This window comes from Arthrobacter sp. P1_A5, assembly GCF_056406825.1.
This window is the reverse complement of the sequence record NZ_JBFTZL010000042.1, coordinates 1-47,151: the sequence shown is the minus strand read 5'-3', so window position 1 is coordinate 47,151 and position 47,151 is coordinate 1. Positions and strand designations below refer to the sequence as shown.

Below are 47,151 nucleotides of genomic sequence, written 5' to 3'. Positions count from 1 at the left end.
GCCTGGCCAGCAGCGGCTGCAGGTCGGCGGAGTCAACTCCCGGCACGGCGCCGGCAGCGGCAGCGGCGCCGGCGGCCTGCGGGCCGGGGGAGGGGCCCGAACCGCGGGCGCGCACCCGCCCGTCGGCGCCGACCAGCACGGCCCAAACCGGGACGCGCTGGACCAGGGCCGCGAGGAGTTCGTGCTCGGGGCGCGCGGACAAGACCGCGCGCATGAGCTGCCGGCTGGTGTCGGCCAGCTGGCGGAAGGTCTTGGCGTTGTCCGACTCGAGGAGCCGGGAGAATTCCAGTCCCAGCGCGGCGAACGGGAGGCTCTCCGGGATGGCGACCAGGGTCAGGTTGTGCTGCCGGCAGGCCCGCACCACGGCATCGGGCACGGCGTCGAAATACGGCTCCAGGCCAAAGCCCAGGGCGCCCACGCGGGCCTGGACCAGGCGCCGCACATAAGCGTCCACCGCCTCCTCGCTGCCGCCCCCGCCCACGAACGGCAGGCCGGCCGTGAGCAGGAACTCGCCGTCGAGCAGGTAGGGGGTGGGATCTTCCAGTTCGCTGGGCTCCACCCAGCGCAGGCGCTCCTGGCCGTTGCCGCCGTCGTGCACGACGGCCAGTGCCGGCAACTGGCCCAGGAACTGCGCCAGCGTGACGAAGCCGAGCCGCTCCGGGTCCTCAGCAGCCACGGCCGCGGCCCCCGTGCCGGCCGCCCGGCCGGCGGAGTCCAAGTGCATTAAGTCTCATGGGGGAAGACTACAGGTCATTTTGCACAACCTTGAGAGGTGGCTCACACGCCTAGGGTTGGTTCGGGAAACCGACCACTACTGAAGATAAGGACGTCAACGATGACTGTGCCAACTCTGATCGGCGAACGCCCGCCGGCGGAAGCCGGCCGTCCCGGGCTCACCGCCCAGCTCCTGCGCCGCAAGCCGATCGGCCAACTGGTCCGCGAGGCCGAGACCGGACACGGCGGCACGCGGCTGGTCCGCAGCTTCGGTGTCCTGCAGCTGACCATGATCAGCGTCGGGGCCACCCTGGGCACCGGCATCCTGGTCATCCTGGGCCAGTCGGTGCCGCTCGCCGGCCCGGCCATCTGGATCTCCTTCGCCATCGCCGGCTTCGCCGCCCTGCTCTCCGCCGTCTCTTACGCGGAGATGGCCGGCCTGGTCCCTGCCGCCGGTTCGAGCTACTCCTACACCTATGCCACCATGGGCGAGGGCATGGCCTGGATCTGCGGCTGGTGCCTGGTGCTCGAATACGCCGTCTCCGTGGCCGCCGTCGCGGTCGGTGCGGGCCAGTATGTCAACGAGGCCCTGGCGGTCTTCGGCCTGGAACTCCCGGACGCCATCTCGCAACCGCCGGGAGCCGGCGGCGTGCTGAACGTGCCCGCAATCGTGATTGTCGCCCTGGCCACCGTGCTGTTGGTCCGCGGCGCCAAGGAGAGCGCCTGGATCAACACGGCGATCGTCCTGGTCAAAGTCGGCATCCTGCTGTTCTTCTGCGCCGTGGCCTTCACCGCTTTCAACGGCGGACACTTCGAACCCCTCATGCCGATGGGCGCCGCCGGCGTCTCGGCCGCAGCCTCCCGGGTCTTCTTCTCCTACATCGGCTTCGATGCAGCCTCCACGGCCGGCGAGGAGGCCCGGAATCCCAAGCGCGACCTCCCGCGGGCCATCCTGCTCTCCATGCTGATCGTCACCAGCATCTATGTGCTTGTGGCCGTCGCCGCCATCGGCGCGCGCCCCTGGGGCTGGTTCGACGGTACCGAGGCGGCCCTCGTGAAGATCCTTGAGGAAATCACCGGCCAGCCCTGGGTTGGCGTGGTGTTCGCCGTCGGCGCCGTGCTCGCCATCGCCAGCATCGTGCTGACCGTGCTGTACGGGCAGACCCGGATCCTGCTTTCGATGTCGCGCGACGGCCTGGTGCCCAAGGTCTTCGGCCGGATCTCGGCCCGGACCGGCACGCCGGCTGCCGGAACCCTGATCGTGGGCACCGCCGTCGCACTGACCGCCGGCCTGGTGCCGCTCGGTGCCCTCGCGGACGCGACCAGCATCGGTACCCTGTTCGCCTTCGCCTTGGTCAACGTGGCAGTCATTTACCTGCGGCGGACCCGGCCCGAACTCACGCGCAGCTTCCGCGTCCCGCTCTTTCCGCTGACACCGGTTCTCGGCGCCCTCATGTGCGTTTACCTCATGGCCAACCTCGGCGCCGAGACCTGGGCGGTGTTCGGTGCCTGGATGCTTGTTGGCTGTGCCGCCTACTTCGGCTACGGCCGGAAGAACTCCAGGGTGGCTGCGCTGAGCCACGAGGACTACCTTGACCTATCAAGCCGCCACCCTGACAACACCACCACACACGAGGAACTGAAGGCAGAGATCTCATGACCATCGCCACCGAACTTCCGGCTCCCGAACCCGCTGCTGAAGCGGGCGCGGCGCCCGTCACCATGCTGAATCCGGACTTCCCGTTCAGCTACGACCACTACCTCGCCCACCCGGAGGGCCTGGGATCGGTGCCGCCCGAGCTTTACGGGACCGAAGTCGCCGTCGTTGGTGCCGGACTGTCCGGACTGGTGACCGCGTATGAGCTCATGAAGCTGGGCCTGCGGCCGGTGGTCTACGAGGCCGACAGGATCGGGGGCCGGCTGCGGACCGCCAGTTTCCCGTCCGCGCCGGGCATCGTGGCGGACCTCGGCGGAATGCGTTTCCCGGAATCCGGCAAGGCCTTCTACCACTATGTGGACCTGCTCGGGCTGCAGACCAGGGCCTTCCCCAATCCGCTGGCGCCGGCGACCTCCAGCACGGTGATCGAGCTCGCGGGCCAGAAATACTATGCCGAGACCGCGGCAGACCTGCCGCCGTTCTTCCGTGAGGTGGCGGACGCGTGGAAGGCCGCCGTGAACGACGGCGCCGGGTTCGCCGAGATGCAGGACGCCATCCGCGCCCGGGACACAGCCCGGATCAAGGACCTCTGGAACGCGCTGCTCCCCCAGCTGGACGAGCAGACGTTCTATGGCTTCATCGCCGGCAGCGACTCCTTCAAGGAAGCCGGATTCGCCCACCGCGAGGCCTTCGGGCAGGTGGGATTCGGCACCGGCGGCTGGGACACCGACTTCCCCAACTCGATCCTCGAAATCCTTCGGGTGGTCTACACCGACGCCGATGACCGGCACCGGCTCATCGACGGCGGCGCGCAGCGGCTCCCCGAGGCACTGTGGGAGCACGCGCCGTCGGGCATGGCCCACTGGCCGGACGGCACCTCGCTGGCCTCGCTGCACGCAGGCGCGCCGCGCGGCGCCGTGGACCGCATCGCCCGCGACGGCGGCGGCGACTTCCGGATCCGGGAACGCTGGGGACGCGAATCCGCCTACCCGGCGGTGGTGACAACCTGCCAGTCATGGCTGCTCTCGACCCGGATCCACACGGACGAGGCCCTGTTCCCTGCCGAACTGTGGACGGCGATCGAACGCTCCCACTACATGCAGTCCTCCAAGACCTTCGTCATGGTGGACCGGCCGTTCTGGAAGGACATCGACCCGGCCACGGGCCGCGAGGTCCTGTCCATGACGCTGACCGACCGGCTGAACCGTGCCACCTACCTGCTGGACAACGGTCCGGACCAGCCGGCCGTGATCCTGCTGTCCTACACCTGGAACGACGACGCGCTGAAGTGGCTCTCGCTCACCGCGGAGGAACGGGCGGAGCTCATGTTGCACTCGCTGGAGCAGATCYACCCCGGGGTGGACATCGCCAGCCACATCGTGGGCCAGCCGATCACCGTCTCGTGGGAGGCCGACCCCAACTTCATGGGCGCCTTCAAGGCCAACCTGCCGGGACACTACCGCTACCAGCAGCGGCTCTTCACGCACTTCAAGCAGGACGGGCTGCCGGCCGAACAGCGCGGGATCTTCCTCGCCGGCGACGACGTCTCCTTTACCGCCGGCTGGGCCGAGGGAGCCGTCACCACCGGGCTCAACGCAGTCTGGGGCGTCGTCAACCACCTCGGTGGCTCCACCCCCGCCGGGAATCCCGGACCGGGCGAGCTGCTCTCCGAGCTCGGGCCGATCGCCCTGGACTGAGCGGCGCCGGCCCCGGCGCTGTGCTCCTCAGGCGTTGTGTAGTTGGCGGTGCGCGCGTGCCAGTTCCTGGTAGTGGGCGGCGTTGTGCTGGACGCCGGCGAACTCCTCGTCGCTGAGCTCGCGCCGGACCTTGGCCGGAACGCCGGCCACCAGCGAGCGGGGCGGGATGACGGTGCCCTCCAGCACCACGGCGCCGGCGGCGATGAGGGACCCGGCGCCGATCACGGCCCCGTTGAGGATGGTGGCGCTCATGCCGATCAGGCAGTCGTCCTCAACGGTGCAGCCGTGGACCACGGCGCTGTGGCCGACGCTGACCCGCGCCCCGACGGTGCAGGGGAAGCCGGGGTCGGCGTGCAGCACCACGTTGTCCTGCAGGTTGCTGCCGGCGCCGACGGTGATGGCGGCGGTATCGGCGCGGACACTGACACCGTAGAAGGCGCTCGAGTTCTCGGCCAGGGTGGCGTTGCCGATCACGGACGCCGTGGGCGCGACGAAGGCGGAGTCATGGACGGCCGGAGTGGTACCGGCGAATGCGTAGAGGGGAGCCATGCCTCCAGCCTAGGACACACCGCCGCCCCCGTCAGGCGGGGGAGCGGAGCACTGTGAAGCCCTCGCCGCCCCAGCCCGAGGTGCGCGGGTCGCCGGCGCCGCGTGGGTCGGGTGCGGGGAGTATGACGGCGATCGGCGCGCCCGGTTCGGCCACCCGCCCGAGTTCGCGGACGACGTCGTCCCACTGTTCCGGGGGCAGGCCCGCAAGGGCATCCACCGCCCACACCGAGTCAAACGCGGCATCGGCGAACGGCAGGGAAACCGGTCCCGCCACGGAGGCTTCCAGCCCGTGGGATCGGGCGATGTGGATGTTCTCCTCGGACTGGTCGACACCGGTGAAATGGATGCCGGACTGCACAAAGTGCAGCCCGTCGGCGCCCGGGCCGCAATCCAGGCCCAGCACGCCGTGCCGGCCCTCGTTCTTCAACAGCGCCACAAACGATTCGAGCCGGTCCCTGCGGGAGGATTCCATAGCTCCAGTTAATGACCGCTTCTAGTTAAAGACAACCGTCCGGTTGCCGTCGAGCAGGACGCGGTGCTCGGCATGCCACTGCACGGCCTGGGCGAGGGTCCGGCCCTCCACGTCGCGGCCCATCTGGACGAACTGCTCCGCGGTGCGCCGGTGGTCCACCCGGATGACTTCCTGCTCGATGATGGGCCCCTCATCCAGGGCCGCCGTGACGTAGTGCGCCGTGGCGCCGATGAGCTTCACGCCGCGGGCATGCGCCTGGTGGTAGGGCTTGGCACCCTTGAAGGASGGCAGGAACGAGTGGTGGATGTTGATGGCCTTGCCCGTCAGTTCGGTGCAGAGCTCGTCGGAGATGATCTGCATGTACCGSGCCAGGACTGTGAGCTCGATGTCGTGTTCCTTCATCAGGACCCGGAGGGCGTCCTCCGCCTGGATCTTGGTGTCCGGGGTGACCGGGATGTGGTGGAACGGGATGCCGTAGAACTCCGCCAAACTCTCGAGGTCGCGGTGGTTGGACACGATGGCCGGAATGTCGATCGGCAGGGTTCCGGAGCGCTGCAGGAACAGCAGGTCGTTCAGGCAGTGGGCGGACGTGCTGGCCATCAGCAGGGTGCGGACCTTCCGGCCGGCCGGGTTGAGGCTCCACTGCATCCCGAAGGCCTGCGCCACGGGTTCCAGCGCCGCCTGCAGCTCCGCCTGGGCCGCCGCCGTCGTCGCCTCCACCCGCATGAAGAAGGTGCCCGTTCCCTGGCTGCCGTACTGCTGGGAATCTGTAATATTGCAGCCCGCCACCAGGAGGGCCCCGGCGACGGCGTGCACGATGCCAGGCCGGTCAGGGCAGGAAAGAGTCAGGATGTAGGAGGCAGTCAGGTTCTCATCAGTCACGAGGAACAGCCTACCTGCGCTTCAAGGGCAGTTTTGAAAGGGTTTTGGTAGTGTTAACCCGTCGCAACTGGCGTTGGATGGCTAACCATCAGGGAGCGGCACTCACGAAGACCACGGATCGTACGCCTGGGCCGAGGGTCATGTCTTACCGGTCGGCAGCATCACCGCTGCCGCACCGTTGCTGGTGCCCGCACGGGGTGCCGGCCGCCGCTGTCGCGGCCCCCTGTTAAGGGGCCCGTAATCAAGGGGCGGCGCAACGGGCCAGCCGGTAGCCTGACCAATAGCCGTACCCGTTGCCAACCAGGAGTTCCTCGTGACTACTACCACCGCCACCTCAGCCGCCGTGAGCAACCAGCCGCTGGCCGAACTCGACCCTGAAATCGCCGCCGTCCTGGCCCAGGAACTTGGCCGCCAGCGCGGCACCCTGGAAATGATCGCTTCCGAGAACTTCGCCCCGCGCGCCGTGATGGAAGCCCAGGGCTCCGTCCTGACCAACAAGTACGCCGAGGGCTACCCGGGACGCCGCTACTACGGCGGGTGTGAATACGTCGACGTCGCCGAGCAGCTCGCGATCGACCGCGTCAAGGACCTGTTCGGCGCCGAATACGCCAACGTGCAGCCGCACTCCGGTGCGCAGGCCAACGCCGCCGCGCTCGCCGCCATGATCACCCCGGGCGATAAGATCCTGGGCCTGTCCCTGGCCCACGGCGGGCACCTCACCCACGGCATGAAGCTGAACTTCTCCGGGAAGCTCTACAACGTCGCCGCCTACCAGGTCGAGGAAGATGACTTCCGGATCGACATGGACAAGCTGCGCGAGCAGGCCATCGCCGAAAAGCCCCAGGTGATCATCGCCGGCTGGTCCGCTTACCCGCGGCACCTCGATTTCGCGGCCTTCCGTTCGATCGCCGACGAGGTCGGCGCCCTGCTCTGGACCGACATGGCGCACTTCGCCGGCCTCGTCGCCGCTGGGCTGCACCCGAGCCCGGTCCCGTACTCCGACGTCGTGACCTCCACCGTGCACAAGACGCTGTCCGGTCCGCGCTCCGGCGTGATCCTGGCCAAGCAGGAGTGGGCCAAGAAGCTTAACTCCGCCGTGTTCCCCGGCCAGCAGGGTGGCCCGCTCATGCACGTGATCGCGGCGAAGGCCGTGGCCTTCAAGATCGCCGGCACCGAGGAATTCAAGGAGCGCCAGGAACGTGTGCTCGAAGGCGCCAAGATCATCGCCGAGCGCCTCGGCCAGGCCGACGTCGCCGGTGCGGGCGTCTCGGTCCTGACCGGGGGCACCGACGTGCACCTGGTCCTGGTGGACCTGCGCAACTCCCAGCTGGACGGCCAGCAGGCCGAGGACCTCCTGCACTCGRTCGGCATCACCGTCAACCGCAACGCSGTGCCGTTCGACCCCCGCCCGCCGATGGTCACCTCCGGCCTGCGCATCGGCACACCGGCCCTGGCCACCCGCGGCTTCGGCGCCGAGGAATTCACCGAGGTGGCGGACATCATCGCCACGGCGCTGAAGTCCGGAGCTGCCACGGAGATCGAACCCCTGCAGGCCCGCGTGGACAAGCTCGCCGCCGATTTCCCGCTGTACCCGCAGCACGAGCAGTGGTAGGCCATGACTTCTTCGCACACCGCAAAAACGGCTGAAACTGCACGGATCCTTGACGGCAAGGCCACCGCCGCCGCCATCAAGGCCGAGCTGACCGAGCGCGTGGCCGTGCTCAAGGCCCAGGGCATCACGCCCGGGCTGGGCACCATCCTGGTGGGCTCCGATCCCGGCAGCACCTGGTACGTCGGCGGCAAACACAAGGACTGCKCCGAGGTGGGCATTACCTCCATCCGCCGCGACCTGCCGGAAGAGACCAGCCAGGATGAACTCCTGGCCGTGGTCCGCGAGCTCAACGAGAACCCGGAATGCACCGGCTACATCGTGCAGCTGCCCCTGCCCAAACACATCGACCAGGACGTCATCCTGGAGGCCATGGATCCCGAGAAGGACGCCGACGGCCTGCACCCGATGAACCTGGGCCGGCTCGTGGCCAACGTCAGCGGACCCATGAAATCCCCGCTGCCGTGCACGCCCAAGGGCTGCGTGGAGCTGCTGACCCGGCATGGGATCGACCTGAACGGCAAGCGCGTCCTCGTGGTGGGCCGCGGCGTCACCATCGGCCGTCCCGTGGGTCTGCTGCTGACCCGGAAGGACGTCAATGCCACAGTCATCCTGGCGCACACCGGAACGGTGGACCTGCCGGCAGAACTGCGGCAGGCCGACGTCGTAATTGCCGCCGCCGGGCAGCCGCACATGATCAAGGCCGCGGACCTCAAGCCCGGGGCGATCGTGCTCGACGTCGGTGTCAGCCGGGTCGACGACGGCAGCGGCAAGGCAGTGGTCACCGGCGACGTGGACCCCGCTGCGGCGGACGTCGCCGCCTGGCTCTCGCCGAACCCCGGGGGAGTGGGGCCCATGACCCGCGCCATGCTGCTCGCCAACGTGGTGGAAACCGCGGAACGCCAATGGGCAGAGGAACGCCGCCCGGGGCCCGCCTAAGGCTCCCGCGGTGGTTGGGCCGGCTTTCGGTGGGCCCAACCACCGCAGGATTCCGCACGTTCTACCGCCGGCCGGCATAACGGAACGGATACGTCAGGAGTTTTTACGAAAAGACTCTTTCATAGTTTGCGGGGATCCACTACCGTAGTGCGGGTGTCCGAACTTGCCTCTAAAGAATCACGCGCGAGCAGCCCCTCCGACGCCGCTCTCCCATACGTCATCACCGCCGAGAACCTGACCAAACGTTACGGCGACGTCACCGCCGTCGACGGCATCTCCTTCCGCGTTCCCGCCGGGGAAGCGTTCGGCCTGCTGGGCCCCAACGGCGCCGGCAAGTCCACCACGATGAAGATGATCGGCGGGGTCTCGCAGCGCACCTCCGGCAGCCTGAACATCATGGGCCTGGACCCCGAACAGCACGGGCCGGAGGTCCGCGCCCACCTCGGCGTCGTGCCGCAGCAGGACAACCTGGACGAGGAACTGAAAGTCCGGGACAACCTGCTGGTCTACGGCCGCTATTTCGGCCTGCCCATGAGCTACCTCAAGCCCAAGGCCGACGAGCTGCTGGAATTCGCCCAGCTCACCGACAAGGCCAACTCCAAGGTCGATGCCCTCTCCGGCGGCATGAAGCGGCGCCTGACAATCGCCCGTTCGCTCATCAACGAGCCCCGGATCCTGCTGCTGGACGAGCCGACGACCGGCCTTGACCCGCAGGCCCGGCACATCCTTTGGGACCGGCTGTTCAGGCTCAAGGAACAGGGCGTCACCCTGATCCTCACCACGCACTACATGGACGAGGCCGAGCAGCTGTGCGACCGGCTGATTGTGGTGGACAAGGGCAGGATCATGGCCGAGGGATCGCCGGCCAGCCTGATCCGCGAATACTCCACCCGGGAGGTCCTGGAGCTGCGCTTCGGCTCGGAGCGCAACGCGAGCGTCGGCGCGGAGCTCGGCGGCATCGGCGAACGGGTGGAAACCCTGCCGGACCGGGTGCTTATCTACGCCCACGACGGCGAGGCCGCCCTGGAGCAGGTCACCGCCCGCGGCCTGCGTCCGGTCACCTCACTGGTCCGCCGCTCCTCACTCGAAGACGTCTTCCTGCGCCTGACCGGCAGGAGCCTCGTTGACTAAGAAAGAGCAGCTGGCTAAGCCAATTCAGGCAGCGGGCACGACGGCGGGCGCCGCGGCGGCGGGGACGGCCCTGCGCGCGCACTCGCCGGAAGTATCGGCCGCCCGTGCCCGCCGCTGGGGCGCGTTCTACTACGCCGAACAGGTCCTGCGGGTCATGAAGGGCTACGGCTGGACCATCGTGATGTACGGCGTGGGACAGCCGGTGGCCTACCTGTTCGCGATGGGCGTTGGCCTGGCCACCCTGGTCGAGTCCAACGGCGCCGGCGTCTTCGGCGGGGTCAGCTACCTGACGTTCATCGCGCCCGCCCTGCTGATCTCGGCCGCCGTCATGACGGCCGCCAACGAGTTCACCTTTCCCGTGATGGACGGCTTCAAGTGGCGGCGCGTCTACTACGGCCCGCACGCCTCACCGCTGACTCCCGAGCAGATCGCCGGCGGCCAGATCATCGCCGTGACGGTGCGCTTCCTGCTGCAGTCGGCCATCTACTTCGCCGTCGTCGCGCTCTTCGGCGCCTCGCCCGGCGCCTGGGGCTGGGTGTCGATCCTCATCGCCACCCTCGCCGGCCTGTCCTTCGGCCTGCCGCTCATGGCCTACGCGGCCACCATCCAGCACGACAAGGGCCAGTTCGCCATGGTCATGCGGTTCATCGTCATGCCGTTGTTCCTGTTCTCCGGCACGTTCTTCCCGCTGGACACGCTCCCGCTCGCAGTCCGCTGGATCGGCTGGATCTCACCGATCTGGCACGGAACCGAGCTTGGCCGCGTGGTCAGCTACGGGTACGAGGAAGAGCCGTGGCTCACCGTCGTCCATGTCCTCTTCCTGCTGGGCCTGGCGGCTGCCGGCTGGATCCTGACCAAACGCCAGTTCGCTAAAAGGATGGCCTCATGAGCGTCCTGACGGGAAGTTTCAACACAGGGGACCACAGCGTCACCGAAGCCGCGCGCCGCCGCCGCTTCGGGGCCATCTACTCCCGCAACGTCCGCGCCGTCGTCGCCCGCGGGCTCATGGCCACCAAGAGCAGCAACTGGATGGTCATGGTCTCCGGGTTCTTCGAACCCGTGCTGTACCTGATCTCCATGGGCGTGGGCCTGGGCGCCATTGTCGGGTCGGTCCAGGGCCCGGGCGGGCAGGAAATCAGCTACGCCGCGTACATCGCGCCGGCACTGCTGGCCGTGTCCGCCATGAACGGCGCCGTCTACGACTCCACGTGGAACGTCTTCTTCAAGATGAACTTCGCCAAGCTGTACCAGGGCATGCTCTACACCTCGCTGGGGCCGCTGGATGTCGCCATGGGCGAAATCTTCCTCGCCCTGCTGCGCGGGGCCATGTACGCGACCGGCTTCACGGCCGTCATGGGCCTGATGGGCCTCATCACCACGCCGTGGGCCATCCTGATGATCCCGGCCTCGGTGCTGATCGCCTTCGGCTTCGCGAGCTTCGGCATGGGGATCACGAGCTACATGAAGACATTCCAGCAAATGGACTGGATCAACTTCGTCATGCTGCCCATGTTCCTCTTCAGTGCCACGTTCTACCCCCTCAGCGTCTACCCGCAGTCCATCCAGTGGCTGATCCAGGCCATGCCGCTGTGGCACGGCGTGGAACTGCTGCGCCAGATCAGCGTGGGGGTGTTTACGCCGGCCACGGCCGTGCACATCGGCTACTACCTAGTCATGATTGCCCTCGGCGTCCTGCTCACCACGAGCCGGCTGCGCAAACTGTTCCTCAAGTAGCCGTCCTTCCAAAAAGGAGAACCCATGATCGGAAAATGGCAGGCCCTCGTCATCGACTGTGAGGACCCGGACAAGCTCGCCGGTTTTTACCAGGAGCTGCTGGGGATGATCCGGGTGCAGGAGGACGAGGAATGGATTTCGATCGGCGACGCCGCCGACCGTCCCGCCGTCGCCTTCCAGCGGGTGGAACGGCTGGTCCGCCCGCAGTGGCCCGACGCCGAGCACCCGCAGCAGATGCACGTGGACGTGCTCGTCGGGGACCTCGACGCCGCCGAAGCCGAGGTGCTCCGGCTCGGCGCCACCAGCCTCGGCGCCGGGACGGAAACCTTCCGGGTCTACACGGACCCCAGCGGCCACCCGTTCTGCCTGGTCCTGACCTAAACGCTGGTCCTGACCTAAATGCTGGTCCTGACCTAAACGCTGGTCCTGACCTAGGCCGGGCGCCGGGGCGGCGTTCGCCCGGGGTGGAAGCGCAACGGGCGGCCGGCCCCGTTTGCGATAATGGGCTCATGCAATCTCTGGGTAGCTCCTCGTCCACGTCCAACGACACCACGGCCCGCGGCCGGTTTTCCATGTTCCGCATCAGCGGGCCGGGGCTGCTGGTCTTCATTATCGCGTTCGTGGTGGCCGTGATCTTCGCGGCCAACCAGAACGACGTCGTGGGCTGGATCGTGGCGATCATCGCCGGCTTCTGGCTGGCGCTGGCCTCCTTCGTCGTGTTCAGCATCCAGAAAGCCGCCAAGAAGGCCGGGGCCAGGCTGAACGAGGCCCAGAACGCGTTCAACGCCGCAGCGGGGCGGCCGCCGGCGGCGGGCAGCGCGGACCACGGCGGAACCCGCGTGGTGAGCGAAAGCCGCGCAGCGGACAGCGTCCGCGACATGAAGCTGGACCACTCCTTCAAGATTGTCCAGGTCCAGGTCCGGGTGGTCGAGCAGGAGCGGGCGAAGGGCGAGGCGGCGGATCGCGACACGATCAGCCGCGCCCTGGAGACCATCGAGATCACCGCCACCAACGCGCGGGACATGATCAAATCCTCGGGCGGCGATGACGCTCCCGTCAGCGGAACCATCATCGACTAGAGTGGATCGGGTGAGCTCGGCATTGAAGAAGGAACACCTTCGCATCGCGTCAGTCAACGTCAACGGCCTCCGTGCCGCCTACAAGAAGGGCATGGCGGAGTGGCTTGAGCCGCGCGAGGTGGATATCCTGTGCCTCCAGGAGGTCCGCGCACCGGATGCGATCGTCGAGGAACTGCTCGGCGAGGGCTGGTACATTCTCCATGCCGAGGCCGAGGCCAAGGGCCGGGCCGGCGTTGCCATTGCCTCCCGGGAAGAGCCCCTGGCCACCCGGGTGGGGATCGGCGATGACTTCTTCGCCACGGCCGGACGCTGGGTCGAGGCGGACTACATCGTGCGGGACGCGGACGGGCAGGCATCACAGATGACCGTCGTGAGCGCCTACGTGCACTCGGGCGAAGCCGGCACTCCCAAGCAGGACGACAAATTCCGTTTCCTCGACGTCATGGTCCAGCGGCTGCCCGAACTCGCCAAGCACAGTGACCACGCGCTGGTGGTGGGCGACCTCAACGTCGGCCACACAGAGCTGGACATCAGGAACTGGAAGGGCAACGTCAAACGTGCCGGCTTCCTGCCGGAAGAGCGAGCCTATTTTGACCGCTTCTTCGGCGAGGAAATCGGCTGGAAGGATGTTCACAGGGGCCTGGCGGGTAACGTCGACGGCCCCTACACTTGGTGGTCGCAACGGGGCCAGGCCTTCGACAACGACACCGGCTGGCGCATCGATTACCACATGGCCACGCCCGCTCTCGCTGCTGCCGCAGTGTCAGCCGTTGTTGACCGGGCAGCGTCCTGGGACACACGCTTCTCCGACCACGCCCCGCTGGTAGTGGACTACCGGCTCTAGTCTTAAGGCTTCCACGAATGACCACCACTTCAACTGCGACCACTGTGGCCCAGGCCGGCGTCGCCCCCGACGCTCAGACTGCCACCGCGAAGGACGCCTCTGCGGCCACCGCGGCCCGGCACCGCATCCTCTCCGGCATGCAGCCTTCCGCCGACTCCCTGCACCTGGGCAACTACCTCGGCGCCCTCGTGAACTGGGTCCGGATGCAGGACGAGTACGACGCCGTCTTCTTCATCCCTGACCTGCACGCAATCACCGTTCCGCAGGATCCGGCCGAGCTGGCGCACCGCACCCGGGTCACGGCCGCGCAGTACATTGCCGGCGGCGTCGACGTCGACAAGTGCACGCTCTTCGTTCAGTCCCAGGTGCCCGAGCACGCCCAGCTGGCGTGGGTCCTGAACTGCATCACTGGCTTCGGCGAGGCGTCCCGGATGACCCAGTTCAAGGACAAGGCGCACAAACAGGGTTCAGACCACGCCAGCGTCGGGCTGTTCACCTACCCCATCCTGCAGGCAGCGGACATCCTGCTGTACCAGCCGCACGGTGTCCCCGTCGGCGAGGACCAGCGCCAGCACGTGGAACTCAGCCGTGACCTGGCCCAGCGGTTCAACTCCCGCTTCGGCGACACGTTCACGGTGCCGCAGCCCTTCATCCAGAAGGAATCCGCGAAGATCTACGATCTGCAGCACCCCACCGCCAAGATGTCCAAGTCTGCGGAGTCGCCGGCGGGGCTGATTAACCTGCTGGACGAGCCCAAGGTCACGGCCAAGCGGATCAAGTCCGCCGTGACGGACACGGAGACCGAAATCCGGTTCGACCGGGAGGCGAAGCCGGGCGTGTCCAACCTGCTGACCATCTACTCCTCGATCACCGGGCAAAGCGTCGACGCCCTCGTCACCGCCTATGAGGGAAAGATGTACGGCCACCTGAAGGCGGACCTCGCCGAGGTGGTCACGGAGCACCTGACGCCGATCCGGAACCGGGCCAAGGAGCTGCTGGACGATCCAGCGGAGCTGGACCGGCTGCTGGGCCTCGGCGCGGACAAGGCCCGGGAGATTGCCTCGCTGACCCTGCGCGACGTCTACGCCAAGGTGGGTTTCCTGCCCTACGCCGGCGCCCAGGGAGTCCGCTAGGTCAATGTCCTCCGTCARCAAAGTCACCGCGAAAGCCGCCACGTCGAACGGACAGCGCAGCGAAGGCATCAGCATCGGTGTGATCCTGAGGTTCCCGGCGGACATCGCTGAGGAGCTCCAGCGCTGGCGGGCATCCTTCGGGGATCCCATGGCCGCCGTCGTCCCGGCCCACATCACGCTGGTCACCACCACCATGACGAAGGACTGGGCCGCGACCCAACGCCATGTCCGGGACGTGGCACGGCGGCAGGAGCCCTTCACTGTGACCATCGCAGGGACCGGGTCTTTCCGGCCGGTGTCCCCGGTGGTCTTCCTGAACGTAGAGGACGGCTTCGGGGACTGCGTGAACCTGCACCGCCAGCTGCAGTCCGGCCCGCTGGAGCGGGAACTGCCGTTCGGCTACCACCCGCACGTCACCGTAGCCCACGATGTCGCCCCGGAAAGCCTCGACGAGGCCGAAACGGTCCTGAAGGATTACAGGGCCACGTTTCCTGTGGCTAGCATGGGACTCTACGAGCACGATGACAACGGCATCTGGCAGCTACGGGAAGAGCTTGATTTTGGGACCAAACCTGACCACGACAGAGGCCCGGACGGCACCGCAGGCGCCCGATAAGCCGCCGCTCCCCACCGATCTGGCCGGGCTGAAACTGGAAGTCATCCGCAAGAGGGTCGAATGGGGCCGGGCCCGGCGCTCCGGCGGCGGCATAGTCGCGTCCCTGATCGCGATGATGAACTGGCTCCTGGCCCGGCTGAACATGCTGCTGCCCCTGCGCGCATACTCGCACTACCTGCGTCAGCGTGGCCCGCTGTTGAGTGCCGGCATCGGCTTCCGGATGTTTTTCTCCATCACGGGCCTGTTGGCCACTGGCTTGTCCTTGGCCGGCCTCGTGCTCAGCGACCACCCGGCCCTGCTGGACCAGGTCATCAGGAGTGTGGCCGCCGCCGCGCCCGGCCTGTTGCAGGTCGACGGCAGCGAGGGGCTGGTTGACCCCTATGCGCTGCTGAACCCCACCAGCCTGGGTTGGGCCGCCGGGATCGCCGCCGTGGTGACGGTGTTCACGTCCCTGGGCTGGATCAGCGGCATCCGCGACGGTATGCGGAGCATGATGCAACTCGGCCCCTTGGTGATGAATCCGATCCTGCAGATACTCAAGGACGTCGGCACGCTGCTGCTGATGGGGCTGGCCCTGGTAGTCAGCTCCGCGGCCTCGCTGATCTTCGGGACGGCCGCCGGATGGGTTACCGGGCAGCTGGGCCTCGAGCCGATAATTGCCGGGCCGCTGACGACCTCCGTCACGATCCTCGTCCCGCTGCTGCTCGGCTGGGGCACCGCCCTGATCATGTACCGGGTGGCCGCCGGGCTGAAGCCGGCCCGGCGCTCCCTGCTGGAAGGGACCATTCTCGCCGCGGTGGGCACCACCATCCTGCAGATCTTCAGCACCCAGCTGCTGGCCAGCGCGGGCAAGAACCCCATTCTGGCGCCCTTCGCCATCATCATCGGCCTGCTGATCTGGTTCAACCTGGTCAGCCAGGTCTACGTGATCTGCGCCGCGTGGGTGGCGATCCGGGAAGAGGACCTCAAGGCCGGGCCCGCCGCCGCGACCACCGGCTGGGGTGCCCGGCGCGTCCAGCCGGGTAAAACCCCGGTAGAGCAGCGGGCCCGCCGCAGGCCGCTGGCCGCCGCGTTCAGGCGTCGAGGTACTGGTCGGCCCACGCCGAAATAATCTTGGCCGCACGGGCCGCCTGGCCTTTGCCGGTCAGGAGGTGGTCGCTGCCCTCCAGCGAGACGAAGCTGCGCGGGTGGCGTGCCGTCTGGAAGATGGTGCTGGCGTTTTCGATCCCGACCGTATTGTCGGTGGGGGAGTGCAGCACCATGAGCGGCTTGTGCAGCTGCCGGATGCAGTCCGTCAGGTCCGCCTTCTCGAGATCCTCGACGAAGTGCCGGCGGATCTCCACCCGCTTGCCGCCGAGGTCCACTTCGGCGCTTCCCTCGCTCAGGATGCGGTCCAGGGCCGCGTCAAAGACGTGCGCCACGTGCTTGGGGGAGAAGGGGGCACCCACGGTGGCCACGGCCCTCAGCTCCGGGATCTGCCGCGCGGCGGACAGGACGGCCGCGCCGCCAAACGAATGGCCCACCAGCAGGGAAACCCGCCGGTCTGAGTCCCGCATGAATTCGGCGGCCTTGACGGTGTCGGCCACCTTGTGGCTGAAGGACCCCTCCGACCACATTCCCGCCGACTCTCCGAGCCCCACGTTGTCGAACCGGAGCATGCCCACGCCATTGTCCGCCAGGGCCTTGCACATCCGCGACGCCGAGGGGCTGTCCTTGCCCAGGGTGAAGCCGTGCGAGAACACACCCCAGCCCTTGACCGGGCCCTCCGGCAGATCCAGCACGCCGGAGAGCCGCTCGCCGGTGGAACCCAGGAACGAGACTTTTTCTGAGTGGGACAAAGTGTCCCCTTTCGTGTGAGGGCGAATCATTGAGGGCCGAAACGACGGCGGCGCCCCCACCCGGAAGGTGAGAGGCGCCGTCGTCGGTAACTACTGAAGGTGAAGCCGTTAATGCGGGCCGGTGGAACCGATCCTTAGACCTTGCGGGACAGGATGGCCTGCTTGACCTCAGCGATTGCCTGCGTGACCTGGATGCCGCGGGGGCATGCTTCGGTGCAGTTGAAGGTGGTGCGGCAGCGCCACACGCCTTCCTTGTCGTTGAGGATCTCCAGGCGCATGTCGCCGGCGTCATCACGGGAATCGAAAATGAAGCGGTGCGCGTTGACGATCGCCGCCGGGCCGAAGTACTGCCCGTCGGTCCAGAACACCGGGCAGGACGAGGTGCACGCGGCGCACAGGATGCACTTGGTGGTGTCATCGAACCGTTCGCGGTCCTCGGCGGACTGCAGGCGTTCCTTTGTGGGCTCGTGGCCACGGTTGATCAGGAAGGGCATGACTTCGCGGAAGGACTGGAAGAACGGCTCCATGTCCACGATCAGGTCCTTCTCCACCGGCAGGCCCTTGATGGGCTCGACCGTGATGGGCTTGGACGTGTCCAGGTCCTTCAGCAGGGTCTTGCAGGCGAGGCGGTTGCGGCCGTTGATGCGCATGGCATCGGAGCCGCAGACGCCGTGGGCGCAGGAACGGCGGAAGGAGACGCTGCCGTCCATCTCCCACTTGATCTTGTGCAGGGCGTCCAGGACACGGTCGGTGCCGTACATGGTGACCTTGAAGTCATCCCACGTGGCGTCCTCGGAGACCTCGGGGTTGTAGCGGCGCACGCGCAGGGTGACGTCGAAGGACGGGATTTCCCCGCCCCCGCCAACGCCGGCGGGCAGTTCGATCTTGGATGCTGGCTCAGCGAGTTCAGCGCTCATCTTAGTACTTCCTCACCATCGGCTCGTAGCGCGTAAAGACCACCGGTTTGGTGGCAAGCCGGATGCCGGCAATCGACTCGGCGGAACCGTCCGCCGGGGCGTGGTCATCCTTATACGCCATGGAGTGCTTCATGAATTTTTCGTCGTCGCGCTCGGGGAAGTCCTCGCGGAAGTGGCCGCCGCGGGATTCCTCGCGGTGCAGGGCCGCCACGGTCATGACCTTGGCGAGCTCGAGCAGGAAGCCCAGCTCCACGGCCTCGAGCAGGTCCAGGTTGAAGCGCTTGCCCTTGTCCTGGACGCTGATGCGCTGATACCGCTCCTCGAAGGAAGCAATGTCCTTCAGGACCTGGTTCAGCGTGTCGGCGGTGCGGAACACCTGCATGTTGGCGTCCATGGTGTCCTGCAGTTCCTTGCGGATCGCAGCGACCTTCTCGGTGCCGTCAGAGGTGCGGACGTGGTCCAGCAGGTTCAGCGTGTAGGCCTCCGGGTCAACGGGGAGCTCCACGAAGTCGGCGGTCTTGGCGTACTCGGCGGCGGCGATGCCGGCGCGCTTGCCGAACACGTTGATGTCCAGCAGCGAGTTGGTGCCCAGGCGGTTGGAGCCGTGGACGGAGACGCAGGCGACCTCGCCGGCGGCGTAGAGGCCCGGGACCACCGTGTCGTTGTCCTGGAGGACCTCGGCGCTGATGTTCGTGGGGATGCCGCCCATGGCGTAGTGCGCCGTCGGGAACACCGGAACCGGCTCCGTGTACGGCTCCACACCCAGGTAGGTGCGGGCGAACTCGGTGATGTCCGGCAGCTTGGCATCGATGTGCGCAGGCTCAAGGTGCGTCAGGTCCAGGAGGACGTAGTCCTTGTTCGGGCCGCAGCCGCGTCCCTCACGGACTTCGTTGGCCATGGAGCGGGCCACGATGTCGCGCGGGGCGAGGTCCTTGATGGTGGGCGCGTAGCGCTCCATGAAGCGTTCACCCTCGGAGTTGCGCAGGATCGCGCCTTCGCCGCGGGCGGCCTCGGAGAGCAGGATGCCCAGGCCGGCCAGGCCGGTCGGGTGGAACTGGAAGAATTCCATGTCCTCCAGGGGGATGCCCCGGCGGAACGCGATGCCCATGCCGTCACCGGTCAGGGTGTGGGCGTTGGAGGTGGTCTTGAAGACCTTGCCGGCGCCGCCGGAGGCGAACACCACGGACTTGGCCTGGAAGACGTGCAGCTCGCCGGAGGCGAGGTCGTAGGACACGACGCCGGCGACGCGCTTCTGCTTGTACGGCGTGCCGTCCTCGCGGACAGCGTCCTCTTCGACGGTCAGCAGGTCCAGGACGTAGTACTCGTTGTAGAACTCGACGTTGTGCTTGACGCAGTTCTGGTACAGGGTCTGCAGGATCATGTGGCCGGTGCGGTCGGCGGCGTAGCAGGCGCGGCGGACCGGTGCCTTGCCATGGTCGCGGGTGTGGCCACCGAAGCGGCGCTGGTCAATGCGGCCCTCGGGCGTGCGGTTGAACGGCAGGCCCATCTTTTCCAGGTCCAGGACGGCGTCGATCGCTTCCTTCGCCATGACCTCGGCGGCGTCCTGGTCAACCAGGTAGTCGCCGCCCTTGATGGTGTCGAAGGTGTGCCACTCCCAGTTGTCTTCCTCGACGTTGGCCAGGGCTGCACACATGCCGCCCTGCGCCGCGCCGGTGTGGGACCGCGTGGGGTAGAGCTTGGTCAGTACTGCTGTTCGGGCGCGCTGACCTGATTCGATCGCCGCGCGCATCCCGGCGCCACCGGCACCGACGATCACGACGTCGTACTTATGGACCTGCATACCAGACGCTCTTTCTCTCAAAATTCGCTATAAACCACCGGCAGGCCGCGCCTGCCCGGTGAAGTCTCGTGCAATCTGCGCCTGCGCTCGGCAGGCAAGATCAGTTGCCGTGACGGACCGCGGATTCCTGCCCGTACGGGCTCCTGTCCGCGRCGGTTCCGCCGCTACGGCTGAACCATTACGGCTGCGCCGCTAAGGCGCGGGGCAGAAACCGCCGGGAAGCTGGACGCCGTTGGCCACGGGGCACGGATTGAACGTGAAGATGACCAGGGTGCCCAGGATGATGATGACCGTGGTGGCCGCGTAGAGCACAATCTTCAGCCAAAGGCGCGTTGCGTCCTTCTCGGCGTAGTCATTGATGATCGTGCGGACGCCGTTGGTGCCGTGCAGCATGGCGAGCCACAGCATGGCCAGGTCCCAGAACTGCCAGAACGGGTCGGCCCACTTGCCGGCCACAAAGCCGAAGTCGATCGCGTGGATGCCCTCGCCGACCAGCAGGTTCACGGTCAGGTGGCCGAAGATCAGCACCACCAGCACGACGCCGGAGAGGCGCATGAAGAGCCAGGCGAGCATCTCGAAGTTGCCCTTGGAACCGCCAGTGCGGCGGTACTTTGGCTGGATCTTTCCACTACTTGGTTTTCCACTACTGGGTTTTCCACTACTGGGTTTTCCACTACGTGGGCTTTGAATGGTTGCAGTCATGGCTTAGTGACCTCCAAGGGCGAGGGACAGGTGGCGGATGGAGAAGCCGACCATGACGACGACCCAGAGGCCCAGGACCGTCCAGAGCATCTGACGCTGGTACTTGGCACCCTTCTTCCAGAAGTCGACGGCGATGATCCGCAGGCCGTTGAAGGCGTGGAACACGATCGCCGCGACAAGGCCCGTTTCACCCAGGGCCATGAGGGGGTTCTTGTAGGCACCAATCACTGCGGTGTAGGCCTCGGGGGACACACGCACCAATGAGGTGTCCAGCACGTGGACCAACAAGAAGAAGAAAATCACTACACCGGTAATGCGGTGTCCAACCCAGGACCACATGCCTTCACGGCCGCGGTACAAGGTGCCAGCTGGTTTTGTCGGCACTGAATAAACCTCCCTGCAACACAGCGGCGCTGGCATGGGATCCACGCGGGGGGAACGCCTGCTGCGAGAGCACTCGTAAGCTCAAGCCTAAATCTAGGCTTCGCTAACAGCTTATTCAATTTGGGAACTCCTTGTTGACCGGCCCCGGCGCGGTTTTGCGTTTGTTTTGAGACGAACGCCACATTTGGCTGTGGTCGCAGGCGCCGGTAGGGCCGGATCCCGGCTCAATTCGGACCGAATTGGCCGCCGTCGGCTAAAGTAGCCGTGATGACTACAGACAAAGTGACAAGCCAGGATTCACCGCTGGACCGTTTTATTGCGGTCATTCCGGCGGGCGGAGTGGGGACCCGCCTCTGGCCCCTGTCACGGGCAGCAGCCCCGAAATTCCTTCACGACCTCACCGGTTCGGGCAGTACTCTGCTGCGCGCGACCTATGACCGCCTCCAGCCCGTCGCCGGCAAGCACGTGCTGGTGGTGACCGGCTCCGCCCACAGGGCAGCCGTCTGCCGCCAGCTGCCTGAGGTCCTGGAAGCCGACCTCGTCCTGGAGAGCGAGCCCAAAGACTCCGGTGCTGCGATCGGACTCGCGGCGGCCATCCTCCACGAGCGGGACCCGGACATCATCATGGGCTCGTTTGCCGCGGACCAGGTCATCAGCCCGGACGACCTCTTCCAGGACGCCGTCCGTGAAGCCGTCTACACCGCGGCCGCGGGGAAGATCGTCACCATCGGCATCAAGCCGACCCATCCCTCCACCGGATTCGGCTACATCCGTTCCGGCGCGAACCTCCACATCCCGGACGCGCCCAGTGCGCAGTCCGTGGTGGAGTTCGTGGAGAAGCCCAGCGAGGAAGTGGCCCAGGAGTACGTCGACAGCGGCGAATATGTCTGGAACGCGGGCATGTTCGTGGCCCCGGTCTCGCTGATGCTTAAGCACCTCGAAGCCAACCAGCCCGAGCTCTTCGCCGRCCTCCAGGAGATCGCCAAGGCCTGGGACACTCCGGAGCGCGACGCTGTCACGGCCCGGGTGTGGCCCACGCTGCCCAAGATCGCTATTGACTACGCCGTCGCCGAGCCCGCCGCCGCCGCCGGCGACGTCGCCGTGGTGCCCGGAACGTTCCTCTGGGACGACGTCGGGGACTTCGCCTCCGTGGGCCGGCTCAACAGCGCCAAGGAAGTCGACGAGGTCACGGTCCTGGGCGAGGGCGCACGCGTCTTCACCGAGAACGCGAGTGGCGTGGTGGTCTCCGATACCAAGCGGGTGATCGCCCTGATCGGCATCAAGGACGTCGTGATCGTTGACACCCCGGACGCCCTGCTGGTCACCACCAAGGAACACTCGCAGCGGGTCAAGCAGGCCGTGGATGCCATCAAGGCCAAGGGCGACACCGACGTCCTGTAGCCGGAGGAGAGCGGATCACGGCCTGTGCAATGTTCAGCAATCCGTAACGCGCCGTACCCGATGCCGCTATTCTTTGGCCGCTCGATAGAGTTATTCCGTGCGCAACTATTCGACTGAAGCTGAGCCCACGACTCTCGTGGGGCCGTGGCTGGAGCCCCTCCTGCCGGAGTTGATCGCTTTCCGCCGCGACCTCCATGCGCATCCGGAACTTTCGTTCAAGGAGTTCCGCACCACCGACAAGCTGGCGAAACGGCTCGAGGAAGCCGGGCTCAAGCCGCGCCGCCTCGAGGGCACAGGCCTGACGGTCGACGTCGGACAGGGTCCCATCGCCACCGCACTGCGCGGGGATATCGACGCCCTGCCCATCATCGAGGAAACGGGCCTTGAGTTCGCCTCGAAGAACCACGGCGTGACCCATGCCTGCGGCCACGACGTCCACACTGCCACCATGCTCGGGATCGCGCTGGTCCTGCAGCGCATGCACGAGGCCTCCCCTCTGCGCGGGACCGTCCGGATCATCTTCCAGCCGGCCGAGGAGACCATGCCCGGCGGCGCCACCTCGTGCATCGAACAGGGCGTCCTGGAAGGCGTGCCGCGCATCCTGGCGCTGCACTGCGACCCCCGGATCGAGATCGGCAAGATCGGCACCCGGATCGGGGCGATCACCTCCGCCTCGGACACCATCAAGATTGAACTTTCCGGCCGCGGCGGCCACACCTCGCGCCCGCACCTGACCGAGGAGCTGGTCTTCGCCCTGGCGCAGATCGCGGTCAACGTTCCCGCAGTGCTCTCGCGCCGCGTCGATGTCCGCAGCGGCGTGTCCGTGGTCTGGGGGCAGATCTCCGCGGGCTCGGCCCCGAACGCCATCCCGGGCAGCGGCTACATGGCCGGCACCATGCGCTGCCTGGACCGTGACGCCTGGCACGACGCCGGCGAGCTGCTCGACGACATCATCCGGCAGGTCGCCGAGCCGTACGGCGTCGATGTCCACCTGGAACACACCCGCGGCGTGCCGCCGGTGGTCAACTCCGAGCACGAGACCGCGCTGATCGAGGCCGCGGCCCGCGCCGAAATCGGCGAGGGCGCCGTGGTCCTGACCCCGCAGTCCATGGGCGGGGAAGACTTCGCCTGGTTCCTGGCCGACACCCCCGGCGCCATGATGCGCCTCGGCACGAAGACGCCCGGCGGGGAAGAGTATGACCTCCACCGCGGTGACTACATCGTCGATGAGCGGGCGCTGGGCCTGGGCATCCAGGTGCTCACGGCGGCGGCCCTGCGCACCATCCGCGACCTGTAAGCCGTTCCGCCCGGGCCCCTACGCCGGGCCTGCCCCGCTACACCCGGCCAGGACCGCCGCGCGGAGTTTCCCCACCTGTGCCGGCACGACGCCGGGACACGCCGGCGGGTGCGGGCCGAGTGTACAACTGAATTGCACGCAACTGGATTGTGCAGTATGGTGGAGGCATGACCACGTCAGAAGAGGCCCGCACTGGCGGCCCGGAAGCGCTCCGCCTGAACCGGCAGGTGTGCTTTGCGATGTACTCTGCCTCACGTGCCGCCACGGCCGCCTACCGGCCCATGCTCGAGGAGCTCGGCCTGACCTACCCGCAGTACCTCGCCATGCTGGTGCTCTGGGAAGCGGCGCCGCGCAGCGTGCGTGAACTGGGGGAGGAGCTGGGCCTGGACTCCGGCACGCTCTCGCCGCTGCTCAAGCGGCTCGAAGCGCTCGGCCTCGTCCAGCGCCGCCGCTCCGCCGAGGACGAGCGCCGCGTGGAGATCTTCCTGACCGACGCCGGCGCCGCCCTGAGCGCCAAGGCCAGCAGTATCCCGCAGCGACTGGCAGACGCCGCCGGGCTCACCGCCGCGGAACTGGACCAGCTCCGCGACACCCTGGGCCGGCTGACGAACGCGCTCCACGCCTCCCACTAAGCCCTTCCCTTAAGCCCTTCCCCCTCCACCACCCTTCCCAGGCCCACACGGCCGACGTCGAAACCGCGGGAGGCGTGCCAACTCGCCGGAAATTTACGGCGACTCCGCAGGCTTCCGGCGAGTTCCCACTGAACCCCTTCTTCCCTCCGACAGAACGGAAACCCCATGAAGACCCTTTACACAGCAGAGGCCCTGGCCTCCGGCGAAGGCCGCGACGGCACCGCCATCAGCAAGGACGGCAAGCTGAGCGTCACCCTTGCCAGCCCGGTCGAACTCGGCGGTGACGGCGCGGGCACCAACCCCGAACAGCTCTTTGCCGCCGGCTACGCCGCATGCTTCCACTCCGCCCTGCGCCTTGTGGGACGCAAGGAACGCGCCGACCTGACGGACTCCGCCGTCGCCGCCAAAATCCACTTCGGCGCCCTCGAAGACGGTGCCGGCTACGGTCTGGCCGCCGAACTTGAGATCGCCCTGCCCGCCGTGGACCGGGACACGGCCGAGGCCCTCGTGGCCAAGGCCCACCAGATCTGCCCGTACTCCAACGCCACCCGCGGCAACATCACTGTCGACATCACCATCCTGGAGGTAGCCGCATGAGCAACAACACCGAAACTCTCACCCTTCCCGCCACCACCCGCGAGATCCAGCTGGCGTCCCGCCCCCACGGCCGCCCCGTCCCGGCGAACTTCCGCCTCGCCGAGTCGGCGCTGCCAGAACTGCAGGACGGCCAGGTCCTGGTCCGCAACCTGTTCATCTCGGTGGACCCGTACATGCGCGGACGCATGAACGACGTCAAGTCCTACTCCGCGCCGTTTGCGCTGGATAGCGCCCTCGACGGCGGCGCCGTCGGCGAAGTCATCGCGTCCCGGGCCGAAGCGCGCGCTGTGGGCGACACGGTGGTGCACGGCCTCGGCTGGCGCGAATACGCCGTCGTCGATGCAGCGGCCACCACGGTGGCGCGCACCGATCTTGCCCCCGCGTCAGCATTCCTCGGCGCCCTCGGCATGACCGGGCTGACCGCCTACGCGGGACTGCTGAAGGTCGCGGAATTCAAGCCCGGCGACGCCGTGTTCGTCTCGGGCGCCGCCGGCGCGGTCGGCTCGCTTGTCGGGCAGATCGCGAAGGCCATGGGCGCGTCCAGGGTGATCGGCAGCGCCGGCTCGCCGGAAAAGGTGGCACGCCTGCTCGAACTCGGCTTCGACGCCGCGTTCAACTACCACGACGGCCCCGTGGCGGAACAGCTYGCCGCGGCCGCGGGTGAGCGCGGGATCGACGTCTACTTCGACAACGTCGGCGGCGAGCACCTCGAAGCCGCGCTGTCCGCCCTCACGGTCGGTGGCCGGGTGGCCATGTGCGGGGCCATCGCCCAGTACAACGCGACCGAGCCCACGCCGGCGCCGCGGAACCTCATGCTGGCGATCGGCAAGCAGCTGACGCTCAAGGGCTTCCTGGTGGGCGGCTACTGGCAGCACATGGCCGAGTTCGTCGAGACCATGTCCGGCTGGCTGGCCGACGGAACGGTCCGCTACGACGAGACGGTGGTGGACGGGCTGGAGAATGCCCCGCAGGCCTTCATGGACCTGCTCGACGGCGCCAACACCGGCAAGATGCTCGTGCGGCTGTAGCCTGACACCCGGCAATCGCCGTGCCGCCACATACGGCTCCGGCGCCGGTTCCTGCGGGGACCGGCGCCGGAGCTTATGTGGTCGCGGCGGGCACCGGCTACCTCTAGGTAACAAGTTCTCAACAATCTGGGCATTCGCCGGGACGTGTGTTATCGGGACGTGGCGCAGGCCACTACAGTAGCTTGCATCAGTGCGCCTCGGCGCAGTGCTGCGAAATCCATCAGTGACAACAGAGATCAGCGGAACACCGCAGACAGACACTCATTGAACTTCCGTCGTAGCGCCTACTCTTTCTTCCTGGAGGAAAATTGAAGAACTCTCTGCGTGCCACCTTTAAGCGCGGATCAATGGCCGGCGTCGCCACCGCGGGCGCGGCTGCACTCCTGCTGACCGGCTGCGGAGCTGCCCCGGAGGCCAGCACCGCCACCAACACCGCCAGCAACTACCAGGGCTGCATCGTGTCCGACTCGGGCGGGTTCGATGACCAGTCGTTCAACCAGTCTTCCTACGAGGGCTTGAAGAAGGTCACGTCGGAGCTGGGCCTTAAGATGAACCAGGCCGAGTCCAAGACCAACAACGACTTCGAGCCCAACCTGCGCGCCATGGTCTCCGCCGGCTGCAACCTGACCATCACGGTCGGCTTCCTGCTCGGCGACGCCACCAAGTCCCAGGCCACCGCGAACCCGGACAAGCACTTCGCCATCATCGACTTCGGCTACGACACCCCGGTCGCCAACGTCAAGCCGATCATCTACGACACCGCCCAGGCAGCATTCCTGGCCGGCTACCTCGCAGCCGGCACCACCAAGACCGGGACGGTCGCCACGTTCGGCGGCATCAAGATCCCCACGGTCACCATCTTCATGGACGGTTTTGCCGACGGCGTGAAGTACTACAACGAGAAGAAGGGCAAGGACGTCAAGCTTCTCGGCTGGGACAAGGCCAAGCAGGACGGCTCCTTCACCGGCGACTTCGAAAAGCAGGACAAGGGCAAGCAGTTCACCCAGAACTTCCTGGACCAGGGCGCCGACATCGTCATGCCCGTCGCCGGTCCGGTCGGCAAGGGTGCGGGCGCGGCCCTGCAGGAAGCCAAGGCAGCCGGCAAGGACGTCAAGCTCATCTGGGTTGACTCCGACGGCTTCCTCACGGCACCGGACTACAAGGACATCATGCTCTCCTCCGTCATGAAGCAGATGGGCCAGGCCGTCGAGGCGGTCGTCAAGCAGGACAAGGACGGCCAGTTCACCAACAAGCCGTACGTCGGCACGCTCGCGAACGACGGCGTTCAGCTTGCCCCGTTCCACGACATGGATTCCCAGGTTCCGGCCGAACTGAAGTCCGAGCTGGACCAGATCAAGAAGGACATCGCCGACGGCAAGCTGAAGGTTGAATCCGCAGCAAGCCCGAAAGCCTAACTTCCTCCGCTAAGCGCCACGGCCCGTCCGGTCACCACCGCACGGGCTGTGGCGCTTTKYGTTGCGGCCCTTAGTGCCTCAGATCSCAGGCACTAAGCTGGTGCTGCAGCGCCCCTACGCGTCCGGACCAAGCCTTCCGGACACCTCGAGATTGGTCAGAGTTTTGAAACTTGAACTCAAGGGCATTACCAAACGCTTCGGCTCCCTGGTAGCAAACGATCACATCGATGTGGTTGTTGAACCCGGGCAGATCCACTGTCTGCTCGGTGAGAACGGCGCGGGCAAGTCCACGCTGATGAACGTCCTCTACGGACTGTACGAGCCCACAGAGGGCGAAATCCTCATCGACGACAAACCGGTCACGTTCCGCGGTCCCGGCGACGCCATGGCGGCCGGCATCGGCATGGTGCACCAGCACTTCATGCTGGTCCCCGTCTTCACCGTCGCGGAGAACGTTGCCCTGGGAGCGGAGACCACCAAGACCGGCGGATTCCTGGACCTGGATGACACCCGCCGGAAAATCCGGGAGATCTCCGACCGGTACGGTTTCGACGTCGACCCCGACGCGCTGATCGAAGACCTCCCCGTGGGCGTGCAGCAGCGCGTGGAGATCATCAAGGCACTGGTCCGCGACGCCAAGGTGCTCATCCTCGATGAGCCCACGGCCGTGCTGACCCCGCAGGACACCGATGAACTGCTGGACATCATGCGCCAGCTCAAGAGCCACGGCACCTCGATCGTCTTCATTTCCCACAAGCTGCGTGAGGTGAAGGCCGTTTCGGACACCATCACCGTCATCCGGCGCGGCAAGGTTGTGGGCTCGGCCGATCCCGGCGCCTCGACCACCGAGCTGGCCTCCATGATGGTGGGCCGGGCCGTGAGCCTGACCTTGGACAAGGCTCCCGCGAATCCGCAGGAGACCACCTTCGAGGTCAAGAACCTCACCGTCATCGCCCCCAACGGCCAGCACGTGGTGGACGGGATCAGCTTCGGAATCGCCCGCGGCGAGATCCTCGCCGTCGCCGGCGTCCAGGGCAACGGCCAGACGGAACTGACCGAAGCCATTTTGGGCCTGCACGAGCGGGTCCACGGCTCGATCACCCTCGACGGCGAAGAACTCGTGGGCCGMAGCGTCAAGGAGGTCCTCAACGCCGGCGTCGGATTCGTGCCGGAAGACCGGTCCCTCGACGGGCTGATCGGCACGTTCTCCATCGCCGAGAACCTGATCCTGGACCGCTACGACCAGGCGCCGTTCGCCAAGGGCATCAGCATGAGCCCGGCCAAGGTCCTGGAGAACGCCAAGACCCGGATCGCGGAATTCGACGTCCGCACCCCGTCCGGCTCACTGGCAGCCGGCACCCTGTCCGGCGGCAACCAGCAGAAGGTCGTCATGGCCCGGGAGCTCTCCCGGCCGCTGCGGCTCTTCATCGCCTCCCAGCCCACCCGCGGCGTGGACGTGGGCTCCATCGAGTTCCTGCACAAGCGGATCGTCGCGGAGCGGGACCACGGCACGCCCGTCATGATCGTCTCCACCGAACTGGACGAGGTGATTGAACTCGCCGACCGGATCGCCGTGCTGTACAAGGGCCGGCTGGTCGGGATCGTCCCGGCCGGCACCGGGCGTGACGTCCTGGGCCTGATGATGGCCGGCGTTTCCCCGGACGAGGCCCAGGCCGACGCCGCAGGCAGGCACTCGGCCCGATCCCTTTCTGAAAACCCGGCCGCGAACGCAGCAGAAAACCCCGCCGGCACCCCGGCCGAAAACCCCGCAACGAAGCCGGCCATGAACCCGGCCCCCGCCGCCCCGTCCGTGCAGGAGCCCGGCTCCGGCGCCGTAGGAGACCCCCATGAGTGAGAACACCGAGCCGCGGTCCGCGGCCGCACCGGACCCGGACCAACTTCCGGCATCGCAGGCCACCGACGTGGAGCCTGAACCGCTCGAGGACGATGCAGACTTCGTCACCTCGCTGGACACCGCGGGAGGCGCCCACCAGCCATCGGCCGTTCCGGTCTCGACCCAGAGCGGAGCTCTTCCGGGTGCCCCGGAAGAGGAGTCGCTGCTGCGCAAGATCTTCACCGGCAACGGCATCGTGACCATCCTGGCGGTGCTGCTCGCGCTGATCCTGGGCGGTCTGCTCATCGCCATGACGGACAAGGTTGTCGGCACCACGGCGGGCTATCTCTTTGCCCGGCCCAGTGACTTCCTCCTCGCCGTCTGGTCCGCCGCCACCGATTCCTACGTCGCCYTCTTCCAGGGCGCGGTCTTCAACCCCCGCGGGAACGGCGTGGCCGGACAGTTCGCCCCCCTCATGGAGACGCTGACCATCGCCACCCCGCTGATCACCGCCGGCCTCGGCGTCGCCCTGGCCTTCCGCGCGGGCCTGTTCAACATCGGTGCGCAGGGCCAGATCATCATGGCCGGCATCCTCGCCTCGTGGGTCGGCTTCGCGCTGCACCTGCCGCTGGGGATACACCTGCTGCTGGTCCTGGTGGCCGGCGTCATCGGCGGCGCCGTCTGGGGCGGCATCGTCGGCGTGCTCAAAGCCCGGACCGGCGCCCACGAGGTCATCGTGACCATCATGTTCAACTACATCGCACTCTATTTCCTGCGCTACCTGCTCGACACGGACTTGTTCCAGCGTCCGGGGGCGGACACACCGATATCGCCCATCGTGGACCCCAGCGCCGCGTACCCGCTGATCTTCGGCAGCCAGTACCGGCTGCACCTGGGATTCCTGCTGGCCATCGCGGCCACCGTGTTTGTTTCGTGGCTGCTGAACCGCTCCACGCTCGGTTTCGAATTCCGTGCCGTCGGGGCCAACCCCAAGGCAGCCCTGACCGCCGGCATCAACGTCTCCCGGGCCACCATCCTGGTGATGACCATTGCCGGTGGCCTGGCCGGCCTGGCCGGCGTGGCACAGGTGGCGGGCACCGAAAAGGTCCTGACCGACGGTGTCGCGGCAACCTACGGCTTTGACGCCATCACGGTCGCGCTGCTGGGACGGTCCTCGCCATGGGGCACCTTCGCCGCCGGCCTGCTGTTCGGGGCCTTCCGCGCAGGCGCCGTCCAGATGCAGATCCAGACCGGAACTCCGATCGACATCGTGCTCGTGGTCCAGTCGCTCATCGTGCTGTTCATCGCGGCGCCGCCGCTGGTCCGGGCGATCTTCGGACTCAACCCGCGCAAGAAGAAGGCCGCGACCGCCGGCAAAACCAAGCAGGCCGCAACCACCGGAGGTGCCGCATGAGCACAACAGCAACCTCGCCCGTTGAAGGAAAACCACAGCCGGAGAAGAACCACAGGCCGACGGTGTCCGCCAAGCCMGTGACTTGGAAGTTGCCGGTCACGCTTGCGGTTCTGGCCACCATCGCCTTCATCTTCTTCGGACTGCTGGGCCCGCAGGCGAACGCCAAGTTCGGGGTTTCATCCAGCGGAGACTTCTTCCAGCTCCCGGCGATCGAAGTACCCGCGTTCCTGTCCGGCATGGTGCTCTCCCTGATCCTGCTGGTCCTCGCGGGCTACGCCCTGGTCCTGAAGGCGAGAGCGAACCGGCGGCCCCCGCGCTGGGTGCCGGCCGTGTTCACCGTCGTTTTCGTGGTCGCCTTCCTGATCTGGGTGGTGGGCGGCGCCCGGACCCCCAGTATTTCGCTGGCAGGCCTCATCGCCGGATCCGTGACCCTCGCCGTGCCGATCGTCTTCGGCTCCCTCTCAGGTGTGCTGTGCGAACGCGCCGGCGTCGTTAACATCGCCATCGAAGGCCAGCTCCTGGGTGGTGCCTTCACGGCCGCGCTCGTCGCCAGCCTGACGCACAACCCCTACCTGGGCCTGCTTGCGGCGGCCGTGGCGGGCGCCCTTGTGTCGGTGGTGCTGGCAGTGTTCAGCATCAAGTACGTGGTCAACCAGATCATCGTCGGCGTCGTGCTCAACGTCCTGGTCTCCGGGCTCACCGGCTTCCTGTTCACCACGGTGATGCAGTCGGACCCCGAGAAATACAACTCGCCCGCCGAGCTGCCCATCATTGATATCCCGGTCCTGTCCAGCATCCCCGTGATCGGGCCCATCCTCTTCAAACAGTCCGTGGTGGGCTACCTGATGTACGTGGCAGTCATCGTGATCTGGGTCGCACTGTTCAAGACGAAGTGGGGCCTGCGCGTCCGTGCCGTGGGCGAGCACCCGCAGGCGGCCGACACCCTGGGCATCAAGGTCAACGCGACCCGCTTCTGGAACGTCACTCTTGGCGGCGCCGTCGCCGGGATCGGCGGATCGTTCTTCACCCTCGTGGCGATCGACAGCTTCACCAAGGAAATCTCCGGCGGCCGCGGCTTCATTGCCCTCGCCGCCATGATCCTGGGCCGCTGGAACCCGATCGGGGCGTTCTTCGCGGCGCTGCTGTTCGGCTTCGCCGACAACCTGCAGAGCATCGTGACGATCATCGGCACCCCGGTGCCGAGCCAGTTCATGGCCATGCTGCCGTACGTGGTGACCGTGTTTGCCGTGGCCGGGCTCGTCGGCCGCTCCCGGCCGCCGGCCGCTGACGGCATACCGTACATCAAGGGCTGAGAATGGACAGCACCGACGTCGACTGGGCTGCACTCGAAGCCGCGGCAGTCTCCGCCATGAAGAACGCCTATGCGCCGTATTCGAAGTTTCCGGTGGGGGCCGCGGCCCTCACCGGAGACGGGCGGATCGTCAGCGGCTGCAATGTCGAAAACGCCAGCTACGGGCTGACCCTGTGCGCCGAGTGCGCCCTGGTGGGCAACCTGCAGATGACCGGCGGGGGACGGCTGCGCGCCTTCTACTGCGTCGACGCCGGCGGGAATGTCCTCATGCCGTGCGGGCGCTGCCGCCAGCTGCTCTACGAATTCCGGGCTCCGGACATGGAGCTCATGACCACGCAGGGAATCAAGACCATGGACCAGGTCCTTCCCGATGCCTTTGGCCCCCAACACCTGGAGGAACCCCGGTGACACAAACGACACAGAGCCCCAACAACAGTGAAGCGTTCGACGCCGTCGACATCATCCGCATCAAGCGGGACAAGGGTGTGCTCAGCCCGGCCCAGATCGACTGGACAATCGACGCGTACACCCGCGGCGCCATCGCCGACGAACAGATGGCCGCCCTGAACATGGCCATCCTGCTCAACGGCATGGACCGGGCCGAGATCTCCCGCTGGACGGCGGCCATGATCGCCTCCGGCGAGCGGATGGACTTCTCCAGCCTGCGGCGGCCCGACGGCGGCGTGAAGGCGACGTCGGACAAGCACTCCACCGGCGGCGTCGGGGATAAGATCACCCTGCCGCTGGCTCCGCTGGTGGCGGTGTTTGGCGTGGCAGTGCCGCAGCTCTCGGGCCGCGGCCTCGGCCACACCGGCGGCACCCTGGACAAGCTCGAGGCCATCCCGGGCTGGCGTGCGGCCCTGAGCAATGACGAAATGATGGCCCAGCTCCAGGACGTCGGCGCGGTCATTTGCGCGGCCGGGGCCGGGCTGGCCCCGGCGGACAAGAAGCTCTACGCGCTCCGCGATGTCACCGGAACCGTGGAGGCCATCCCGCTGATCGCCTCCTCGATCATGAGCAAGAAGATCGCCGAAGGCACCGGCTCGCTGGTGCTCGACGTCAAGGTGGGCAGCGGCGCGTTCATGAAGGACGAGGCGCGCGCCCGCGAACTGGCCGAAACCATGGTGGCCCTGGGCAAGGACGCCGGCGTCAACACGGTGGCACTGCTTACCAACATGAACACGCCGCTGGGCCTGACCGCGGGCAACGCGATCGAGGTCGAGGAATCCGTGGAGGTCCTCGCCGGCGGAGGCCCGGACGACGTCGTCGAACTCACCGTCCGGCTCGCGGAGGAAATGCTGGCGTGTGCCGGCATCCGCGACGCCGATCCCCGGGCAGCACTCCGGGACGGCCGGGCTATGGACGTCTGGAACCGGATGATTGAGGCCCAGGGCGGAGACCCGCGCGCCAAGCTCCCGGTCGCCAAGGAATCCGAGGTCATCTACGCCCCGGCCGACGGCGTCCTGGTGGAGCTCGACGCGATGGCCGTCGGCGTCGCTGCCTGGCGGCTCGGCGCCGGACGCGCCCGCAAGGAGGACCAGGTCCAGGCCGGTGCCGGGGTGCGGATGCACGCCMAGCCCGGCGCCACGGTCAAGGCGGGCGAMCCGCTCATGACCCTGCTGACGGACACACCGGAGAAGTTCGAGCGTGCCAAGGAAGCGCTCGAACACGCCGCCGTGATCGCCCCCGAGGGCTCCCGGCCCGCCCAGAAGCTCATCATCGACCGCATCGCCTAACCCCGTTGCCCTATCCCTTATGGCGCCCAAACCCTGGGGATAACAGCCGTACGTGATGGGGCAACGGCGGCCGGAGCCGGCGGTACACTAACTCCACAAGACTGACTCCACAGCAGTACCCTTGGCGCAGGCCCGGCTCCGGCCGAGCCTGCGCTTGGATCGATCTGGCCCCGCCGCGCGTTAGGAAGCTGTGCAGGCAATCAACGACTTCATCCTCGCCGCCGCAGGGCAACCCTGGGTCCTCGTCCTGGTTTTCGCCTGCTGCGTGATCGACGGCTTCTTCCCCCCGATTCCGAGCGAATCGGTGGTGGTGGGCCTGGCTGCAGTCGCCGCCACGGCGGGCGTCCCCAACCCTCTGCTCCTGATCGCAACGGCTGCCGCAGGGGCACTGGTGGGCGACAACATGGCCTACCTGATCGGCCGCGGGACCGGAACCCGGCGCTGGGCGTGGCAGCGCGGCCCGCGCATGCAGGCGGCCTTCCGCTGGGCCGGCCGGGAACTGCGGAAACGGCCTGCCTCACTGATCCTTGTTGCCCGCTTCGTCCCGATCGGGCGGGTGGCCGTTAACCTGACCGCCGGTGCCACACATTACCCGTGGCGCAGATTCGTCAGCCTGACGGTGCTCTCGGCGCTGCTGTGGGCCAGCTACTCGGTGGGGATCGGCCTGACTGTTGGTCCGTGGTTTGAGAAAAACCACGTGCTGGGAGCGGCCATTGCCATCGTCTGCGCGATCGTCCTGGGCGTCGTCCTGGACCGCGTGATCAGCAGGGTGCGCGGCCGCGCACCGGAGGAACCGACGCATTCCGTGCCGCCCGCCGAGTCCTAGGCGGATTGGGCCCGCCCATGGGACACTTAGGAGCGATTTGGGTCACGTTTGTTGGCCGCACGTCGTGCAAAGTTTCGTCCATAGTTCTACCCACTGTCATCGCGAGTACGTTACGGCTTAGTTGTCCGTTCCCAGTCATCAAGGAGCACCACCTGCATGGAGTTCATTAACGAGGCCGTGCTCCATGCCGCTGGCCAGTGGTGGATCTACCCCCTCCTGCTGGTTTTTTTCTTCGTGGACGGCTTCGCGATGGTGGTCCCGAGCGAGACCCTGATCGTTGCCCTGGCGGCGTACTCCGTGCACAGCGGCCAGCCCAACCTGTGGATCCTGGGCCTCACGGCGCTCGTGGGAGCCATGGCCGGCGACAACATGGCCTACATGCTCGGCCGCAAGATTGGCCTCGAGCGGTTCCGCTGGATGCGCAAGCCAAAGGTCCAAAAGGTGTTCGGTTGGGCCCACTACGAACTCGAGAAGCGCGGCGCCGTCCTGATCTTCACCGCCCGATACATTCCGTGGGGCCGTGTCGCGGTCAACTACGTGGCAGGCACGACGGCGTTTCCGCACCGCCGGTTCTTCTTCCTGGACGGCTTCGCCTGCCTGACGTGGGTCGCCTACTCCATCGGCATCGGCGTCCTGGCCAGTTCCTTCCCGTGGCTGCACCACAACCCGTTGCTCAGCGCGGGCATCGCGGTGGTATTCGCCATTGTGCTCGGTGTCCTCATCGACCATCTCCTGCGCTGGTGGCACAAGCGCCTGGGCCGCCACGACACCCGTCCGGTCCCGTCTGAGACCGAATACGTCGCCGAACCCGCCTCCGGTGAGCGTGCTTCCGAGCTGCACGGCACGATGCTGGCCGGTCCGTCCGCTGAGTCCGGAGCGTCCGGAAAGTAGCTTCCGGCGCCCGGCGACCCTATGGTTGGAACGTGACTGAGACTATTCCTGACGCTGCCCCTGACCTCGATTTCGACCTGAAGGGCCTTCCCAAGGTTTCCCTTCACGACCACCTGGAYGGCGGACTCCGCCCGGCCACCATCATTGAACTTGCTGAGGCCGTCGGCCACACGCTGCCGTCCACGGACCCCGTCGCCCTGGGGGAGTGGTTCCGCGAATCCGCCGACTCCGGTTCCCTGGTCCGCTACCTGGAGACTTTCGACCACACCATCGCCGTGATGCAGACCAAGGAGGGCCTGTTCCGCGTCGCGAAGGAATTCGTCGAAGACCTGGCCGACGACGGCGTCGTGTACGGCGAGGTGCGCTGGGCACCCGAACAGCACCTGCAGAAGGGCCTGAGCCTGGACGACGTGGTCGAAGCCGTGCAGGCCGGCCTCGAGGCTGGAGTGGACGCCGTGGCAGAGACCGGCCGCGATATCCAGGTGGGTCAGCTCATCACCGCCATGCGCCACGCCGACCGCGGCCAGGAGATCGCCGAACTGGCCGTCCGCCACCGCAACAACGGCGCCGTCGGCTTCGACATCGCCGGCGCCGAGGACGGCTTCCTGCCGTCCCGCTTCAAGGACGCCTTCACCTACCTGGCCCAGCACAACTTCCCGGCCACCGTCCACGCCGGCGAAGCCGCCGGTCTGGAAAGCATCCAGTCGGCCCTCGTTGACGGCCGGGCCCTGCGCCTGGGCCACGGCGTCCGTATCGCCGAGGACGTCACGATCGAATTCGAAGAGGACGAAGAGGCCGCCGCCGCCGAAGGCTTCGACGACTCCGTCAACGACACCATCGGCATGGTGACCCTGGGCGAGCTCGCCAGCTGGGTGCGGGACCGTGGCATCGCCCTGGAGATCTGCCCCTCCTCCAACCTGCAGACCGGCGCCATTGCCGGTTTCGGTGAGGGCATCGAAAGCCACCCGCTGGACATGCTCTACCAGCTCGGCTTCAACGTCACCATCAACACCGACAACCGGCTCATGAGCGGCGTGACGCTGACCGACGAGTTCGAACTCCTGGTTGAGACGTTCGACTACGACCTCGATGACCTGCTGGAGCTGACGCTGAACGCGGCCGAGGCCGCCTTCCTGCCGCTCGAGGAGAAGGAAGCCCTGGTCGAATACATCAACGAGGCCTACTCCGATCTTGGCTAACGAGGACACATCACCCGTCCAGGGGCTCGTCGCTTTGATCGCGGCCCTGCGCGAGCATTGCCCCTGGATGGGTGCCCTCACCCACGAGTCCCTCGTGGAGTACCTCCTGGAGGAGGCCTATGAGGTGGCCGAGACCATCGAGACCGGCGCCGGCGACGCGGAACTGCAGTCTGAACTGGGGGACGTCCTGTTGCAGGTGGTGCTCCACGCCCGGCTCGCCGAGGAACGCGGCGCCTTTGACCTGGACGATGTCGCCCGGGTTCTGAAGGCCAAGATGATCCGGCGCAACCCGCATGTGTTCCGGCCCGACGGCTCGCTGCAGGATTCCTTCCCGGCAACGGTGGAGGAGATCGTCCTGAAATGGGACGCCGTCAAGAAGGCCGAGATGCCCGAACGCGGCCACGTCTTCGACGGGGTTCCCGCCGCGCTGCCGGCCCTCGCGCGGGCCCAAAAGCTCCTGGACCGCGCCGAACGCGCGGGCATGGCAGCGGCCGCCGGCCAAACCGCCGCCGGAACCGCCGTCGACCTCCCGGCCGCCGAGGAGGAACTCGGCGACCTGCTGTTCGGGATCGTGGCCGCTGCCCGGGCCGGCGGGCTCGACGCCGAACGCGCTCTCCGCGGCGCCCTGCGCCGGTTCCAGGACAGCACCGGCCCCAGGCCCTCGGCACAATAGTGCTGGCAGACTAGAGTCGGCACGGTAGCGGCACCATCATGACGTCCGGGGATTGGATAGGTTTCCGTAACTTATCCCGCTCTCGACTACGCTAGTAGCGACGACGACGTCGGCTTTCCGCTTGATGTTCAGCCAGAGTCCAAGCAGTCAGATTCCCTGCAGATCGCTTCACCCAAAGGAGCATATCCATGGCGCTTATCGATGCCATCCACGCCCGCGAAATCCTCGATTCCCGTGGCAACCCGACCGTAGAAGTTGAAGTCCTGCTCTCGGACGGCCAGATCGGCCGCGCAGCAGTTCCCTCYGGCGCTTCCACCGGCGAGCACGAGGCCGTTGAACTTCGCGACGGCGACAAGGGCCGCTACCTCGGCAAGGGCGTCCAGAAGGCCGTCGACGCGGTCATCGACCAGATCGCCCCGGCCCTGACCGGCTTCGACGCGACCGACCAGCGCAGCATCGACCAGGCCATGATCGACCTGGACGGCACCCCCAACAAGGGCAAGCTCGGCGCCAACGCCATCCTGGGCGTGTCCCTGGCCGTGGCCAACGCCGCCGCCGCCTCCGCTGACCTGCCGCTGTACAAGTACTTGGGCGGGCCCAACGCGCACGTCCTGCCCGTGCCGCTGATGAACATCCTCAACGGCGGCTCGCACGCCGACTCCGACGTGGACATCCAGGAATTCATGATCGTCCCGATCGGCGCCGAGACCTTCTCCGAAGGCCTGCGCTGGGGCGTCGAGGTCTACCACAACCTCAAGTCCGTCCTGCAGGCCAAGGGCCTGTCCACCGGCCTGGGTGACGAGGGCGGCTTCGCGCCGAACCTGCCGTCCAACCGTGCCGCCCTGGACCTGATCCAGGAAGCCATCAAGAACGCCGGCTACACCCCGGGCAAGGACATCGCCCTGGCCCTCGACGTCGCCTCCTCCGAGTTCTTCAAGGACGGCGCCTACCAGTTCGAAGGCAAGGCACTTTCCGCCACCGAGATGAGCGCCTACTACGCCGAGCTCGTGGCCGACTACCCGCTCGTGTCCATCGAGGACCCGCTGGATGAGAACGACTGGGAAGGCTGGAAGACCCTCACCGACACCATCGGCGACAAGGTCCAGCTCGTGGGCGATGACCTCTTCGTCACGAACCCGGCCATCCTGCAGCGCGGCATCGACACCAAGACCGCGAACTCGCTGCTCGTCAAGGTCAACCAGATCGGTTCCCTGACCGAGACCCTGGACGCCGTGTCCCTGGCCCAGCGTGCCGGCTACACCACCATCACCTCACACCGCTCCGGCGAAACCGAGGACACCACCATTGCTGACATCTCCGTTGCCACCAACGCGGGACAGATCAAGACCGGTGCCCCGGCACGCTCCGAGCGCGTGGCCAAGTACAACCAGCTGCTGCGCATCGAAGAGGAACTCGACGACGCCGCACGGTACGCCGGCCGCAGCGCGTTCCCGCGTTTCAAGGGCTAGTTAGCCGCGAAAACCGGTAACCGGTGGCTATGGTTGAAAGACCATGGCCACCGGTTCTTTTTTTGGTCCGCTTTTGAAGGAGTGACATGGCAACCCGACGCCCCAATGTTCCCCGGGCTACGCCTGCCGCCAAGGCTGCTGCTGCCAAGCCTGCGGCCACGGGCCTGGGGGCAGCAGCCGACGGCGGCGAGGTCATCCAGGCGGACTTTGGCGGCGCCCGCAGCGGCACGGCGGCGCCGGCCGGCGCTGCGCCTGCCCCGCCACGGGTATCAGCCTCCACAGGCAAGCCGGCCCCGGGCAGCTCCGGCGCCGCATCTGCGGCCAAACCCCGTCCCGTAACAGCCCCGGCAGGAGCTCCGGCAAAGCCCGAGAGCCGCCCGGCGGCCGGGAAGGACGGCGCCAAGTCCGGCAGCAGGACCGACGCCAGGACCGGCGGCAAGAACCAGGGCCGGACCGCCGCAGGGGGGCCGGACGAATCCCTGGACCCCGTGCCCGCCAAAGCGTTCTCGGGCCGGCTGCTGGCCCTGGGTGTCGTCATGATTGCCATCACCATCCTGCTGGCCCCTACGGTCAAGATCTTCCTGGACAAACGCGCCGAAATCGCGGCGCTGCAGGCCGACATTGCGGCCAAACAGACGAAGCAGGAGGACCTCAAACGCCAGGTGTCGCGGTGGCAGGATCCCAACTATGTGAAACAGCAGGCCCGCGACCGCATTAACATGGTTATGCCCGGAGAGACGGGCTACTGGGTATTCGGCAGCGATCTTCCTGCCGCGCAATCCGGTGGCGCGGCGGGTGCAGCATCAGCACAAGACCCGGCCAACCTGCCCTGGGTGGACGCCCTCTGGGAGTCCATCAGGCGATCGGCAACAGACTAGAAGCGGCGCCCGCCGCCGGGATTGTCCCGCGGACAATCCGGAACAGGGCAGGAAGGTGCCACTCCCGTGGACGAGAACCGAGTGGACCAGAACCGAGCAGCCGAGGACAACGACGGGGCCAAGACCCCGGCACCACGGCACAGGGCAGACGCCCCGGAGGGCTCCCGCCAGCCGTCACCGCACGATCTCGAGGTCCTCAGCCGCCAGTTGGGCCGGCCCGTGCGCGACGTCGTCGAAATCCCGGCCCGCTGCGTCTGCGGAAACCCGCTCGTCGCCGCCACTTCGCCGCGGCTCAGCAACGGTACGCCGTTCCCCACCACGTTTTACCTCACCCACCCGGTGATCACGTCGGCGGTATCGCGGCTGGAGGCCGCCGGGCTGATGAACGAAATGAACGACCGGCTCGCTGCCGACGCCGGCCTCGCGGCCCGGTACCGGTCCGCCCACGAGGCATATCTGGCCTCCCGTGCCGAGATCGGCGCGCGCTCCGGCATCGGGGCCGTTCCCGAAATCGACGGCGTCTCCGCCGGGGGAATGCCGACCCGCGTCAAATGCCTGCACGTCCTCGTGGGGCATTCGCTGGCGGCCGGCCCGGGCGTGAACCCGCTGGGGGATGAATCGATCGCGGCCATCGCCGAGTGGTGGACCGTGGAGCGCTGTTACTGCGACGGCGCCTGGGACACCGGCGGGGAGGCCCCGTCGCGGGACCTCAGCCGCCATGGCCCCCAAGGCCTGCCGGAGATCGTGGGCCGGCCCGCACCGGTCCGCAAGTCCCGCGTCGACGCCGCCGGCGCCGGCGTCGCTGACACCGCCGCTACCGCCGGCGCTGCTGAGACGGCCGGTACCACCGGCACGGGGGAGTCCAAGTGACCCGGGTCGCGGCCGTAGACTGCGGCACCAACTCCATCCGCCTGCTGATCGCCGATGTGAGCGCAGGCGACGCAACAGGGCCGGCCACACCGCGGCTGACCGACATCGTGCGGGAAATGCGCGTGGTCCGGCTGGGCCAGGGCGTGGACTCCACGGGCGAACTGGCCCAGGAAGCGCTCGAGCGCACCTTCGCCGCGACCCGGGACTACGCTGCCCTCATCCGCGAGCACGGCGCCGAAAAGGTGCGCTTCGTGGCCACCTCCGCCACCCGCGATGCCCGTAACCGCCAGGTTTTCGTCGACGGCATCCGCGACATCCTCGGCGTCGAACCCGAGGTGATCACCGGCGACGAGGAAGCCGCGCTGTCCTTCGCCGGCGCCAGCAGTGTGCTGCCCTCCCGCGGGCAGGACCCCGTGCTGGTGGTGGACCTCGGCGGCGGCAGCACGGAGTTCGTGTTGGGCAACGCCGGCGGCGTCATCGCGGCCCGCTCGGTCGACGTCGGCTGCGTCCGGATGACCGAACGGCACCTGCGCAGCGACCCGCCCACCGCGGATCAGATCGCGGCCGCGGAGGCCGACGTCGACGCCGCCATCAGCGAGGCGGCACAAACCGTTCCGCTGGAACGCACCACCGCCGTCGTCGGCGTGGCCGGCTCCGTCACCACCATCACCGCGCACGCGCTGCGCCTGCCGGAGTACTCGCCGGCCGCGATCCACGGCACCGAACTGGACCTGGACGCGATCCGGAAAGCCTGCACCGAGCTGCTCGAAATGACCCGGGAAGAGCGGGCCGCGCTGCCCTACATGCACCCCGGGCGGGTGGACGTGATCGGCGCCGGTGGCCTGGTCTGGCGGCGGGTCCTGCAGCGCCTGGCCGAGGTCACCGGCGGCCGCATCACCACGGCCGTGAGCAGCGAACACGATATTCTTGACGGAATTGCCCTCAGCATCCGATGATCCCGCCCCAGCAGCCGTGCCCCAGCGCGCGCCCGTGCCGCTGGTGCATCCGCCGATAGGACCTGAATGACCAGAGCAACAGCCCGGCGCCGCCGGACCGCCTCCGCGTTGATGGCCTTGGCCCTCGCCGGCGGGGCGTCCACGGCGGCGCTGACCCTGGCCGCGCCCGCCCACGCCGACTCCTGGCGGGACAAGGAATACTGGCTCGCCGAGTCCGGCATCACTAAAGCCTGGGACGTTTCCAAGGGGGCCGGGGTCAAGGTCGCCGTGATTGACAGCGGAGTGGACGGCCGGCATCCGGATTTGGGCGGCGTGCTCGCTGGCGGCGCGGACATTTCCGGCGCCGGCAAGGCCAACGGCCAGGAGAGTATCGGCGCCAAACCCGAACACGGCACCCTCGTGGCCACCATGCTCGCCGGACGGGGGCACCAGGCGCCCGAAGCAACTGCCAAACCGAGCGCCAGCGCAACTGGCCCTGGCGCTGGCCCGGCCGCTGGACCTGACGGGGTTGTCGGCGTCGCCCCGGAAGCGCAGCTGCTGTCCGTCTCCACTTGGCTCGGTTCGGCCAACCCGGGCGGCAAGAGCGACCAGGACCAGATCCCGGAGGCAGTGCGCTGGGCCGTGGACAACGGCGCCCGCGTCATCAACATCTCCCTCGGCAGCACGTCGCCGGAATGGCCGCAGAGCTGGGACGCGGCATTCCTCTACGCCGAACAGAAGGACGTCGTGATTGTCGCCGCCGCGGGCAACCGGGTGGGCGGCAACGTCCAGGTCGGCGCCCCGGCCACCATCCCCGGCGTCCTGACGGTTGCAGGCCTGGACCGCACCGGCGCGGCCAGCATCGACTCCTCCTCCCAGGGCATCAGCATCGGCGTCGCAGCTCCCGCCGAGGACCTGGTTGGCGGCCTGCCCGGCGGCGGCTACGCCGACTGGGCCGGCACCTCCGGAGCCACGCCCATCGTGTCCGGCGTCGCGGCCCTGATTCGCTCCAAATGGCCCGAAATGTCCGCCAGCCAGGTCATCAACCGGATCGTCACCACGGCCAAGGACGCCGGGGCGCCAGGGAAGGATCCGCTCTATGGCTTCGGCGTGCTGAACGCCGAGGYCGCCCTCAAGGCCGATGTCCCGGAAACCAAAGTCAATCCGCTGGGGTCCATTTCGGACTGGATCCGGGTCCACCGGCGCGGAAACCTCGCCACGACTGACCCTGYCGCGGAGCCCGCACCCTCCAGCGCTGCCCCCACCCTGCCCGAAGCGACCGTGCCCGTCGCGGAGAAGCCGTCCCAGCTGGACAGTGCAGTGCCGGCCGCGGTGGTCCTGGGCTTCGGAGCCCTGCTCGTCGGAATCGTTGTGGCCGCCRCGTTCCAGCTGCGGGCCGCCATGCGCACGCCGCCGAAGGACGGCCCGGACGGGCCGGACGGGACCGGCAGGGCCGAACCCGAGGCCGTCAATCCGGTGGACTCCAGCAAGCCGTCATAGTTAGTGAAGGTTTTCACAAACTACTGTATTCTTGAGATATGGCATCCTCCCTTCAGCTCCAGGACCGTCCCCGGGTACTCGTCGTCGGCGGCGGGTACGTCGGCCTGTATGTAGCCCTCAAACTTCAGAAAAAGATCGCGAATGCCGGTGGCATCGTCACCCTCGTGGATCCGCTGCCCTACATGACTTACCAGCCCTTCCTGCCGGAAGTTGCCGGCGGCAACATCGAGGCGCGCCACGCAGTCGTCTCGCACCGCCAGCACCTGAAGCAGACGGAACTCATCCAGGGCCGCGTCACCTCGATCGACCACGCCAACCGCACGGCAGTGGTCGCACCCTCCGACGGTGGCGGCACCTTCGAGATTCCCTACTTCGACGTCGTGCTTGCCGCCGGCGCCATCACCCGCACGTTCCCGATCAAGGGCCTCGCGGACAAGGGCATCGGCCTGAAGACCATCGAAGAGGCCGTCGCCCTGCGCAACAAGGTTCTCGAGCGGATCGAGACCGGTTCCCTCATGACGGACCCCGTTGAGCGCGCCCGCGCCCTGACGTTCGTCGTCGTCGGCGGCGGCTTCGCCGGCATCGAGTGCATCACCGAAATGGAAGACCTGGCCCGCGCCGCGGTCAAGAACAACCCGCGCATCAAGCAGGAGGAAGTCCGCTTCGTCCTGGTCGAGGCGATGGGCCGCATCATGCCCGAGGTCACGGCATCGCAGGCCGAATGGGTCGTCGAGCACCTCCGCAGCCGCGGCATCGAGGTCCTGCTGAACACCTCCCTCGACAACGCCGAGGGTTCCCTGAAGCTCATCAACCTCCCGGACAAGAGCCCGGCCCAGGAATTCGAGACCGACACCCTGGTCTGGACTGCCGGTGTGCAGGCCAACCCGATGGTCCGCTCCACCGACTTCCCGCTCGAGCCGCGCGGCCGCGTCCGCGTCCTGGCCGATCTGCGCATCGCAGGCGACGAGGGCATCATCGAGAACGCCTGGGCCGCCGGCGACGTCGCTGCCGTCCCCGACCTCACGGGCAGCGGCCTGCCGGACGGCACGTGCGTGCCGAACGCGCAGCACGCGCTGCGCCAGGCCAAGCGCCTCGCCAAGAACCTGTGGGCCTCCCGCTGGGACAAGCCGCTCAAGGATTACAAGCACAAGAACCTGGGCGCCGTCGCCGGCTTCGGCGAATGGAAGGGCGTGGCGAACATCAACCTGCTTGGCCGCATCGGCCTCAAGGGCCCGCTGGCCTGGCTGGCACACCGTGGCTACCACGGCATGGCCATCCCCACCGTGGAGCGCAAGATCCGCGTGATCTCCGGCTGGATCTGGGCCTTCTTCCTGGGCCGCGACACCACGCAGCTGATGGATCTGGACAACCCGCGCGGCGCCTTCGTGGCCGCAGCGACGCCGGCTCCGAAGCCTGCCGCTGCTCCCGTTGCCGGCACGCCTGCGGATGCTGCCAAGAACGACGCCGCGAAGAACGGCACTGCCAAGAACGACACCAAGGAAGCTGTTCCGGCCGACTCCAAGTAGCCTGATCCGAGCCTTCGACGGCGGCCGTTCCCCTCAGGGGGAGCGGCCGCCGTTTTCGTGGCGGGCAGCCGCCCCAGGACGCCGGGAGCGGACCGGAGCGCGGGGCCCGCGCCTAGACTGGCTCCATGACAGCTGATAAGGACCTGCACGCCCTCCTGGCCACCATGCACCCCGAACTGCGCGAGGGCGAATACGTCTACGCCCTGTGGCCGCACGGCAGGCCCCTGGCCGGGGCCATTGCGGCCGCCGTCCGTGAGGCGGAAGGGCTGACCGTCGTGCTGCCGCGGAACGAAGCGGACAGCCTGGGGCTCGCCTACGACTTCGTCGCGGCCTGGATCACGCTCCAGGTGCACTCTTCGCTGGAGGCGATCGGCCTCACGGCAGCCGTCAGCGCCGCCCTGACCGAGGCGAAGATCAGCTGCAACGTCCTGGCCGGCTTCCACCATGACCATCTGCTGGTGCCGGTGGCGGACACCGAACGGGCGCTGGAGGTACTGCACGAGCTCGTCGCGGCCAACGGTGTGCACAAACCGGCACCGGAACTCGTGCTGCGCAGCGAGGAACCGGCGGACCGTCCCGCCATCCTCGCCCTCACCGCCGCCGCGTTTGCGATTTCGCCCGCCACCGGGGAACACGTCGACGGCGAACCCGAGGAGGTGAAGCTGCTGGCGCGGTTGTTCGAGTGCCAGGAATACCTGCAGCCGTTCAGCATCGTGGCCGAACTCGACGGCGAAATCGTGGGGCATGTGATCAGCACCCGCGGATGGGTGGACGGGCTGGAGCTGCTCGGCCTCGGGCCGATCGGGGTGGTGCCGCGGCTGCAGCGCCACGGCATCGGCACCGCGCTCATGAACGAGACCGTGGCGCGGGCCAACACCGCGGGGGAGCGGGGGATAGCCCTGCTGGGCAGCCCCGAGTACTACTCCCGCTTCGGCTTTGTTCCGTCCACCTCGCTCGGGGTGGCGCCGCCGGAGGCAGGCTGGGCCGCGCACTTCCAGTTGCTGCCGCTCGCCGTCTGGCCCGGCGGCGTGAGCGGCACCTTCCGCTACGCGGAGCCTTTCGCGGACTGATCCGCCCGGCGGCGGGATACCATTGACCGGGCGCCCCAGTAGCCCAATTGGCAGAGGCAGCGGACTTAAAATCCGCGTGTTGTGGGTTCGAGTCCCACCTGGGGCACTGAGCTGCGCGCCGCCCTGCCGCGCCCGACAGCCGGGCGGCCCTGACCCCCGGCGTTCCCTGGCCCCTCGCACGGGCTTGTCCCCCGCACGTGCTTGCCCTCGGGGTCGCCTGACCCGGGCAGCCGTTCCGGGCCGTCGCCCCCGGCAAAACAGCCGCCGCAAACCGTCCAGATTTCCTCTATGCAACGAGTGTTATAAGGATGTGACCGTAGTCACTTATTTTCACGTCGAAATTGCACTAGCTTGAAGTGGAATCAGGAACACCTGATCTTTCGCGTCAAAGGCCGWTCGCACCTTTAGATCGAGGAGCTTGTACATGACTTCACTCCCCCGGGTTGCGCCCCGCGTCGCTAAGCTCACCGTGCTTAGCCTCGGCGTTGCCCTTTTGGCTACGGCTTGTGGCGGTTCACCCGCCCCGAGTTCGTCGGGATCCAGCTCAGCCGCGGCCGCGGGAATCGCGTGCCCGGCACCCAGTGCCACCGGTGGCGGTACCAGCGCCGCCGGCGAAGCGGGCACTGTGCCCGCCTCGGCCACCACCACCCCCACGCCCCTGAAGATCGGCTCGCTCCTGCCGACGACGGGTTCGCTGGCCTTCCTCGGCCCGCCCGAAATTGCAGGTGTCAACCTCGGCATCAAGGAGGTCAACGATGCCGGCGGCGTCCTGGGCAAGCCGGTAGAGGTCATCCACCGTGACTCCGGCGACACCAAGACCGACATCGCCACCCAGTCCACCACGGCACTGCTCGGACAGGGGGTCAGCGCAATCGTCGGCGCCGCCTCCTCGGGTGTCTCCAAGACCGTGATCAACCAGATCACCGGTGCCGGCGTCGTCCAGTTCTCCCCGGCCAACACCTCCCCGGACTTCACGGCGTGGGATGACAAGGGCCTCTACTGGCGGACCGCGCCCTCGGACGTGCTCCAGGGCAAGGTCCTCGGCAACTACATGGCCACCTGTGGCGCCCAGACGGTCGGCATGATCGTCCTGAACGACGCCTACGGAACCGGCCTTGCGAAGAACGTCCAAGCGGCTTTCGAGGCGGCCGGCGGCAAGGTTGTTGCCCAGGAGCTGTTCAATGAAGGCGATTCCCAGTTCAGCAGCCAGGTGGACAAGGTTCTCGCCGCCAAGCCGGATGCCATTGCCCTGATCACCTTCGACCAGGCCAAGAGCATCGTTCCGCTGATGACGGGCAAGGGCGTCAAGCCGACCCAGATCTTCATGGTGGACGGCAACATGTCCGATTACAGCAAGGACTTCCAGGCAGGAACCCTGAAGGGCGCCCAGGGCACCATCCCGGGCACCTTCGCCAAGGAGGACTTCAAGAAGAAGCTCCTGGGGATTGACCCGGCGCTGAAGGACTACAGCTACTCCGGCGAGTCCTACGACGCAGTGAACCTGATCGCACTGGCGGCCGAGGCAGCCAAGAGCACCAAGGGCACCGACATCGCAGCCCAGCTCAAGGCAGTCTCTGAGGGCGGCGAGAAGTGCAACACCTTCCCGAGCTGCGTCACCCTGCTCCGCAACGGTAAGGACATCGACTACGACGGCCAGTCCGGCCCCGTAACGTTCTCCGACGCCGGCGACCCGACGGAAGCCTACATCGGCATCTACGAGTACCAGGATGACAACACCTACAAGCCGGTCAAGGAAGAATTCGGCAAGCTGTAAGCCGCTTCGCCCCGACTAGCAGAAGACCCCCGTCCAGTCCGGACGGGGGTCTTTTGTGTGCGGGGGAGTGCGTCCGGGAGCGTCAGGACCGCGGAACCGGACGCGGTTGCGGAACCGGATTTGCGCTGCGGATTCGGACAGGGGCGGCGCGKATCCGAGGAGCGCTGGTCCGGAGC

45 protein-coding genes and 1 tRNA gene are annotated in these 47,151 nt (G+C 67.4%); 37 read left to right on the top strand and 9 right to left on the bottom strand.

All coding sequences use genetic code 11. From position 1 onward, the window contains the following. The coding region (locus AC1D1S_RS08930) for a PucR family transcriptional regulator ligand-binding domain-containing protein (RefSeq protein WP_476994257.1) at positions 1-724 on the bottom strand (724 nt) is incomplete at its 3' end. A gap of 111 nt (positions 725-835) precedes the next feature. Between AC1D1S_RS08930 and AC1D1S_RS08925 the strand changes: the two genes are divergently transcribed. Together AC1D1S_RS08925 and AC1D1S_RS08920 are read left to right on the top strand one after the other, a co-directional pair. Next, a complete protein-coding gene (locus AC1D1S_RS08925; protein WP_476994256.1) occupies positions 836-2,374 on the top strand; it encodes an amino acid permease in 1,539 nt (512 codons plus the stop codon). Continuing rightward, on the top strand, positions 2,371-4,068 hold the full coding sequence (locus AC1D1S_RS08920; RefSeq protein WP_476994255.1) for a flavin monoamine oxidase family protein: 1,698 nt from the start codon (positions 2,371-2,373) through the stop codon (positions 4,066-4,068). Before AC1D1S_RS08925 ends, AC1D1S_RS08920 begins: the two co-directional genes overlap by 4 nt. A gap of 27 nt (positions 4,069-4,095) precedes the next feature. On the opposite strand, the gene AC1D1S_RS08915 is transcribed toward AC1D1S_RS08920, so the two are convergent. Genes AC1D1S_RS08915 through purU form a run of 3 tightly spaced genes read right to left on the bottom strand, consistent with a single transcriptional unit; the run spans position 4,096 to position 5,971 of the window. After that, positions 4,096-4,617: a gamma carbonic anhydrase family protein gene (locus tag AC1D1S_RS08915; protein ID WP_476943529.1), complete on the bottom strand. Its 522-nt coding sequence runs from the start codon at positions 4,615-4,617 to the stop codon at positions 4,096-4,098. 31 nt (positions 4,618-4,648) lie between these two features. Further along, positions 4,649-5,089, bottom strand: a complete 441-nt coding sequence (locus AC1D1S_RS08910) for a class I SAM-dependent methyltransferase (RefSeq protein WP_476943528.1) — start codon at positions 5,087-5,089, stop codon at positions 4,649-4,651. A gap of 21 nt (positions 5,090-5,110) precedes the next feature. Then, the gene (purU, locus tag AC1D1S_RS08905) at positions 5,111-5,971 is read right to left on the bottom strand and encodes a formyltetrahydrofolate deformylase (RefSeq protein ID WP_476943527.1); all 861 of its coding nucleotides are present in this window, start codon (positions 5,969-5,971) and stop codon (positions 5,111-5,113) included. 313 nt (positions 5,972-6,284) lie between these two features. Between purU and glyA the strand changes: the two genes are divergently transcribed. From glyA to AC1D1S_RS08850, 11 genes are all read left to right on the top strand, one after another. Further along, positions 6,285-7,583, top strand: a complete 1,299-nt coding sequence (gene glyA / locus AC1D1S_RS08900; protein WP_476994254.1) for a serine hydroxymethyltransferase — start codon at positions 6,285-6,287, stop codon at positions 7,581-7,583. Between the two features lie 3 nt (positions 7,584-7,586). Further along, the gene (locus AC1D1S_RS08895) at positions 7,587-8,519 is read left to right on the top strand and encodes a bifunctional methylenetetrahydrofolate dehydrogenase/methenyltetrahydrofolate cyclohydrolase (protein ID WP_476994253.1); all 933 of its coding nucleotides are present in this window, start codon (positions 7,587-7,589) and stop codon (positions 8,517-8,519) included. Positions 8,520-8,672: 153 nt separating this feature from the next. Next, positions 8,673-9,650, top strand: a complete 978-nt coding sequence (locus AC1D1S_RS08890) for an ABC transporter ATP-binding protein (protein WP_043436284.1) — start codon at positions 8,673-8,675, stop codon at positions 9,648-9,650. A gap of 10 nt (positions 9,651-9,660) precedes the next feature. Next, positions 9,661-10,539: an ABC transporter permease gene (locus AC1D1S_RS08885; RefSeq protein WP_243180417.1), complete on the top strand. Its 879-nt coding sequence runs from the start codon at positions 9,661-9,663 to the stop codon at positions 10,537-10,539. Further along, positions 10,536-11,384 carry an ABC transporter permease gene (locus AC1D1S_RS08880; protein ID WP_476946373.1) on the top strand — a complete coding sequence of 283 codons (849 nt, stop codon included), beginning with the start codon at positions 10,536-10,538 and terminating at the stop codon, positions 11,382-11,384. Before AC1D1S_RS08885 ends, AC1D1S_RS08880 begins: the two co-directional genes overlap by 4 nt. 24 nt (positions 11,385-11,408) lie before the next feature. After that, a complete protein-coding gene (locus tag AC1D1S_RS08875; protein ID WP_243180146.1) occupies positions 11,409-11,765 on the top strand; it encodes a VOC family protein in 357 nt (118 codons plus the stop codon). A 128-nt stretch (positions 11,766-11,893) separates the two neighbouring features. Then, on the top strand, positions 11,894-12,463 hold the full coding sequence (locus tag AC1D1S_RS08870) for a hypothetical protein (RefSeq protein ID WP_243180139.1): 570 nt from the start codon (positions 11,894-11,896) through the stop codon (positions 12,461-12,463). Between the two features lie 10 nt (positions 12,464-12,473). Further along, entirely contained in the window at positions 12,474-13,307 is an 834-nt protein-coding gene (locus tag AC1D1S_RS08865) for an exodeoxyribonuclease III (RefSeq protein ID WP_476994252.1), read from the top strand. 17 nt (positions 13,308-13,324) lie between these two features. Beyond that, positions 13,325-14,440 carry a tryptophan--tRNA ligase gene (gene trpS, locus AC1D1S_RS08860; RefSeq protein ID WP_476946371.1) on the top strand — a complete coding sequence of 372 codons (1,116 nt, stop codon included), beginning with the start codon at positions 13,325-13,327 and terminating at the stop codon, positions 14,438-14,440. A 4-nt stretch (positions 14,441-14,444) separates the two neighbouring features. Further along, positions 14,445-15,056: a 2'-5' RNA ligase family protein gene (locus AC1D1S_RS08855; protein WP_476994251.1), complete on the top strand. Its 612-nt coding sequence runs from the start codon at positions 14,445-14,447 to the stop codon at positions 15,054-15,056. Continuing rightward, complete coding sequence (locus AC1D1S_RS08850) at positions 15,001-16,167, top strand: YihY/virulence factor BrkB family protein (RefSeq protein WP_476994250.1); 1,167 nt, start codon at positions 15,001-15,003, stop codon at positions 16,165-16,167. Before AC1D1S_RS08855 ends, AC1D1S_RS08850 begins: the two co-directional genes overlap by 56 nt. Here AC1D1S_RS08850 and AC1D1S_RS08845 read toward each other — a convergent pair. The 5 genes from AC1D1S_RS08845 to sdhC all read right to left on the bottom strand — a co-directional run bounded on the left by AC1D1S_RS08845 (position 16,130) and on the right by sdhC (position 20,698). Next, positions 16,130-16,894 (bottom strand): alpha/beta hydrolase family protein, encoded by a 765-nt coding sequence (locus AC1D1S_RS08845; RefSeq protein WP_243180106.1) that lies wholly within the window; start codon positions 16,892-16,894, stop codon positions 16,130-16,132. The two genes, AC1D1S_RS08850 and AC1D1S_RS08845, sit on opposite strands and share 38 nt — an antisense overlap. A 134-nt stretch (positions 16,895-17,028) precedes the next feature. Next, positions 17,029-17,811, bottom strand: a complete 783-nt coding sequence (locus AC1D1S_RS08840) for a succinate dehydrogenase iron-sulfur subunit (RefSeq protein WP_026537821.1) — start codon at positions 17,809-17,811, stop codon at positions 17,029-17,031. 1 nt (position 17,812) lies between these two features. Next, positions 17,813-19,612, bottom strand: a complete 1,800-nt coding sequence (gene sdhA, locus AC1D1S_RS08835; RefSeq protein WP_028277340.1) for a succinate dehydrogenase flavoprotein subunit — start codon at positions 19,610-19,612, stop codon at positions 17,813-17,815. Between the two features lie 192 nt (positions 19,613-19,804). Then, positions 19,805-20,314, bottom strand: a complete 510-nt coding sequence (locus AC1D1S_RS08830) for a succinate dehydrogenase hydrophobic membrane anchor subunit (RefSeq protein ID WP_476946370.1) — start codon at positions 20,312-20,314, stop codon at positions 19,805-19,807. Positions 20,315-20,317: 3 nt separating this feature from the next. Beyond that, complete coding sequence (sdhC, locus tag AC1D1S_RS08825) at positions 20,318-20,698, bottom strand: succinate dehydrogenase, cytochrome b556 subunit (protein ID WP_079553238.1); 381 nt, start codon at positions 20,696-20,698, stop codon at positions 20,318-20,320. A 267-nt stretch (positions 20,699-20,965) separates the two neighbouring features. Between sdhC and AC1D1S_RS08820 the strand changes: the two genes are divergently transcribed. The 24 genes from AC1D1S_RS08820 (at position 20,966) to AC1D1S_RS08705 (ending at position 46,975) form a co-directional block, all read left to right on the top strand. Further along, positions 20,966-22,099: a mannose-1-phosphate guanylyltransferase gene (locus AC1D1S_RS08820; protein ID WP_476994249.1), complete on the top strand. Its 1,134-nt coding sequence runs from the start codon at positions 20,966-20,968 to the stop codon at positions 22,097-22,099. A 97-nt stretch (positions 22,100-22,196) separates the two neighbouring features. Next, entirely contained in the window at positions 22,197-23,396 is a 1,200-nt protein-coding gene (locus tag AC1D1S_RS08815; RefSeq protein WP_223914196.1) for an amidohydrolase, read from the top strand. A gap of 167 nt (positions 23,397-23,563) precedes the next feature. Beyond that, positions 23,564-24,028, top strand: a complete 465-nt coding sequence (locus AC1D1S_RS08810; RefSeq protein WP_476994248.1) for a MarR family winged helix-turn-helix transcriptional regulator — start codon at positions 23,564-23,566, stop codon at positions 24,026-24,028. Between the two features lie 165 nt (positions 24,029-24,193). Further along, positions 24,194-24,625, top strand: a complete 432-nt coding sequence (locus AC1D1S_RS08805) for an organic hydroperoxide resistance protein (RefSeq protein ID WP_028277343.1) — start codon at positions 24,194-24,196, stop codon at positions 24,623-24,625. Continuing rightward, complete coding sequence (locus AC1D1S_RS08800) at positions 24,622-25,653, top strand: NADP-dependent oxidoreductase (RefSeq protein WP_476946368.1); 1,032 nt, start codon at positions 24,622-24,624, stop codon at positions 25,651-25,653. The genes AC1D1S_RS08805 and AC1D1S_RS08800 overlap by 4 nt, the downstream gene beginning before the upstream one ends. A gap of 308 nt (positions 25,654-25,961) precedes the next feature. Further along, complete coding sequence (locus tag AC1D1S_RS08795) at positions 25,962-27,068, top strand: BMP family lipoprotein (RefSeq protein WP_439954117.1); 1,107 nt, start codon at positions 25,962-25,964, stop codon at positions 27,066-27,068. Positions 27,069-27,231: 163 nt separating this feature from the next. Then, positions 27,232-28,923, top strand: coding sequence for an ABC transporter ATP-binding protein (locus AC1D1S_RS08790; RefSeq protein WP_476994247.1), 1,692 nt, complete (start codon positions 27,232-27,234; stop codon positions 28,921-28,923). Continuing rightward, complete coding sequence (locus AC1D1S_RS08785; RefSeq protein ID WP_476994246.1) at positions 28,916-30,316, top strand: ABC transporter permease; 1,401 nt, start codon at positions 28,916-28,918, stop codon at positions 30,314-30,316. Before AC1D1S_RS08790 ends, AC1D1S_RS08785 begins: the two co-directional genes overlap by 8 nt. Continuing rightward, positions 30,313-31,629 (top strand): ABC transporter permease, encoded by a 1,317-nt coding sequence (locus AC1D1S_RS08780; RefSeq protein ID WP_028277347.1) that lies wholly within the window; start codon positions 30,313-30,315, stop codon positions 31,627-31,629. Before AC1D1S_RS08785 ends, AC1D1S_RS08780 begins: the two co-directional genes overlap by 4 nt. Positions 31,630-31,631: 2 nt before the next feature. Beyond that, the gene (locus AC1D1S_RS08775; RefSeq protein ID WP_028277348.1) at positions 31,632-32,036 is read left to right on the top strand and encodes a cytidine deaminase; all 405 of its coding nucleotides are present in this window, start codon (positions 31,632-31,634) and stop codon (positions 32,034-32,036) included. Beyond that, entirely contained in the window at positions 32,033-33,364 is a 1,332-nt protein-coding gene (locus tag AC1D1S_RS08770) for a thymidine phosphorylase (RefSeq protein WP_476994245.1), read from the top strand. The genes AC1D1S_RS08775 and AC1D1S_RS08770 overlap by 4 nt, the downstream gene beginning before the upstream one ends. A 190-nt stretch (positions 33,365-33,554) precedes the next feature. After that, positions 33,555-34,190: a DedA family protein gene (locus AC1D1S_RS08765; protein ID WP_476946365.1), complete on the top strand. Its 636-nt coding sequence runs from the start codon at positions 33,555-33,557 to the stop codon at positions 34,188-34,190. Positions 34,191-34,346: 156 nt separating this feature from the next. Beyond that, positions 34,347-35,081, top strand: a complete 735-nt coding sequence (locus tag AC1D1S_RS08760; RefSeq protein ID WP_028277350.1) for a DedA family protein — start codon at positions 34,347-34,349, stop codon at positions 35,079-35,081. A 32-nt stretch (positions 35,082-35,113) separates the two neighbouring features. Then, entirely contained in the window at positions 35,114-36,280 is a 1,167-nt protein-coding gene (locus AC1D1S_RS08755) for an adenosine deaminase (protein ID WP_476943518.1), read from the top strand. 67 nt (positions 36,281-36,347) lie between these two features. Then, positions 36,348-36,953, top strand: coding sequence for a MazG nucleotide pyrophosphohydrolase domain-containing protein (locus tag AC1D1S_RS08750; RefSeq protein WP_043436257.1), 606 nt, complete (start codon positions 36,348-36,350; stop codon positions 36,951-36,953). Between the two features lie 188 nt (positions 36,954-37,141). After that, positions 37,142-38,422, top strand: a complete 1,281-nt coding sequence (gene eno / locus AC1D1S_RS08745; RefSeq protein ID WP_018774732.1) for a phosphopyruvate hydratase — start codon at positions 37,142-37,144, stop codon at positions 38,420-38,422. Between the two features lie 86 nt (positions 38,423-38,508). Then, positions 38,509-39,300, top strand: coding sequence for an FtsB family cell division protein (locus AC1D1S_RS08740; protein ID WP_243180077.1), 792 nt, complete (start codon positions 38,509-38,511; stop codon positions 39,298-39,300). A gap of 66 nt (positions 39,301-39,366) precedes the next feature. Then, a complete protein-coding gene (locus AC1D1S_RS08735; protein WP_439954116.1) occupies positions 39,367-40,170 on the top strand; it encodes a DUF501 domain-containing protein in 804 nt (267 codons plus the stop codon). Next, complete coding sequence (locus tag AC1D1S_RS08730) at positions 40,167-41,126, top strand: Ppx/GppA phosphatase family protein (protein WP_243180067.1); 960 nt, start codon at positions 40,167-40,169, stop codon at positions 41,124-41,126. The genes AC1D1S_RS08735 and AC1D1S_RS08730 overlap by 4 nt, the downstream gene beginning before the upstream one ends. Before the next feature lie 66 nt (positions 41,127-41,192). After that, the gene (locus tag AC1D1S_RS08725) at positions 41,193-42,605 is read left to right on the top strand and encodes a S8 family serine peptidase (RefSeq protein ID WP_476994244.1); all 1,413 of its coding nucleotides are present in this window, start codon (positions 41,193-41,195) and stop codon (positions 42,603-42,605) included. Positions 42,606-42,643: 38 nt separating this feature from the next. Further along, complete coding sequence (locus AC1D1S_RS08720; RefSeq protein ID WP_028277356.1) at positions 42,644-44,131, top strand: NAD(P)/FAD-dependent oxidoreductase; 1,488 nt, start codon at positions 42,644-42,646, stop codon at positions 44,129-44,131. 125 nt (positions 44,132-44,256) lie between these two features. Continuing rightward, positions 44,257-45,201 carry an N-acetyltransferase gene (locus tag AC1D1S_RS08715; protein WP_476994243.1) on the top strand — a complete coding sequence of 315 codons (945 nt, stop codon included), beginning with the start codon at positions 44,257-44,259 and terminating at the stop codon, positions 45,199-45,201. Positions 45,202-45,233: 32 nt separating this feature from the next. Further along, positions 45,234-45,307: transfer RNA gene (locus AC1D1S_RS08710), tRNA-Leu, on the top strand. Between the two features lie 318 nt (positions 45,308-45,625). Then, positions 45,626-46,975: an ABC transporter substrate-binding protein gene (locus AC1D1S_RS08705; protein WP_243180063.1), complete on the top strand. Its 1,350-nt coding sequence runs from the start codon at positions 45,626-45,628 to the stop codon at positions 46,973-46,975. Positions 46,976-47,151 lie beyond the last annotated feature (176 nt).

What these genes read in the sequence shown, in the direction of transcription:
- AC1D1S_RS08925 (WP_476994256.1), top strand. Translation starts at nt 836, where the DNA reads ATGACTGTGCCAACTCTGATCGGCGAACGCCCGCCGGCGGAAGCCGGC.
- AC1D1S_RS08915 (WP_476943529.1), bottom strand. Translation starts at nt 4,617, where the DNA reads ATGGCTCCCCTCTACGCATTCGCCGGTACCACTCCGGCCGTCCATGAC.
- AC1D1S_RS08910 (WP_476943528.1), bottom strand. Translation starts at nt 5,089, where the DNA reads ATGGAATCCTCCCGCAGGGACCGGCTCGAATCGTTTGTGGCGCTGTTG.
- AC1D1S_RS08880 (WP_476946373.1), top strand. Translation starts at nt 10,536, where the DNA reads ATGAGCGTCCTGACGGGAAGTTTCAACACAGGGGACCACAGCGTCACC.
- AC1D1S_RS08875 (WP_243180146.1), top strand. Translation starts at nt 11,409, where the DNA reads ATGATCGGAAAATGGCAGGCCCTCGTCATCGACTGTGAGGACCCGGAC.
- AC1D1S_RS08870 (WP_243180139.1), top strand. Translation starts at nt 11,894, where the DNA reads ATGCAATCTCTGGGTAGCTCCTCGTCCACGTCCAACGACACCACGGCC.
- trpS (WP_476946371.1), top strand. Translation starts at nt 13,325, where the DNA reads ATGACCACCACTTCAACTGCGACCACTGTGGCCCAGGCCGGCGTCGCC.
- AC1D1S_RS08840 (WP_026537821.1), bottom strand. Translation starts at nt 17,811, where the DNA reads ATGAGCGCTGAACTCGCTGAGCCAGCATCCAAGATCGAACTGCCCGCC.
- sdhA (WP_028277340.1), bottom strand. Translation starts at nt 19,612, where the DNA reads ATGCAGGTCCATAAGTACGACGTCGTGATCGTCGGTGCCGGTGGCGCC.
- AC1D1S_RS08830 (WP_476946370.1), bottom strand. Translation starts at nt 20,314, where the DNA reads ATGACTGCAACCATTCAAAGCCCACGTAGTGGAAAACCCAGTAGTGGA.
- AC1D1S_RS08810 (WP_476994248.1), top strand. Translation starts at nt 23,564, where the DNA reads ATGACCACGTCAGAAGAGGCCCGCACTGGCGGCCCGGAAGCGCTCCGC.
- AC1D1S_RS08805 (WP_028277343.1), top strand. Translation starts at nt 24,194, where the DNA reads ATGAAGACCCTTTACACAGCAGAGGCCCTGGCCTCCGGCGAAGGCCGC.
- AC1D1S_RS08775 (WP_028277348.1), top strand. Translation starts at nt 31,632, where the DNA reads ATGGACAGCACCGACGTCGACTGGGCTGCACTCGAAGCCGCGGCAGTC.
- AC1D1S_RS08760 (WP_028277350.1), top strand. Translation starts at nt 34,347, where the DNA reads ATGGAGTTCATTAACGAGGCCGTGCTCCATGCCGCTGGCCAGTGGTGG.
- AC1D1S_RS08750 (WP_043436257.1), top strand. Translation starts at nt 36,348, where the DNA reads ATGGGTGCCCTCACCCACGAGTCCCTCGTGGAGTACCTCCTGGAGGAG.
- AC1D1S_RS08740 (WP_243180077.1), top strand. Translation starts at nt 38,509, where the DNA reads ATGGCAACCCGACGCCCCAATGTTCCCCGGGCTACGCCTGCCGCCAAG.
- AC1D1S_RS08720 (WP_028277356.1), top strand. Translation starts at nt 42,644, where the DNA reads ATGGCATCCTCCCTTCAGCTCCAGGACCGTCCCCGGGTACTCGTCGTC.
- AC1D1S_RS08715 (WP_476994243.1), top strand. Translation starts at nt 44,257, where the DNA reads ATGACAGCTGATAAGGACCTGCACGCCCTCCTGGCCACCATGCACCCC.
- AC1D1S_RS08705 (WP_243180063.1), top strand. Translation starts at nt 45,626, where the DNA reads ATGACTTCACTCCCCCGGGTTGCGCCCCGCGTCGCTAAGCTCACCGTG.